The 57671-nt window shown below is 70.0% G+C and carries 48 protein-coding genes and 3 pseudogenes (1 of these 51 only partly in view); 27 read left to right on the top strand and 24 right to left on the bottom strand.

The features are described from left to right. Positions 1 to 94: 94 nt before the first annotated feature. Positions 95 to 259 carry a Sec-independent protein translocase subunit TatA gene (tatA, locus tag OG322_RS39025; RefSeq protein ID WP_123466497.1) on the bottom strand — a complete coding sequence of 55 codons (165 nt, stop codon included), beginning with the start codon at positions 257 to 259 and terminating at the stop codon, positions 95 to 97. A 167-nt stretch (positions 260 to 426) separates the two neighbouring features. Between tatA and OG322_RS39030 the strand changes: the two genes are divergently transcribed. Continuing rightward, positions 427 to 1941: an LCP family protein gene (locus tag OG322_RS39030; protein ID WP_443066581.1), complete on the top strand. Its 1515-nt coding sequence runs from the start codon at positions 427 to 429 to the stop codon at positions 1939 to 1941. A 406-nt stretch (positions 1942 to 2347) separates the two neighbouring features. Here OG322_RS39030 and mgtA read toward each other — a convergent pair whose 3' ends face one another. Both mgtA and OG322_RS39040 read right to left on the bottom strand, forming a co-directional pair. Further along, entirely contained in the window at positions 2348 to 5077 is a 2730-nt protein-coding gene (gene mgtA, locus OG322_RS39035; protein WP_329307633.1) for a magnesium-translocating P-type ATPase, read from the bottom strand. Then, positions 5061 to 5426: an ArsR/SmtB family transcription factor gene (locus tag OG322_RS39040; protein ID WP_123465672.1), complete on the bottom strand. Its 366-nt coding sequence runs from the start codon at positions 5424 to 5426 to the stop codon at positions 5061 to 5063. Before OG322_RS39040 ends, mgtA begins: the two co-directional genes overlap by 17 nt. Before the next feature lie 324 nt (positions 5427 to 5750). Between OG322_RS39040 and OG322_RS39045 the strand changes: the two genes are divergently transcribed. The 5 genes from OG322_RS39045 to OG322_RS39065 all read left to right on the top strand — a co-directional run bounded on the left by OG322_RS39045 (position 5751) and on the right by OG322_RS39065 (position 9639). Continuing rightward, positions 5751 to 6377 carry a GTP-binding protein gene (locus OG322_RS39045; RefSeq protein ID WP_405698635.1) on the top strand — a complete coding sequence of 209 codons (627 nt, stop codon included), beginning with the start codon at positions 5751 to 5753 and terminating at the stop codon, positions 6375 to 6377. Between the two features lie 120 nt (positions 6378 to 6497). After that, complete coding sequence (locus tag OG322_RS39050; RefSeq protein ID WP_123465676.1) at positions 6498 to 6911, top strand: roadblock/LC7 domain-containing protein; 414 nt, start codon at positions 6498 to 6500, stop codon at positions 6909 to 6911. Positions 6912 to 7031: 120 nt separating this feature from the next. Continuing rightward, positions 7032 to 8171 (top strand): DUF6397 family protein, encoded by a 1140-nt coding sequence (locus OG322_RS39055; RefSeq protein ID WP_329307634.1) that lies wholly within the window; start codon positions 7032 to 7034, stop codon positions 8169 to 8171. 40 nt (positions 8172 to 8211) lie between these two features. Continuing rightward, positions 8212 to 8700 carry a GNAT family N-acetyltransferase gene (locus OG322_RS39060; protein WP_123465678.1) on the top strand — a complete coding sequence of 163 codons (489 nt, stop codon included), beginning with the start codon at positions 8212 to 8214 and terminating at the stop codon, positions 8698 to 8700. A 300-nt stretch (positions 8701 to 9000) separates the two neighbouring features. Then, complete coding sequence (locus OG322_RS39065) at positions 9001 to 9639, top strand: LAETG motif-containing sortase-dependent surface protein (RefSeq protein ID WP_123465680.1); 639 nt, start codon at positions 9001 to 9003, stop codon at positions 9637 to 9639. 127 nt (positions 9640 to 9766) lie between these two features. Here the strand turns inward: OG322_RS39065 and OG322_RS39070 are convergent, their stop codons facing one another. After that, complete coding sequence (locus OG322_RS39070) at positions 9767 to 11911, bottom strand: SpoIIE family protein phosphatase (protein ID WP_123465682.1); 2145 nt, start codon at positions 11909 to 11911, stop codon at positions 9767 to 9769. 227 nt (positions 11912 to 12138) lie between these two features. Here OG322_RS39070 and OG322_RS39075 point away from each other — a divergent pair, with 227 nt between their 5' ends. Further along, positions 12139 to 13212 (top strand): enoyl-CoA hydratase/isomerase family protein, encoded by a 1074-nt coding sequence (locus OG322_RS39075; protein WP_123465684.1) that lies wholly within the window; start codon positions 12139 to 12141, stop codon positions 13210 to 13212. Positions 13213 to 13223: 11 nt separating this feature from the next. On the opposite strand, the gene OG322_RS39080 is transcribed toward OG322_RS39075, so the two are convergent. The 8 genes from OG322_RS39080 to OG322_RS39115 form a co-directional block, all read right to left on the bottom strand. Continuing rightward, complete coding sequence (locus OG322_RS39080; RefSeq protein ID WP_329307635.1) at positions 13224 to 14687, bottom strand: L-fucose/L-arabinose isomerase family protein; 1464 nt, start codon at positions 14685 to 14687, stop codon at positions 13224 to 13226. A 108-nt stretch (positions 14688 to 14795) separates the two neighbouring features. After that, a complete protein-coding gene (locus tag OG322_RS39085; protein WP_329307636.1) occupies positions 14796 to 16304 on the bottom strand; it encodes a rhamnulokinase in 1509 nt (502 codons plus the stop codon). A gap of 16 nt (positions 16305 to 16320) precedes the next feature. After that, entirely contained in the window at positions 16321 to 18366 is a 2046-nt protein-coding gene (locus OG322_RS39090; RefSeq protein WP_124285990.1) for a bifunctional aldolase/short-chain dehydrogenase, read from the bottom strand. A gap of 56 nt (positions 18367 to 18422) precedes the next feature. After that, positions 18423 to 19589, bottom strand: coding sequence for an L-rhamnose isomerase (gene rhaI / locus OG322_RS39095; protein ID WP_329307637.1), 1167 nt, complete (start codon positions 19587 to 19589; stop codon positions 18423 to 18425). A 111-nt stretch (positions 19590 to 19700) separates the two neighbouring features. After that, positions 19701 to 20477 carry a carbon-nitrogen hydrolase family protein gene (locus OG322_RS39100; RefSeq protein ID WP_260147100.1) on the bottom strand — a complete coding sequence of 259 codons (777 nt, stop codon included), beginning with the start codon at positions 20475 to 20477 and terminating at the stop codon, positions 19701 to 19703. Positions 20478 to 21099: 622 nt separating this feature from the next. Beyond that, a complete protein-coding gene (locus OG322_RS39105; protein WP_073733868.1) occupies positions 21100 to 21327 on the bottom strand; it encodes a hypothetical protein in 228 nt (75 codons plus the stop codon). A gap of 72 nt (positions 21328 to 21399) precedes the next feature. Continuing rightward, positions 21400 to 21891, bottom strand: coding sequence for a hypothetical protein (locus OG322_RS39110; protein ID WP_123465692.1), 492 nt, complete (start codon positions 21889 to 21891; stop codon positions 21400 to 21402). Positions 21892 to 21974: 83 nt separating this feature from the next. Continuing rightward, positions 21975 to 23348, bottom strand: coding sequence for an FAD-binding oxidoreductase (locus OG322_RS39115; protein ID WP_123466503.1), 1374 nt, complete (start codon positions 23346 to 23348; stop codon positions 21975 to 21977). A 217-nt stretch (positions 23349 to 23565) separates the two neighbouring features. On the opposite strand from OG322_RS39115, the gene OG322_RS39120 reads away from it, so the two are divergent. After that, complete coding sequence (locus tag OG322_RS39120) at positions 23566 to 24420, top strand: pentapeptide repeat-containing protein (RefSeq protein WP_329307638.1); 855 nt, start codon at positions 23566 to 23568, stop codon at positions 24418 to 24420. Positions 24421 to 24433: 13 nt separating this feature from the next. Here OG322_RS39120 and OG322_RS39125 read toward each other — a convergent pair whose 3' ends face one another. Beyond that, complete coding sequence (locus OG322_RS39125) at positions 24434 to 24958, bottom strand: SRPBCC family protein (protein ID WP_124285993.1); 525 nt, start codon at positions 24956 to 24958, stop codon at positions 24434 to 24436. 306 nt (positions 24959 to 25264) lie between these two features. Here OG322_RS39125 and OG322_RS39130 point away from each other — a divergent pair, with 306 nt between their 5' ends. After that, a complete protein-coding gene (locus tag OG322_RS39130) occupies positions 25265 to 26632 on the top strand; it encodes a radical SAM protein (RefSeq protein ID WP_329307639.1) in 1368 nt (455 codons plus the stop codon). Between the two features lie 4 nt (positions 26633 to 26636). Here the strand turns inward: OG322_RS39130 and OG322_RS39135 are convergent, their stop codons facing one another. After that, positions 26637 to 27254, bottom strand: coding sequence for a LysR family substrate-binding domain-containing protein (locus OG322_RS39135; RefSeq protein ID WP_329307640.1), 618 nt, complete (start codon positions 27252 to 27254; stop codon positions 26637 to 26639). Between OG322_RS39135 and OG322_RS39140 the strand changes: the two are divergent. Beyond that, positions 27229 to 27402, top strand: a pseudogene (locus tag OG322_RS39140) (short-chain dehydrogenase/reductase); the annotation flags it as partial. The gene OG322_RS39135 and the pseudogene OG322_RS39140 overlap by 26 nt on opposite strands. A 155-nt stretch (positions 27403 to 27557) precedes the next feature. Here OG322_RS39140 and OG322_RS39145 read toward each other — a convergent pair. After that, positions 27558 to 28235: pseudogene (locus tag OG322_RS39145) on the bottom strand (NADPH-dependent F420 reductase); the annotation flags it as partial. Positions 28236 to 28406: 171 nt separating this feature from the next. On the opposite strand from OG322_RS39145, the gene OG322_RS39150 reads away from it, so the two are divergent. Both OG322_RS39150 and adhP read left to right on the top strand, forming a co-directional pair. Beyond that, positions 28407 to 28958: a glycoside hydrolase family 25 protein gene (locus OG322_RS39150; protein ID WP_123466505.1), complete on the top strand. Its 552-nt coding sequence runs from the start codon at positions 28407 to 28409 to the stop codon at positions 28956 to 28958. A 129-nt stretch (positions 28959 to 29087) separates the two neighbouring features. Further along, on the top strand, positions 29088 to 30113 hold the full coding sequence (gene adhP / locus OG322_RS39155) for an alcohol dehydrogenase AdhP (protein ID WP_329307641.1): 1026 nt from the start codon (positions 29088 to 29090) through the stop codon (positions 30111 to 30113). A gap of 19 nt (positions 30114 to 30132) precedes the next feature. Here the strand turns inward: adhP and OG322_RS39160 are convergent, their stop codons facing one another. Then, complete coding sequence (locus tag OG322_RS39160; RefSeq protein ID WP_329307642.1) at positions 30133 to 30540, bottom strand: VOC family protein; 408 nt, start codon at positions 30538 to 30540, stop codon at positions 30133 to 30135. Positions 30541 to 30603: 63 nt separating this feature from the next. Here OG322_RS39160 and OG322_RS39165 point away from each other — a divergent pair, with 63 nt between their 5' ends. Beyond that, positions 30604 to 31068, top strand: coding sequence for a MarR family winged helix-turn-helix transcriptional regulator (locus OG322_RS39165; protein ID WP_123466510.1), 465 nt, complete (start codon positions 30604 to 30606; stop codon positions 31066 to 31068). Between the two features lie 33 nt (positions 31069 to 31101). After that, positions 31102 to 31371, top strand: a complete 270-nt coding sequence (locus OG322_RS39170) for a hypothetical protein (RefSeq protein ID WP_123465703.1) — start codon at positions 31102 to 31104, stop codon at positions 31369 to 31371. A 51-nt stretch (positions 31372 to 31422) separates the two neighbouring features. On the opposite strand, the gene OG322_RS39175 is transcribed toward OG322_RS39170, so the two are convergent. Next, positions 31423 to 32070 (bottom strand): HD domain-containing protein, encoded by a 648-nt coding sequence (locus OG322_RS39175; RefSeq protein WP_123466512.1) that lies wholly within the window; start codon positions 32068 to 32070, stop codon positions 31423 to 31425. 485 nt (positions 32071 to 32555) lie between these two features. Between OG322_RS39175 and chvE the strand changes: the two genes are divergently transcribed. The 10 genes from chvE to OG322_RS39225 all read left to right on the top strand — a co-directional run bounded on the left by chvE (position 32556) and on the right by OG322_RS39225 (position 46082). Then, positions 32556 to 33689: a multiple monosaccharide ABC transporter substrate-binding protein gene (gene chvE / locus OG322_RS39180; protein WP_123465705.1), complete on the top strand. Its 1134-nt coding sequence runs from the start codon at positions 32556 to 32558 to the stop codon at positions 33687 to 33689. After that, on the top strand, positions 33686 to 35257 hold the full coding sequence (gene mmsA, locus OG322_RS39185; protein ID WP_329307643.1) for a multiple monosaccharide ABC transporter ATP-binding protein: 1572 nt from the start codon (positions 33686 to 33688) through the stop codon (positions 35255 to 35257). Before chvE ends, mmsA begins: the two co-directional genes overlap by 4 nt. A gap of 6 nt (positions 35258 to 35263) precedes the next feature. Then, positions 35264 to 36499: a multiple monosaccharide ABC transporter permease gene (mmsB, locus tag OG322_RS39190; protein ID WP_185095529.1), complete on the top strand. Its 1236-nt coding sequence runs from the start codon at positions 35264 to 35266 to the stop codon at positions 36497 to 36499. A 154-nt stretch (positions 36500 to 36653) separates the two neighbouring features. After that, positions 36654 to 38186 carry a carboxylesterase/lipase family protein gene (locus OG322_RS39195; protein ID WP_329307644.1) on the top strand — a complete coding sequence of 511 codons (1533 nt, stop codon included), beginning with the start codon at positions 36654 to 36656 and terminating at the stop codon, positions 38184 to 38186. A 411-nt stretch (positions 38187 to 38597) separates the two neighbouring features. After that, the gene (locus OG322_RS39200; RefSeq protein ID WP_329307645.1) at positions 38598 to 39764 is read left to right on the top strand and encodes a S1 family peptidase; all 1167 of its coding nucleotides are present in this window, start codon (positions 38598 to 38600) and stop codon (positions 39762 to 39764) included. Positions 39765 to 40287: 523 nt separating this feature from the next. Next, the gene (locus tag OG322_RS39205; protein ID WP_123465714.1) at positions 40288 to 41778 is read left to right on the top strand and encodes a UDP-N-acetylmuramoyl-L-alanyl-D-glutamate--2,6-diaminopimelate ligase; all 1491 of its coding nucleotides are present in this window, start codon (positions 40288 to 40290) and stop codon (positions 41776 to 41778) included. A gap of 214 nt (positions 41779 to 41992) precedes the next feature. After that, positions 41993 to 42964, top strand: a complete 972-nt coding sequence (locus OG322_RS39210) for an alpha/beta hydrolase (protein ID WP_124285997.1) — start codon at positions 41993 to 41995, stop codon at positions 42962 to 42964. After that, a complete protein-coding gene (locus tag OG322_RS39215; RefSeq protein WP_329307646.1) occupies positions 42957 to 44117 on the top strand; it encodes an acyltransferase family protein in 1161 nt (386 codons plus the stop codon). The genes OG322_RS39210 and OG322_RS39215 overlap by 8 nt, the downstream gene beginning before the upstream one ends. A gap of 10 nt (positions 44118 to 44127) precedes the next feature. After that, positions 44128 to 45417 (top strand): sensor histidine kinase, encoded by a 1290-nt coding sequence (locus OG322_RS39220; protein WP_329307647.1) that lies wholly within the window; start codon positions 44128 to 44130, stop codon positions 45415 to 45417. Then, positions 45414 to 46082 (top strand): response regulator, encoded by a 669-nt coding sequence (locus tag OG322_RS39225; protein WP_123465722.1) that lies wholly within the window; start codon positions 45414 to 45416, stop codon positions 46080 to 46082. The genes OG322_RS39220 and OG322_RS39225 overlap by 4 nt, the downstream gene beginning before the upstream one ends. A gap of 7 nt (positions 46083 to 46089) precedes the next feature. Here the strand turns inward: OG322_RS39225 and OG322_RS39230 are convergent, their stop codons facing one another. The 6 genes and pseudogenes from OG322_RS39230 to OG322_RS39255 all read right to left on the bottom strand — a co-directional run bounded on the left by OG322_RS39230 (position 46090) and on the right by OG322_RS39255 (position 53731). Continuing rightward, positions 46090 to 46851 (bottom strand): class I SAM-dependent methyltransferase, encoded by a 762-nt coding sequence (locus tag OG322_RS39230; RefSeq protein WP_329307648.1) that lies wholly within the window; start codon positions 46849 to 46851, stop codon positions 46090 to 46092. A gap of 241 nt (positions 46852 to 47092) precedes the next feature. Further along, the gene (locus tag OG322_RS39235; RefSeq protein ID WP_329307649.1) at positions 47093 to 47608 is read right to left on the bottom strand and encodes a DUF6630 family protein; all 516 of its coding nucleotides are present in this window, start codon (positions 47606 to 47608) and stop codon (positions 47093 to 47095) included. Between the two features lie 391 nt (positions 47609 to 47999). Beyond that, positions 48000 to 48635, bottom strand: coding sequence for a hypothetical protein (locus OG322_RS39240; RefSeq protein ID WP_148085554.1), 636 nt, complete (start codon positions 48633 to 48635; stop codon positions 48000 to 48002). Positions 48636 to 49063: 428 nt separating this feature from the next. Continuing rightward, positions 49064 to 49208: pseudogene (locus OG322_RS39245) on the bottom strand (IS5/IS1182 family transposase); the annotation flags it as partial. Positions 49209 to 49523: 315 nt separating this feature from the next. Then, on the bottom strand, positions 49524 to 50453 hold the full coding sequence (locus OG322_RS39250; protein ID WP_329307650.1) for an LLM class F420-dependent oxidoreductase: 930 nt from the start codon (positions 50451 to 50453) through the stop codon (positions 49524 to 49526). A gap of 68 nt (positions 50454 to 50521) precedes the next feature. Continuing rightward, entirely contained in the window at positions 50522 to 53731 is a 3210-nt protein-coding gene (locus OG322_RS39255) for an alpha-L-rhamnosidase (protein ID WP_329307651.1), read from the bottom strand. Between the two features lie 362 nt (positions 53732 to 54093). On the opposite strand from OG322_RS39255, the gene OG322_RS39260 reads away from it, so the two are divergent. Beyond that, positions 54094 to 54993, top strand: a complete 900-nt coding sequence (locus OG322_RS39260; protein ID WP_123465734.1) for a bifunctional helix-turn-helix transcriptional regulator/GNAT family N-acetyltransferase — start codon at positions 54094 to 54096, stop codon at positions 54991 to 54993. 66 nt (positions 54994 to 55059) lie between these two features. Here the strand turns inward: OG322_RS39260 and OG322_RS39265 are convergent, their stop codons facing one another. After that, the gene (locus OG322_RS39265; protein WP_241200367.1) at positions 55060 to 55794 is read right to left on the bottom strand and encodes a DUF1707 SHOCT-like domain-containing protein; all 735 of its coding nucleotides are present in this window, start codon (positions 55792 to 55794) and stop codon (positions 55060 to 55062) included. A gap of 145 nt (positions 55795 to 55939) precedes the next feature. On the opposite strand from OG322_RS39265, the gene OG322_RS39270 reads away from it, so the two are divergent. After that, complete coding sequence (locus OG322_RS39270; RefSeq protein ID WP_123465738.1) at positions 55940 to 56497, top strand: GNAT family N-acetyltransferase; 558 nt, start codon at positions 55940 to 55942, stop codon at positions 56495 to 56497. Between the two features lie 809 nt (positions 56498 to 57306). Continuing rightward, positions 57307 to 57671 carry the start of a CARDB domain-containing protein gene (locus tag OG322_RS39275; RefSeq protein WP_123465740.1) on the top strand. Its footprint extends 3034 nt past the window's final position, so only the first 365 of its 3399 coding nucleotides appear in the window; it begins with the start codon at positions 57307 to 57309; its stop codon lies off the right edge, out of view.

The following is a 57671-nucleotide window of genomic DNA, read 5'->3' on the forward strand; positions in this document are numbered from 1 at the left end:
CGTCACCGAGTTGAACGACGGCTCTTCCCCTGCGGTTCCCTGATTGCGCAAGCCATGAAGTGGCGAGCCGGCGCAGAACCCGCGGCCGCGCCGCTCACTGAGGCGTCTCCTCCTTCATGGCCTTCGCCTCACTCTTCAGGATCCGCATGGATTTGCCCAGGGCGCGGGCGGTGTCCGGCAGTTTCTTCGAGCCGAACAGCACCAGCACGACGATCGCGACGATCAACAGGTGCCAGGGTTCGAGGCCGTTGCGCAGCATGCGCTTCACGCCCTTTCTTCGGGTGTCTTCCGGTCAATGTTTCCGGCAGGCGTTTGTGAACAGTGGATCGGACCGACGATGGACGGGTCCGGTGATCCATCCGGACAGAAACACTTGCTACATTGCGCAACTGTACAACCATGCGTGCGCGGTGCGAGTCCGACTCCATGGAAGCCGGACGAACGGGGTGGACAATGGCAGGCAGTCACAAAGGGGCAGCTGCAGGGGGGCGCAGGAGCCGTTTGCGGCGGACAGCCCTGTTCGGGCTCTCATTCCTCGTGCTGCTGGTCGCCGGAGTCGGCTGGGGGTACCTCAAACTGACCGGCAGCATCGACACATTCAGCGCCGACGGAGTCTCCGGAGACCGGCCGCCCGACACGTCCGAAGGGCAGAACGTCCTCGTCATCGGGTCGGACTCACGATCGGGTGCCAACAGCGGGCTCGGCGGTGGCACGGGCGACGTCGGGCGCTCCGACACCGCGTTCCTGCTCCATGTCTACGCCGACCACAAGCACGCCGTCGCCGTGTCCATACCCCGCGACACACTGGTCGACATCCCGGCCTGCAAGAAGCCCGACGGGAGCTGGACGGCCCCGCAGCACAACACCATCTTCAACGGGGCGTTCTCGGTGGGCGAGACGGCCGAAGGCAATCCCGCCTGCACCCAGAACACGGTCGAGCACCTCACCGGTCTGCGTGTCGACCACACCATCGTGGTGGACTTCGCCGGCTTCTCCGCGCTGACCTCGGCCGTCGGAGGGGTGCCCGTCTGTCTGCCGCAGGACATCTACCAGCGCGATCTGAATCCCAAGCGAGCCACCCGGGGGTCCCTGATCTTCAGCAAGGGCCCGCAGTCGGTCTCCGGACAGCGGGCACTGGACTACGTACGGATCCGGCACGGCATCGGCGACGGATCCGACATAGGGCGCATCAAGCGGCAGCAGGCCTTCGTCGGCTCCCTCGTGAAGCAGGTCAAGTCACGTGGCCTGAACCCGACCACCCTGCTGCCGCTCGCCAATGCGGCTACCGACGCGATGACCGTGGACCCGGGGCTCGGATCGGCCGACCGGCTGCTGTCGTTCGCCATGTCGATGAAGAACGTTGACCTGCACAACACGAAGTTCGTCACCATCCCCTGGCGCTACCAGGGCGCCCGCGTCGCGATCGTGGAACCGGACGCCGGCGCGCTGTGGGCGTCCCTCAAGGCCGACCGCACACTCGACGGCCAGAACGCCGCCGGCAAAAGGGGGAGCGGCGACTCGGGCGCGTCCGGCGGGGCGTCGGCCTCTCCCGCCACTCCCGTCTCCGGCGCGGGCATCGACGTAGCCGTGTACAACGGGACCACCGTGACCGGACTCGCGGCCGGGGCGGCGGAGCTCCTTCGCTCGCACGGCTTCACCGTCACCGGCACGGCCACCGCGAACTCCCAGGACCAGACCCGCACCCTCGTCACCTACGGGCCCGGCCTCCGGGACAAGGCCGAGACCACGGCCCGGCTCTTCGCGGGAGCGCGGACCACGGAGTCGGCAGACGCCGGAATCCAGGTGATCGTCGGCAGCGACTACGCAGCGAACCCCTCGGCCGCCCCTGCGGAACCGACGCCCGATGCCGTACCGTCCGCCGTCGCCGACGAGGCCCGTTCGGCCGACGACGACCCGTGCAGCGACCTCTCGTACGGCTGAGCCGGCCGCGGACGGCTCAGCCGACGGCCCGGCCGTCCGCAGCTGCAACGAGGGGCGCCGGGGCGGCGCGTACCCGAACGACTCGTACAGTCCGGCCCCGTCCCTCGCGGTAGAGAGATCGACCACCGTCACACGTGTCTCCTGCTCGAACCAGCCGAGCAGTGCGCCGAGGCACGCCCGGGCGCGGCCGGGCCGGCGCCGCCGCGGATCGGTGCTCACATGGGACACACGCCCGCTCTGCGCCGAGGCGGCGCGCCAGGGAGCGTTGTCGTCACAGGTGTCGATCCCCATGCGAACAGCATCAGCGCGCGCATCCGCACCGGCGCCGGAACGTCGTCGAGCGTGGCGTACCGTACCCGCACCGGCCGGCCGTGAGCGGTTCCCGCGCGGTCGGCGCTCGCCGTGGTCATGAAAGCCCGTGTTTCCGTTCGTAGCGGTTGCGCGCCGCTGCGAGGCCGTATGCGTACAGCGCGAGGACGCTGGCGAGCAACAGGTAGTAGAGCGGCGGCAGTGCGCTCATGCCCAGCGGCGGGCCGAGCGGGGTGAGCGGCAGCAGGACACCGACGACCGCCAGACCGGCCGCGGCCGCCCGCAGTGGTCCGCCTGTGCGGTCCTTGGCGGCACGCCGGCCGGTGCGCAGCAGCAGCATCACCAGGGCCTGGGTGAGGAGGTTCTCGGTGAACCATCCGGAGTGGAAGGCTGCCTGGCCGTCCGACCGGGAATCGTGCAGAGCAAGGGCCAGCACGGCGAAGGTCGCCAGGTCGGCGGCGGCGTTCAGCAGCCCGAATCCGGTGATGAACCGGAGGAAGTCCCGCGGGCGCAGCTCCGTCGGCCGCCGCAGTACCGAGGACGCGGGACGGTCGAACGCGAAAGCGAGCTGCGCCGCGTCGAAACAGAGGTTCTGGACCAGGACCTGCGCCGGAAGCATCGGCAGGAAGGGCAGCAGCAGACCGGCCGCCAGCATCGCGATCACGTTTCCGAGATTCGAGGAGAGCGTGATGCGCAGATACGTGGCGATGTTGCCGGTGCTGCGCCGGCCCGCGGTGATCGCGTGGTCCATGGCACCGAGGTCCTTCTCGGCCAGGACGACATCGGCGGTCTCCCGCACCACGTCGACCGCATTGCGCGGGCAGATGCCCACATCGGCGGCGTGCAGGGCGGGCAGGTCGTTGACACCGTCACCGAGGAATCCCGTGGTGTGCCCCGAGGTACGCAGCGCGGCGACGATCCGGGCCTTGTGGCCAGGGGTGCAGCGGGCAAAGACGGTGGCCCGGTCGGCCGCGCGGGCGAGCTCCGGCTCGGACAGTGCGTCGACCTCCTCGGCGGAGACGACCTGCCCCGGATCCAGTCCGAGGTCCCGGCAGGCACGGGCCGCCGTGCCCGGATGGTCCCCGGTGAGCACCTTCACGGCGACACCCCGGCGTGTCAGCACCTCCAGCGCGTCCGCAGCGCTCGGCGTGAGCGCGTCCCGCAGGGCCACGAAGCCGAGAAACGCCAGTCCGTGTTCGTCCGCCGGCGTGTACGTACCGAGTCGTGCGGGCCGCTCGGTACGGGCGACGGCGAGCAGCCGCAGCCCTTCGGCGGCCTCGCGCGCCGCCACGACGGCCAGTCGCTCCCGCTCCTCGGGGTCCAGGTCGCACCGTTCCAGGACGGCCTCCACCGACCCCTTGGTCACCAGCACATGAGTGCCGAACCCGCCGGGGAGCCGGACGACCGCGGTGGAAAGACGCCGCACCGGATCGAAGGGCAGTGCGGCCACCGCGTCGTACGACCCGACAGCGGTACGAGGGGTCCCGCCGCCCAGACCGGACAGCGGGCCCTCCTGCTGCTCGGAGGCGTCCAGCACCGCCTCGTCGAGGGCATCCGGCGCCGGCAGGTCGGCGAGCTGGAGCGTCCACAGCGCATTCACCGCCGCCCAGTGCAGCGCCTCAGGATCGGGGTTCCCCGTCCGGTCCAGTGAGCGGTCGACGACGGGCCGGTCCTGGGTGAGGGTGCCGGTCTTGTCCAGGCAGAGCACGTCGATCGCGCCCAGGTCGTGCAGCGCGGGCAGCCGCTTGACGATCACCCCGCTGTTCCGTGCGAGCTGCGAAGCACCCCGGGCCAGCGCCGTGGTCACGATGACCGGCAGCATTTCGGGCGTCAGCCCCACCGCCACCGCGACGGCGAACGGCAGGGTCTCCAGCCCCCGCCCGCGCAGCGCGGCATTGGCCATCAGGACCAGCGGCGGGGTGAGCAGCATGAACCGGATCAAGGTCCAGGAGATCCCCTGCACCGACCGGTCGAACGCACTGGCGCCGCGGCGGTGTGCCGACCGGTCGTAGGCGGCGGCGAACCGGGTGTCCCCGCCGGTCGCGACCACGACCGCCGTTCCGCTGCCGGACGCCACACTGCTGCCCTGGAAGCACAGCTGACGCTGGGCGAACACGCCCGCCCCTGCGTCGGGAACGCTGTGCAGCGCGGCGGCGGCCCCTTCCCGCTGTCCGGCGTCCGCGGGATGTTTCCCGACGGGCGCCGACTCCCCGGTGAGGGCGGACTGGTGCACGGTGAGGCCGCTCGCGCGCAGCAACTGCACATCGGCCGGTACGAGGTCTCCGGGACCGAGCCTGATCACGTCACCCGGCACGAGTTCACCGACCGGTATGTCGCGGGCCTGTGGCGCCGCGTCGGGGCCGCTGCGCCGCAGCGCCGTCGCGGTCGTCGCGACCAGCTCGCGCAGCGCGGCCGTTGCCCGGTCGGCCCGGTGCTCCTCCGCGGACCGCAGCACACAGCTGACCACCACGAGCACCAGCGTCACGGACGCCGTACCCCACGCGTTCACCGCGGCCGACACCAGCCCGAGGCAGAACAGTACGGAAGTGAAGGGGTCCCGCAGGGTGCGCAGGAAGCGCAGCGGCCAGGGGACCGGCCGCCAGGCGGGCAGGATGTTCTCGCCGAACCGGGTCAGCCGCTCGTCCGCCTCCGCCTCCAGCAGCCCCCGCGGCCCGCTGTCCAGCGAACGCAGGACCTGGAGCGAGGTCGGTGCGGCGGGCGGCCGCGCGGCCGCTGGGGGGCCGGCGGTGGCGCCGGGCATCGGTACGACGACGGCCGAGCGGTCGCCCGTCCCCGCCGCGGCAGCGTTCTCAGGCACCGAGCTCATGGAGACGTACCGGTTGCCCGGCCGGGTACCCGGCCCGCTCCGCGAGCTGGCCGACCATGAGCCTCACGACCGTCACCACACCGGGATCGTCGACCAGGTACACCTGCCGGCGGCCCTCGCGCCGGGAGCGGACGAGACCGGCCAGCTTCAGCTTCGTCAGATGCTGGCTCACCGATGGCAGCGTGCCGCCCACCCGCTCCGCGAGGCCCGTCACATCGCTCTCGCCCTGCGCCAGCGCCCACACGATGTGCAGCCGGGCAGGCGTCGCCAGCAGACCGAAGGCGGCAGCCGCCTGGGCCAGCACCTCCGCGGGCGGATCCTGGAAACCGCCGCCGGCACCTGTCGACACTCTCGTACTCCCGTCCGCGTGGGCCGACTCCTCGCACCCGAGGGGACCAGTGTAGGCGCCGGACGCAGAGCTTCCGGGGCGAGCCGTCATCGGCCAGGAACAATCGCGGAGCTGACAATCGCACCGGAATGTGGACTGTTCCGGGCAGCGGACGGCCTGAAACAGTCACATGCCCAAGAAAGTGATCGCACTCCACGGGCCCGGTTCCTGTTTGCCATGCTGTCGCCGTACGCCTGCTGATGACTCACCGAATCCGAGACACCGCAAGATGGCCGTGAGCTGTGCATTCGACATCTTGGGACTCACTGGCGAGAGAAGTGATCGATGCCATCCGAGCATGCTGACAGCACCTGTGAGCAGACCGCCGGTCCGGCCCCGCAGACTGATGCCATGGCCCTGAAGATCTTGGTCGCCGGAGGGTTCGGGGTCGGCAAGACCACCCTGGTCGGCGCGGTGAGCGAGATCCGGCCGCTGCGGACGGAAGAGCTCCTCAGTGAAGCCGGCCAGTCGGTCGACGACACCGACGGCGTCGCCCGGAAGACCACGACGACCGTCGCGATGGACTTCGGACGCATCACCATCCGGTCCGGCCTCTCGCTGTACCTGTTCGGCACGCCGGGACAGGACCGGTTCTGGTTCCTCTGGGACGAGCTGTCCCAGGGCGCCCTCGGCGCGGTCGTCCTGGCTGACACGCGACGGCTGGAGGACTGCTTTCCGGCCGTCGACTACTTCGAGCACCGCAGGATCCCCTTCGTCGTCGCGGTCAACTGCTTCGCGGGGGCGCGCTCGTACGGCGAACCAGACGTCTCGCGCGCCCTCGATCTCGACCCCGGAACGCCCGTGGTGCTGTGCGACGCCCGCGACCGGGACTCCGGCAAGGAGGTCCTGATCCGCATGGTCGAGTACGCGGGCCGGATGCACGCGGCCCGGCTCCTCGACTCGGTGAGCTGAGCAGTCATGGCTTGATCCCGCCCTGTCCGATCCGCGAAGGGGAGCTTGCCCGTACGTGACCGGTGCGCAAGGCTTACACGTAAGTGGGACACGGGGAACGTACGAACGGGGAGGAACGAAATGGCACTGGACAGGGGACTCGACTGGCTCCTTGACGATCTCACCAGCCGGGTGGAGCACATACGGCACGCCCTGGTGCTGTCGAACGACGGTCTGGTGACCGGAGCCAGTACGGGGCTGGCACGTGAGGACGCGGAACATCTGGCGGCGGTCTCGTCCGGGCTGCACAGCCTCGCCCGCGGATCGGGACGGCACTTCCGCGCCGGAAAGGCCCGGCAGACCATGGTGGAGTTCGATGAGGCACTGCTCTTCGTGACGGCCGCCGGGGACGGCAGTTGTCTGTGCGTGCTGAGCGAGGCCGAGGCCGACGTGGGGCAGGTGGCGTACGAGATGACGCTGCTGGTCAACAAGGTCGGGGAACACCTCGGTGTGGCGGCGCGGCGGGACGGAAGCACCGGAATCAACCGGATCTGACAGGTCCACCAGTCAGCACTGCCGCCCGGCCCGGGAGTTATCCACAGGCCGGGCTGCAGTCGTTCTCCCCGAGCTACCGTGGTCACAGAGAGTATTCGAATCTCACGGGGGAGAATCGTCATGCCGGTGACGGATGCAGTACGTACGAGCAGCGTCCACACGGTCGCCGTAAGCCGGGCGGCTGCGGAACTTGTCTTGAAACGAGGGGAGTTCGAGCTGGCGGTGCACCTGGGAATCGTCCGCGTGGAGGCGCGGCGGGGCGGAGGACGGCCCAGGGTCCGCCAGGAGGAGATCGACCGGCTTCGGACGGAGGACGGCTTCCCGGGGGCTCTGCGGGAGCGGGTGCGTACGGTGGGGACGGCGGAGGGCGCGCGGCTGCTCGGAATCAGCCCGGTCCGCTTCACCCGGCTGGCCCGCGCGGGATGTGTCACGCCGGTCGCCTTCTATCTCAATCGCTACCGGGCGGTGGTGTGGCTCTATCTCGCCCAGGAACTGGGCGGGCTTGCCGCCCGCTCGCCCGAACTGCTGGTGGGCAGGAGTCCGGCCTGGATGCGTGACCGTCTGGACTCCGGTACGGACTGCCGCCCGCGCAACTGGCGCTCGCGGAGGATCGAACGGCTGCTGACCCTCACCGACGATCCCTGGGCACGTGCGGCGGTCGCGGCCCAGGCGCTGGACCCGGCCCAGTTGGCCGAGGTGGTCGACGACCCGTACGAGCGCGCCTACTTCGCCAGGGTCCGGCCCGAGCCGGTCTTCGGACCACGGGGGTCGTCAGCCACGCGGGACGCGATGGCGCGCCTGATGCTCGCTGAGGAGCCGGACGAGATCCTCTGGCGGCGGGTCAACCTGATCATGGAGCTGGACAGTGCCCGTGAGCTCCGCCAGGCTCCGCGCCCCGGAGACGAACGGCGGCCGGACCTGGAGGCACTTGGCCGACCGCCTGTACCGGCCGAGCCGTTCGAGCCGGCTGAACCATCCCGGCCGGTTGCACCGACCGAACCGGCGAAACCGGGCGAACGGGTCGAACAGGCTGAACCGGCAGGCGATCTGGCCAGGCCCGCCGAACCGGCTGTACAGGGAAGCCCCGTCGGCCTGCTGGCCCGGCTCCGGCTGCGTCGGGTGCGCGGGTACCGGCATCCTCGGGAGCGTGCCGGCCGCACTGCTGCCCGCCTCGGCGGTCACCATCCGTCCGGCAGGCGCCGTCCGGTCGCCGGTCCGCGGGGAGGCCCGGGGCGGGAGGGCGCCGTGGAAGGCGGATAACGGTTCGCGAACGGCGGCCGGAGCGGGCAGTCTTTGCGCCATGTTGATCAGGGAAGCAACCACCGGGGACTGGCCGGCCATGTGGCCGTTCTTTCACGAAATCGTCTCCGCGGGCGAGACCTTCACCTACCCCCTCGACCTCGGGGAGGGTGACGCCCGGGACTGGTGGCTCATCAAGTCGCCGAACCGTACGGTCGTCGCGGTCGCCGACGACGGGACGATTCTGGGTACGGCGAAGATGAACAGAAACCACATGGGTAACGGCTCGCACATCGCGAGCGCCAGCTACATGGTCGACCCCCGGCACGCCGGACGCGGTGTGGGACGGGCCTTGTGCGAGTACACGATCGACTGGGCCCGCACGGCCGGGTACCGCGCCATGCAGTTCAACGCCGTGGTGGAGACGAACACCGCCGCGGTCGGGCTCTACCGCTCGCTCGGTTTCGAAGTCCTGGGCACGCTGCCCGAGGGTTTCCACCACCCCAAGCAGGGGTTCGTGGGACTGCATGTCATGCACCGACGGCTCTGACGGCGCCGGCACCGGGTGTTCCGGTCCGGTTTCCGCCACCCGTCGGCCGGTGGACCGGCCGGCCCACCGGCGCGCTTGATGAGGCCGGGGGATACGGTTCGGTGCGGTGCGCTCACTTCGCGCCATCGCCGGGTCGCACGACACCCGGTCGACGGTGTCCGTCATGTCCCAACCGGTGACGATGTGCTGTCAGTTGTGACGTCGAATGGTGTGTGGGGCGGGTGCACATACGGGGGACAGGGGCAGTACTGTGCGCCCCACCGCCATTCGGGCGATGAAACATCTGCGGAGGAACAATCCATGACCATACCCAGGAGATCGCTGCGTGCCGCGGGAACCCTCGCTGCCGCTGCGGTTGTCGGCCTGACCGGCGCGGTTCTCACCGCCGGCCCGGCCGCAGCTCACACCCCCACCTGGGACGTGACCTGTACCGAAGTGAGCCTTCACCTGACCGCGTACAACGACAAGGTCACCAACCAGGTGACCATCACCGTTGACGGTAAGGAACTGCTGCCCACGGAGAGCTTCGGCAAGGGGCTCGACAAGACGATCGACCTGCCCGAGCACGACAAGGCTCTGACGGTGCATCTGTCCGTCAAGGCCGGTGACGGCGACCAGTTCTCGAAGGAAGACACCAAGCAGGCACCGGTGTGCGAGGGCAACACGCCCACGCCGACGCCTTCCGAGACGAAGCCGTCCAAGCCGTCCGAGCCGTCCCAGAAGCCCACCACGGCGGCGCCCACCCCGACCGACACTCCCAGCGAGACCGCTTCGTCGTCTGCGCCCGCCGCAGCCACGCCGAGCCCCAGCTCGCCGGATCTGGCCGAGACCGGTTCGTCGTCCGCCACCCCCATCATCGGTGGCGCGGCTGTCGCCGTGCTGCTGGCCGGTGGCGGCATCATGTGGTCCGTGCGCAAGCGTCGCACCGCTCAGCACTGACGTAGTCCGGCGGTCCGGGCGCGTGGAGCGCCGGGGATCCCGGCCGAGGGGCGTGCCGCATCGCGTTCGGCGAGGCGGCACGCCCCTCGATGCTGTCCACCCGCCCCGTCCGCCCTGGCCGGGGGATTCACCGGTTCTGCTGTGTCCCCGTGTCCCTGTGCACCGGAGGGGACGTGGGCGGCGCAGCCGGGCCGATCTCGCACCAGACCGCCTTCCCCTCGCCGCGGGGCTCGATGCCCCACCGCGTCGCCACGGCGTCCAGGAGGAGCAGACCCCGGCCTGAAGTGGCTGTCTCACCTGGTGTCCGGCGCCTGGGCCATGCGCTGGAGCGGTCCTGTACCGACAGCCGCACCCGCCGTACCGGTTCCGGCAGTACTTCCAGCGTGAGCACTGCTCCGCCCTCCGTGTGCAGCAGCACATTCACCAGCAGTTCCCCGGTTACCAGCTCGGCATCGTCCGCGAGTTCGGCCATGTCCCAGTCGGTCAGGGCCTGGCGCACGATCGTCCGTGCGTCGGAGAGCCCCTCCGGGTCGGCCTGGTGGATGTACTGATGCAGCCGGGGCGCCCGGGGCGAGCCCGGGTCCGGACTGCGGCGCAACACCAGCAACGCGACGTCGTCGCCCGAGCCCCAACGCTCCCACAGCCGGTCCGACAGATGATCGGCAAGCGCCTCCGCCCCCGCCGGACCGGCGCTCACCTCGTGGACGAGCGTGCGTACCCCCGCGTCGATCTCGACGCCGGGCTCCTCCACCAGACCATCGGTGTACAGGACCAGCGTCTCGCCGGGGACCAGGTCGAGCCTGGTCTCGTGGAACTCCTCGTCCCCGAAATCGGTCGAGATGCCCAGGGGCAGGCCCCCGCGTACCTGCGGGCTGCCGACCCGGCCGTCCGTGTGCCGGATCAGCGGACCGAAGTGACCGGCCCGCACCACCCGTACCGTTCCGGTGCCGAGATCGACCTGGGCGTACGTACAGGTGGCGAACCGGTCCGTGTCCAGTTCGGCGAGGAACCGGGACGCCCGGGCCAGCACCGCCGACGGCGGATGCCCCTCCCCTGCGTAAGCGCGCAGCGCGATCCGCAGCTGGCCCATGATCGCGGCCGCATGCGTGTCATGGCCCTGCACGTCGCCCACCACGATTCCGAAACGGTCCTTCGGCAGTGCGATCACGTCGTACCAGTCGCCGCCGACCTGACGGCCGGTCCATGCCGCGTGATAGCGGACGGCGATCTCTCCGCCCTCGATGTCAGGGATCCGCCGGGGCAGCATCGTGGACTGGAGACCGGTGGCGAATTCCCGTTCCTCGTCGAAGAGCGTGGCCCGCTGGAGGGACTGGGCGACGATGGCGGCCAGCCCCAGACACAGGTTGCGCTCGTCGGCGTTGAAGGCCGTGCGCTCGCGGTAGAAGAGCGCCAGTCCGCCGAGTGAACGCGCCTGTGCGACGAGCGGCAGGTAGGCCGCGGCCTGGAACTTCAGCTGCCCCACATACGGTTCCAGTACCGGATAGCGCCGGGTGAGCGCGCCGAGCGAGCTCACGAAGCGTGGCCGGCCGCTGAGTACGGTGTCGGCCAGCGGGAAATTCCGGTCGAGACGGCCCTGCCCCAGCTCGTCGATCACCTTCAGGGAGTCGCCGCTCAGAGCGATGACATTCAGCGTGGCGTTGTCCTGCAGACCGAGCGCGAGGCCGTCGGCGCCCAGCCGTGCCAGACCGCCCGGTCCCGTCAGCGCGGCCGTCACATCGTCCACGGTCACCGCCCGCGACAACGCGCTCGTTGTGCGTTCAACTATGTCGGTCTGGCGCTGACGGCGCTTTTCCAGTTCCAGCACGAAGGCCGAATGGGTGACTTCCGCCGTCGCGTCCCGCACCACCCCGACCACCCGGTGCGCCCGTCCGTCCGAGCTGCGCAGGATGCGCGCCTGGATATGGGTCCACTGGTCGCCGCCCTTGTCGATCGGGACCCGGAAGTGGACGTTGTACGAGCTGTGCCCGCGCTTGACCGCCTCGTCGATCGCCGCATCGAGCCGAATCCGTTCCGAGGGCTCCAGCCGCTCCAGCAGGGACTCGGGCTGTGAGTCGAAAGCGGCCGGGTCCAGGCCGAACACCAGCAGACCGGCCTCGTCGATGTCCAGCGTCCGGGCATCGAGATCCCACTCGAAACTGCCGGTGCGGTTCATGGCAAGCCGCTCCGCCGTCCCGGTGTCGCCGTTGTGCGTCTTCTCGGCCAACGGGCTGGGTCTGACGGGGACGATCGGTGGCCGGTCGTGATCGGTCATTCCTGCTCCGAAGATCGTCCGGCGGGGCTGCCGTACTGCGTGACCCAATTGTCTGGCCGGTTGAGCAGGGCTGCCACAGCGGAAGCCCGCCCGGACGGTGTTCAGGCACCCGCCACGTGGCCGGGACACCCCTCCGTACCTGGCTTGGGGACCGCCCCGCACAATGGCAGGGAAGGCCGTCCGTGACCGGCGGACCGGCACGTACTGGGGCTGACCGGAGCGCATGTATGAACCACGAGGATCCCGTCCTGCTGCACACCGAGGGGCGCATCCGTCACATCACACTCAACCGGCCCCGAGCCCTGAACGCGCTGAACCACACCATGGTGCAGCGCATGGCGGAAGCGCTCGACGCGGCGGAACAGGCCGACTCGGTCGCCGCCGTGCTGCTCACGGGGGCGGGGGAGCGGGGGCTCTGCGCCGGCGGTGACATCCGCGCCATCCGCGATGACGCCCTGGCCGGCGGCGGGACCGCACGGGACTTCTGGCGTGACGAGTACCGGCTCAACGCCCGTATCGCCCGGTTCCCCAAGCCGTACGTCGCGATCATGGACGGCATCGTGATGGGCGGCGGTGTCGGTGTCTCGGCCCACGGCTCGATCCGGATCGTCACGGAGCGTTCGCGCATCGCGATGCCCGAGACCGGTATCGGGTTCGTCCCGGACGTGGGCGGCACATACCTGCTGAGCAGGGCGCCCGGCGAGCTCGGCACTCACCTGGCGCTCACCGGGGAAGCAGTCGGCGCGGCGGACGCGCTGCTGTGCGGGCTCGCCGACCACTTCGTGCCGTCGCGGGAGCTTTCCGGCCTGATCGCCGCCCTGGACGTCTGCACCACGCCCGCCGACGTCGTCGCGACGGCGGAGCGGTACGCCGGGGCAGCCCCGGCTGGTGAGCTGGCCGCACAGCGCGACTGGATCGACTCCTGCTACAGCGCCGGCACCGTCGAGGAGATCGTCGAGCGCCTCGCCGACCACGGGATGCCCGCCGCGAAGGAGGCCTCGGTGACGATCCTGGCGAAGTCGCCGACCTCGCTCAAGGTGACGCTGGAGGCCGTTCGCAGGGCCCGGCGCCTCGATGGTCTGGAAGCTGTTCTCGACCAGGAGTTCCGGGTCTCGTCCACCGCCTTCACCCGGCCCGACATGGTGGAGGGCGTACGCGCCCAGATCGTCGACAAGGACCGTGATCCGCAGTGGAACCCCGCCGAACTCGCCGAGGTCACCGAGGCGGACGTGGCGCGGTTCTTCGCACCGCTGGGGGACGGCGAACTCGGTCTCGGCCCCGGAGCCCCGGCGGCCCGCTGAGGTGCCGCTCGTCAGAGGGCGTTGGGGCCGGTCACGGTACGGAACGCGATGCCCAGGAGGTCCGCGGCGGCCCGGAAGTCCTTGGCGCGGTGGCCGGTGCACAGCGTCCAGTGGTGACCGATACCGGTGGCGGACCAGGCATCGGTCCACTCGCCGGGGTCGAAGCCGAAGTCGACCCGGGAGGTCGTGTTGCCGATCTCCAGCAGGGGACCGGGCACGACTTCCCCCTCGGACGCGATCAGAACGAACGAGCCGTCGGCCTCCTGACCGATACCGAAGGTGGTGACCGGCCCGTGGATGACGTCGAATTCGACGCTGACGCCCCAGCCGCGCTTGCCGTGGTAGACACCCAGACCGCGCAGCAGCGGGTCCTTCGCGCTGATGGCCAGGTGGGCGGGGCCGTCGTGCCCCATCTCCACGACCCGGTCGCGGAAGTTGAGCGCCTGCAGCTCGGTGAACGAACCTCCCGCCCCCATGGTGTCGGCGATCAGCATGGCGAGGCTGGTGCGCAGCTCGTACTCACCGGCCATCGGCACCCCGCGGGCGGTCAGCAGCGAGGCGCCCAGGATCATGCCGGCGCCCAGCCGCTCGTGTATCTCGCCCTCCAGCCCCCGGTGGTAGTAGGCGAGGCTGTCGAGCGCGAAATCCGCCACCAGCCGGTCCAGACCGACCGAGACACGGGCCGCCCAGGAGAGGTCGTCCTCGTCGACGGAACCGTCCAGGGTGAAGACCTCACGGGCCAGCGTTATCCGTTCGGCGGTCTCCCCGTCCGTGACGGCCGCGACCCTGACCCGCAGGTCGTCGAACTCCAGCACCTCGACATGACCGCCGAACTGCGCGGAGACCAGTGTCATGTCGGTGGAGACGTCGAGCATGCCCGGGTACAGGTGCCCCATCAGCCCGTGGCGGCCGTGGCGCAGGGCACCGCGCACTCCGGCGGCCGCGATCCACCGCCGGATCCGGCCCCACGCGTTCTCGTCACGCAGATGGCCGGAGACGGAGCGGAACGGGATACCGCAGCGCCGGAACACATGGGCGACCTCCGGCAGCGGGCACTGACCGCAGTACGCCAGCCACTCGCCCGTGCCGGTGTTCGGGTGGTCCATGGCCTCGGTCGGCTGGAGGTCGATCACCAGCACCGGTGTATGGGTGCGCTGGGCGACCGGCAGCACCATCGACGCGGTCAGGTACGTCGTCAGGAACGTCACCACCAGATCGCAGTCCGCCCGGCGCAACCGCTCCGCGGCCTGGGCCGACTCCTGCGGATCTGAGACGAAACCCGCGTCGACCACCTCGCAGCCCATCTCCTCCAGCCGCGCGGTCACGAACCGGGCCGACTCCCGCAGCCGATCGAGAAGGCCGGGGAACTGCGGCCAGTACGCACCGAGCCCGCCCGAGACCAGACCCACCCGGGTTCGGCGGCGCGACGTCCGTACAAGGAGACTGCCGGGTTCGGCGGCGCGGTCGTCAGACATCAGGGATTTCCCTTCCTCGTAAGCGATTTCCCGGTCCGGCCGACAGGGGCCCGGACCGGTCGGGAACCGGACCCGTCCTGCCGTCCACACGGCCCGTCCCGGTCCCGGTCAGGCGTCCGCCGGGACCGGCCCCGGGCTGAGCCGGGCCTCCGCGCGGTCCCAGGTCCGCCCGTTTCCCCGTGGTTCGTAGTGCCGCAACTGCTGTGTACGGGCGACCAGCCGACGCAGTCCGGAGAGGCCACCCACCAGGCCGTGGGCGCGGGCCTGCAGCAGGATGTTGCCGAGCGCCGTGGCCTCGGCGGGCCCCGCTGTCACCGGCAGCCCGCTCGCGTCCGCCGTCCACTGGCACAGCAGCTCGTTGCGCGAGCCGCCGCCGACCAGATGGATCCGCGTCGGCTCGCGGCCCGTCAGCTCCGCGGCCCGCCGCAACGTCCTGCGATGGGCCAGCGCCAGGCTTTCCAGCACACACCGCACGTAACCTCCGGGAGCTCCCGGAGGCGTCTGCCCGGTCCGCAGCAGATACGCATCGATCCGGGACGGCATGTCACCCGGCGCGAGGAACGTCTCGTCATCGGGGTCGATCACCGCGGCGAACGGCTCCGCCGCGGCCGCGTCGGTCAGCAGCCGGGCCAGACCAAGAGCAGGGGCCTCGCGGTCCCACGCCCGGCGGCACTCCTCCAGCAGCCACATGCCCATAATGTTGCGGAGGTACCGGACGGTGCCGTCGACCCCGCGCTCGTTGGTGAAGTTCGCCGCCCGGGACTCCTCGGACAGCACCGGGGCGTCCAGTTCCAGACCGGCCAGCGACCAAGTGCCGCACGAGACGTACGCGAAATCCGGCTCCCTCGCCGGCACCGCCACGACCGCCGATGCCGTGTCGTGCGAGGCGACGGTGGTCACCGGGGTCCCGGCCGGCAGCCCCGTGGCCTCGGCGACGTGCGCCAGCAGTGTCCCCGCCGGATCGCCCGGCTCACGCAGCGGCGGAAAGAGCGAACGCGCCAGCCCCAGCCGCCCGATCAGTTCGTCCGACCAGCCGCCGCCACGCGCATCGAACAGACCGGTGGTCGACGCGTTCGTGATCTCCGCACCCACCGAACCCGTCAGCCAGTGCACCAACAGATCGGGCATCAGCAACAGCGTCCGCGCCGCCTCCCACTGGGCCGTGGCACGGTGTGCCAGCAGCTGGAAAACCGTGTTGAACGGCAGATGCTGCAAGCCGCTGACGGCATACAGTTCCGCCGCGACGCAGCCGTCCGGCAGCCGCTCCGACATGCCTTTGCTGCGCTCGTCCCGGTAGTGGAACGGCATCCCGAGCAGCGCTCCGTCGGCATCCAGCAGACCGTAGTCCACCGCCCAGGTGTCGATGCCGATCGAGGCGACCGGACCACTGCGCCCGGCCGCCCGCAACCCGTCCAGCATCCCCTGGTACAGGGCCAGTACGTCCCAGTGCAGCCCGTCCGGCAGCCGCACCGGTGTGTTGGCGAACCGGTGCGCCTCGGTGAGCACCAGCGTGCCGGGACCGACCCTGCCCGTCATCACCCGGCCGCTGGTGGCACCGAGGTCCACGGCGGCGAAGACGGCGTCGCCGGCCGGGTGGTCGAATGAGTTCACAGCCATGGGGATCGTGTCCGGGTCATCGCAGGAAGGCCGCTGCGACACCGGCGTCGACAGGGATGTGCAGACCGGTGGTGTGCGTGAGGTCGCCGCCGGTCAGCGCGAACACGGCATTGGCGACATGCTCGGGCAGCACCTCGCGCTTGAGCAGCGTCCGCTGGGCGTAGAACTCGCCGAGCTTCTCCTCCTCGATGCCGTACGTCGCCGCCCGCTGGGCGCCCCAGCCGGCGGCGAAGATCCCCGAACCGCGCACCACACCGTCCGGGTTGATGCCGTTCACCCGGATCCCGTGCTCGCCGAGCTCCGCCGCCAGCAGCCTCACCTGATGGGCCTGATCGGCCTTGGTCGCCGAGTACGCGATGTTGTTCGGACCCGCGAACACGGCGTTCTTGGAAGTGATGTAGACGATGTCGCCGCCGAGGCCCTGAGCCCGCATCACCCGGGCGGCCTCCCGTGACACCAGGAACGAACCGCGCGCCATGATGTCGTGCTGCAGATCCCAGTCGCGCGCCGTCGTCTCCAGCAGCGGTTTGGAGATGGAGATCCCCGCGTTGTTGACGACGAGGTCCACACCGCCGAAGGCGAGCACGGCGGCCCTGAACGCCTCGGCGATCTGCTCCTCACTGGTGACGTCGACCGTCACCGCGACCGCCCGGTCGGCCCCGCCGAGGTCCTCGGCGACCGCGGCGGCGTTCTCCGCGTTCAGATCCGCGACGACCACACACGCGCCCTCGGAGGCCAGCCGGTGCGCGATGGCCTTCCCGATCCCCGAGCCCGCACCGGTCACCAGCGCCACCCGGGTGGCCAGCGGCTTCGGCTTCGGCATCCGGCGCAGCTTGGCCTCCTCCAGGTCCCAGTACTCGATCCGGAACTTCTCGGACTCCTCGATCGGCGCGTACGAGGAAACGGCCTCCGCGCCCCGCATGACGTTGATGGCGTTGAGGTAGAACTCCGCAGCGACACGGGCGGTCTGCTTGTCCTTCCCGAAGGAGAACAGGCCCACCCCGGGCACCAGCACAATCGCCGGGTCGGCACCGCGCATGGCGGGCGAGCCGGGGACGGCGTGCCGCTCGTAGTACGAGCGATACGCCTCGCGGTACTCCTCGTGCAGCTCCTTCAGCCGCGCCCCGGCCTCGGCCACCGGCGCGTCCGCGGGAAGGTCCAGGACCAGCGGGCTGACCTTCGTACGGAGGAAGTGGTCGGGGCACGAGGTGCCCAGTGCGGCGAGGCGCGGATGCTCGGCGCGGGACAGGAAGTCCAGCACCGGTTCGGCGTCGGTGAAGTGACCCACCTGGGGGCGGTCCGTGGACGCCAGACCGCGGATCAACGGGGCGAGTGCCGCAGCCCGTTCACGGCGCTGCCGCGCGCTCGGGGCCACCCGGTCCGGCAGTACGGGACCGAAGGGCTCGGCACTGCCGTGTTCCTGCAGGAATGCCTCGGCGGTACGGATCATCCACAGGGCGTTCCGTTCGCACTCCTCGGACGTCTCGCCCCAGGCGGTGATTCCGTGACCGCCCAGAATCACCCCGACCGCCCGCGGGTTGGCCTCCTTGACGGCCGCGATGTCGAGACCGAGCTGGAACCCCGGCCGGCGCCAGCCCACCCAGGCCACCTTGTCTCCGAAGCACTCGGCGGTCAGCTTCTCGCCGTCGGCCGCGCACGCCAGGGCGATCCCCGAATCCGGATGCAGGTGGTCGACGTGCGCCGCCTCGACCAGGGCGTGCATGGCGGTGTCGATGGACGGTGCGGCACCGCCCCTGCCGTGCAGGCAGAAGTCGAAGGCCGCCACCATCTCGTCCTCGCGCTCGACGCCCGGGTACACCTCCTTGAGGGCACGGACCCGGTCCAGGCGGAGTACGGCGAGACCCGGCTCCGTCAGGGTGCCGAGGTCACCCCCGGAACCCTTGACCCAGAGCAGCTCGGCCCCGCCACCGGTGACCGGATCGGCGCCGACGGCCTTCACCGACGTGTTGCCACCGGCGTAGTTGGTGTTGCGGGGATCGGAGCCGATCCGGTGCGCGCGCTCCAGGAGCGCTGCGACCTCGGGGTGTGTCGCGGACGTCATGAGGGTTCCTTCGGGGGTGAGGAGTACGGTGACGGCAAGAGGCTTGCGCAGACGGCTCAGGCGCCCCAGCCGGCCTGTGTGCCGCCCACCCGGGCGGCGGCGATGCGTTCCTGGTTGCCGGAGGCGAGGTAGGCGGCGAACGGGTCACGGGCCAGCCCCTGCTCCTCACGCACCTCGGCGAGCAGCGGCCGCACATCGGTGTTGTAGGCATCCATCAGGACGGCGTTCGAGGCGAGTACATCGCCCGATTTCTGTGCGGCGCCGAGCGCGTCCCCGTCCACCAGCAGCGCCTTGGCGGTCGCCTCCTGCACATTGGCGACCGACCGGATCACCGCCGGGATCTTCGCCTCGATGTTGTGGCACTGGTCGAGCATGAAGTTGACGTTGGTCCCGGACTTGAGACCTCCGTTCCTGACCACCTCGTGCATGATCCGGAAGAGCTGGAAGGGGTCGGCGGCGCCGGCCATCAGATCGTCGTCCGCGTAGAAGCGGGAGTTGAAGTCGAACGCGCCGAGCCTGCCCTCCCGCAGCAGGATCGCCACGATGAACTCGATGTTCGTGCCCGGTGCGTGGTGACCGGTGTCCACGACCACCTGGGCCTTCGGGCCGAGCTTCAGGCAGTGCGCGTAGGCAGTGCCCCAGTCCGGCACATCCGTGGTGTAGAACGCCGGCTCGAAGAGCTTGTACTCCAGCAGCATCCGCTGGTCGTCGCCCAGCCGCTCGTACACCTCCGTCAGCGCTTCGGACAGCCTGTCCTGGCGGGCGACGATGTCGTCCTGCCCAGGGTAGTTGGTGCCGTCGGAGAACCACAGCTTGAGATCGGGGGAACCGGTCTCGTCCATGACGTCGATGCACTCCAGCAGGTGATCGGTCGCCTTGCGCCGTACCCCCGCCTCGGGGTGGGTGACCGATCCCAGCTTGAAGTCGTCGTCCTGGAAGACATTGGAGTTGATCGCACCGATCCGCAGCCCGAGGCTCTCGGCGTGCCGGGTCAGGGCGGCATAATCCGTCACGTTGTCCCAGGGAATGTGCAACGACACCTTCGGCGCGACCCCGGTGAAGGCGTGCACCTGCGCCGCGTCCGCCATCTTCTCGAACGGATCGCGCGGCACCCCCGGCTGCGCGAACACCTTGAAACGGGTCCCGGAATTGCCATAACCCCACGAAGGAGTCTCGATCACCTGAGACTTCAGGGCTGCCTTGACGGCCGACACATCAGACATGAACACCTCGTAAGCAGAGTCATCCGGCGACCGTAGCCGTCAGGGACGATGTGAATCGTTTCATCTGGAACGTACGCTAGGTTTGACGCCAACGACTAGTCAAGCAGCTCGTCAGTCTTCCTTCGGGGTTTGAATCAATTCACCACGGATCGGGGCGACCTGGCCGAAGACGGGCCGGGCCTGCCCGAGGGACTTCTCGGGCAGGCCCGGCCGGGTCAGGCAGCCTTCGCCGCGTGGCCTTTTCTGGAAAGCGGTGCGGTCGTCGCTGCGGGCGTCCTCGACCAGGTAACCGTCGTAGAGCCCGGTACGCGCCTTGCGCCGCCAGGGCCTGGCCAGGGCACTCGCGGGGTCCTGCGGACCCAGGTCGGCGACGGCGACTGAAGGGGTTCCGTCACGTGGGCACCGGGCGGCCCACTCACCGTCCGGGCCGATGATTCCCGCCGGGGTGTCTCCCTTGAGCTGGGCGGGTACGGCGAAACCGCCCCAGTACCGGTTGATCGCCGCGTGTGCCCGCATCTCCGTGGCGAAGACCGTTCCGCCTTCCCTGGTACCTCCTGTGGTCGAGAACAACACGCAGTCGACGTCGAGGCGTTCGTACGCGCCGAAGAGCTCCGGGAAGTGGGCCTCCATGCCGAGCGCGCAGCCGAACCGGACGCCGTCCACCTCGAAGGTGAGCGGTGCCGAACCCGGTGCGTACATGTAGGAGATCTTCGTGTGCGACAGCATCCGTTCGTCATGGCGGGTCGCCACCTCGCCGCGGTCGGAGATCACGTACAGGCTGTTGTGCGGCCGGTTGGGTGCGGTGAGCCGGTGGGCGGAACCGAGCACGGTCCACAGCCGGAGCTCCCTCGCCAGCCGTGCGGTCAGGGCCAGTTCCTCCTGGAGCACGTCCCACCGGAACCGGCTCCAGTCCGAGGTCCTGCCCCGTCCGGGCCGTTGGCGGAGAGCAGCCGCTTGTCCGGGAAGCAGATCGCGCCCTCGGGGAACTGGGCGACCCTCGCACCGGCCGCCCGGGCCCGGTGCATCAGGCTTCGTACCTCGGCCCCGCCGTCCCTCAGTTGGGGGCTGCTGCGGGGGTTGACTCGGACCGTGGTCTGAGCCACGGCCAATCGCAGGTGGTTGTCTTCCGGCATGACGTCTCCTCGGGGAGCCGAACGGAAATGCCGGAGGGCAGTCGCATAGGACTGGCCGGTCTTGGCGGCACAGGCCCGCACCCGGCGCTTGAGATTCCTGTGGGCTGTCATCTGGCCTTCCACGCCACGAGTGCGAGCCCCCCCAGCGACCACACCCGAGACGATCGGACCACGACAGCGACCTGAGACAAGAAGTCCCTTTGCCTCCGTGGAAGACCGAGCTGGGGACGGCCGGAGGAGGTGAGGCGTAGGCCACGCACTGAGCATGATTCCCGTCGTGCGCGGATCCCGTCAAGACCGGGAGCCGGCCGGGCCACGGAGCGGCTCCGGACCCCAGGCGCCCGGAGCCGCTCCGCCGGCCGTCCGCCCGGCACGGCTCAGTGCCCGCTGCCCGACATGCTCGGCTGGAGCGACCGGACGAGGTCGAAGAACCGGGACTCGTTGCCCGAGAGCCCGGCCCGCCTCAGCGCGCCGTCGGCCTCCTCGATCGGTGCGGCGAGCAAGGGCATGTACAGAGGGGCGTCATCCGGGTCGCAGAGGGCAGCCCGGGTGGCCTCCAGTAAACGGACATACGCCTGCGCCGCGGCGAGTTCGTCATCGCGCATCTCAGCATCTCCAGGTCAGAGGTGTCGGACCCACAAGCATCCCCCATGGGTCTGACAACGCGAGCGTGGTCCCTATCGGCCGTCCGGCCGATGCGCACCGACCGGTGGTTCGACCTCCAGGAACCTTCGGCGACGCGGCCCGCGGTACAGCAGCGCGATCCAGCCCGACTCCCGCAGCACCGCGGCGCACCGGGTCAGCTCGCCGTCCTCCTCGTGCGCCGCCCCGCTGCCGGGAGGCCCGAGCCACTCGACCCGCACGGTGCCCGACGCCGTACCGGCCTCCACCCGGTACCCGGTCGCCGTACGCCGCCCCGACGCGTCAACGGCCGACGCTGACAGCCCCGATGCCTCCAGCGCGAGGGCGACGGCCCGTACCGGCCTGTGCAGTTCCCACGGGGCCGGTACGGCCTCCGGGACCGCGTGCCCGGTGTTGGTCAGCCGCCGTATCTGAACCATCCCGGCGAACGCGGTCCGCACCGCGGCGGCACGCCTCTCCGCCGGGCCCGGGGGTGACGGACCCTCCCCGGTGGCCGGTTCGAAACCGGTCTCCTCCTCGGCGCTCATTCGCCTCCCCCTTTCGCCCGTACGCACTGACTGCCAGTGTGCGCCGCCCCACTGACAACGAGGCCCGGACACGGAACGCGAGGTCAGGCGCCGCCCCTGAGCACCTTGCCCGGGTTGAGGATGCCGTGCGGATCGAGCGCCGCCTTCACCGCGTGGTGCATGCCGAGCACGGCGGGTCCCAGTTCCTTGTTCATCCCGCGCATCTTCAGCAGCCCGACCCCGTGCTCACCCGTGACCGTGCCGCCGAGCGCTATGGCGTCGTCCAGGATGTCCTCGAAGGCCGACTGGGCGCGGGCACGTGCCGCTTCGTCACCCGGCGGCGTGATGATCAGGGGGTGCAGATTGCCGTCGCCGGCGTGGGCGATGTTGGCGACCAGGATGTCGTGCCGGGCCGCTGTCCGTTCGATCCGGGCCAGCATCTCGGGAACCGCGGTCCGCGGTACGCAGACGTCCTCGGTCAGGACCGGGCCGAGCCGTTCCAGCGCCGGATAGGCCAGCCGCCGGGCCTGGAACAGGGCATCGGCCTCCTGCTGGTCGGTGGAGACCGCGGCCCAGGTCGCGCCGGCCCGTTCGAAGCAGTCCCGGATCAGTTCGGCCTCGGCGTCCCCCTCGGCCCCGGGGGTGTCGACCCGGCCGAGCAGCACCACGTCCGCGTCCGCGGACAGTCCCATCTTCTTCCAGGCGTCCACGGCGGCGAGGCAGTGGCGGTCGACCAGTTCGAGCGCGGACGGGATGACGCCGGACGCGGTCACGGCGCTCACCGCCTCACCGGCGGCGACCACCGACGAGAAGTAGCCGGCCACCGTCCGCTCCTGGAGCCGTGCCGGACGCAGCCGCACGGTGATCTCGGTGATCACCCCGAGCGTGCCCTCGGAGCCCACCATCAGCCCGGCCAGGTCGTATCCCGCCACGCCCTTGGCGGTACGGCGGCCCAGTGAGACGACCTCGCCGAGCCCGTTGACCACCTCCAGGCCGAGCACGTAGTCGCGCGTCACGCCGTACTTGACGCAGCACATGCCCCCGGCGTTGGTCGCGACGTTCCCGCCGATGGTGGACCACGGTGAACTGGCCGGATCAGGCGGGTACCAGAGCCCGTGCTCCGCACCGGCAGCCCGCAGATCGTCGTTGACCACACCGGGCTGGACCACTGCCAGCCGCTCGGCCACGTCGATGCCGACGATCCGGTTCATGTCCTCGAACGACAGGACGATCGCCCCGTCGACGGCGTTCGCGCCGCCGGACAGACCGGTGCCCGCGCCGCGCGGCACCAGCGCGATGCGGTGAGCGAGGCAGTGGCGCACCACATCCCGCACCTCCTCGGTGCTCTGCGGGCGGACCACGGCCAGCGGCATCCCGTACGGAGCCCACTCGGCCTCGTCGTGCTGGTACCGGGCCAGGCCCGCCGGATCGGTCAGTACCCGCCGGGCCGGAATGCTGTCGACCGGTGCGTTCGCCACGATGGTGGCCACCTCCCATAAAGATGTATTGCCCACCATTGTCGCGCGGAGCTGCCGGTCCATCGGGGAGGCCCCCTTCGCCGGCTCCGGAGCCGGCGGTCGCCGTGCCCGGCCCAGCAGGACGTCTCCAGAAAGGACACCACGTGGACCGGGCCCGCGGTGAAGCTCGGTAGGCTCGGCCGTTCATGGACCCCGCACACCGGAGGACGCAGGCACCGTGCCCGATAACGACCGAGCTCCCGGCACCGACCACGCGGACAGCACCGGCCGGGCCGGCCTGCGCGCCGACTGCGGGAACTGCTTCGGGCTGTGCTGTGTCGCGCTGACCCTGACCCGGTCCGCGGACTTCGCCATCAACAAGGACGCCGGTAAGCCCTGCCGCAACCTTCAAGACGACTTCCGCTGCGGCATTCACACCCGGCTGCGTACCGAGGGTTTTCCGGGCTGCACCGTGTACGACTGCTTCGGCGCCGGCCAGAAGGTCTCCGGGGAGACCTTCGGCGGACAGGACTGGCGCGGGGCCCCGGAGAGCGCCCAGCAGATGTTCCAGGTCTTTCCGGTCATGCGACAGTTGCACGAGCTGCTCTGGTATCTGACGGAGGCGGCCGAACTGGCACCGGCCCGCCCCCTCCACGGCGAGATCGGCCGCGCCCTCGACGCGACCGAGCGCCTCACCCACCTCGACGCCGACGCCTTCGCGGACCTGGACATCGCGGCACACCGGGACGAGGTGGCCGCCCTGCTCTCGCGCACCAGCGAACTCGTACGCGCCACCGCTCCCCGCAAGAAGAAGCGCAACCACCGCGGCGCCGATCTCATCGGCGCCCGCCTCAAGGGGGCGGATCTGCGCGGCGGCGACCTGCGCGGCGCCTACCTCATCGCGGCGGACCTCACCGGCGCCGATCTCAGGCTCGCCGACCTCATCGGCGCGGACTTCCGGGACGCGGAGCTGTCCGGTGCCGATCTGACCGGAGCGCTCTTTCTGACGCAGTCACAGCTGAACGCCGCCCGGGGGAACGCCGCCACCCGGCTCCCTCCGTCGCTCGGCCGCCCCACGCACTGGGAGCGCTGAGGGCGGCCGAGGGTCATGCCCGGGGCGCGTCCCCGTTCAGCGGGGCCTCCAGTGCCTCCTTCAGCCGCCGGAGCGTGGTGCGGATGTTGCCGCGCTGGAACTCGGCGAACGTGTGCCCCCGGGTGGCCGCCCGGTCGAACGCGTTGGCCACGAAGTCCGGCCAGCGGCGGCGGTCGTCGGTCCAGGTCTCGGTGACCCGCGTGCCGCCGTCCACGGCCTCGAACCGGTACTCCCACGTGGCGATCGCGCCGGGGAGCCGAGGCCGCCGGGCACCGATCGCGTGGACCCGGAAGGCGAACCGCTCGCCCGGCTCGGCCGCGGTCACCGTGCACCGTGTCGTCCAGCTCATCCGCCCGCGCTTGTTGCGGCCCTCGAAGACCATGCCGACGTACGCGTCCCGGCGCTCCCCGAGCACCTTCGCGCCCCGGTTCTCCGGGCTCCAGCGGCCCATCGCGGTCGGGTCGCTGAGCTGCTCGTACACGGCCGAAGGAGCGGCGAGAACGACGATGCCGTCCGACACGGACATGGTGCGGCGCATGAAGCACTCCCGATCCGCGGCCGACTCCGGCAACCACCGGGCGTCGGGCCGACCGCACGGCCGACGGGCTCCCGGGCCCCACACCCTACTCACCGGTCACATAGGCCCCGGCAGCGGGCGCCCGCGGACCGGACCCAGTGGCCCCCCATCCGGCGCCCGGTACCGGGACGCGCCCGGTTCCGGGAAGGCTTCCGCTATCGAGTTCCGAGAACGCTTCCGGTATCGAGAACGCTTCCGGTCCGTGGTTCGTTGCACAGGGTGGCGTATCCGGAACATCACCGGCAACCGGACCGAGGAGCCCCGCACATGCCCAGCCGCACAGACCCCAGCCGCACCGAGCCAGGCAGCACCGACGCAGGCCGCACCCGCCTGATCGAACGGCTCATGGAGCAGTTCCCGCACGTGCCGCGGGAGGCCGTGATCAAGGAGGACCTGCTGCGCGGCGGCCTGGCCTTCGACGAGTCCGCGCTCAGCGACAACGAGGGCGGTGACGTCAAGCCGAAGTCGTACTTCATCTTCTCCTTCGACCACGGCACCCTGCCCGAGCTGGGGGCCGCCGCCCTGCGGCGGCCGCCCGAGGAGATCGTCCTCACCGGCGGACCGTACGAGCTGCGGCGCACCGTGGTCTCCGTGCGGGTGAATCCGGCATCTCCCTACCGGGTCGCGGCCGATGACGACGGAGTGCTCGGGCTCTACCTCGACGGCAGGCGGATCTCCGACGTAGGGCTTCCCTCGATGCCGGACTACTACCGGCACACGCTGGAGAACGGGAAGTCCGTGATGGAGGTCGCGCCCACCATCCAGTGGGGCTACCTCGTCTATCTGACGGTCTTCCGCGTCTGCCAGTACTTCGGTGCGAAGGAGGAGTGCCAGTACTGCGACATCAACCACAACTGGCGCCAGCACAAGGCCGCGGGCCGCCCGTACACCGGAGTGAAGCCGGTCGAGGAGGTCCTTGAGGCACTGGCCATCATCGACCGGTACGACACGGCGAAGACGTCCACGGCCTACACGCTCACCGGCGGCGCCATCACCTCGCACATCGGCGGCCGGGACGAGGCCGACTTCTACGGCCAGTACGCCAAGGCCATCGAGGAGCGCTTCCCCGGCCGGTGGATCGGCAAGGTCGTCGCCCAGGCCCTTCCCAAGGCCGACGTGCAGCGGTTCCACGACTACGGCGTGCAGATCTACCACCCCAACTACGAGGTGTGGGACCCCCGGCTGTTCGAGCTGTACTGCCCCGGCAAGGAGCGCTACGTCGGCCGCGACGAATGGCACCGCCGCATCCTGGACTCCGCCGAGGTCTTCGGCGCCCGCAACGTCATTCCCAACTTCGTCGCAGGCGTGGAGATGGCCGAGCCGTTCGGCTTCACCACGGTGAAGGAGGCCATCGACTCCACCACAGAGGGCCTGCGGTTCTTCATGTCGCACGGCATCACGCCCCGCTTCACCACCTGGTGTCCGGAGCCTACGACCCCGCTGGGGAAGACGAACCCGGACGGCGCCCCGCTGGAGTACCACATCCGGCTGCTGGACGCCTACCGTTCGACGATGGAGGAGTACGGGCTCAGCTCGCCCCCCGGCTACGGTCCGCCCGGTCCCGGACGCGCGGTGTTCTCCGTCAGCTCCTTCATGGACAGCCTGCCGGCCCGTCCCGACGACGAAAGGCCCTGACCGGTCAGCCGGCCGACACATCCGCTGCGGCGGCGAGCTCCCGTACGACCCGGACGAATCCCCGCACCAGCGCGGTGTCCATGCCGTCCACCCAGGCGAGCACCACCCGCAGCGGTGCCACGTCGGTCAGCGGGACCCAGGAGAGGTCCGGCCGCGCGTAGTACCGGGCCATGCTCAGGGGAGCGAAGCAGATGGAAGAACCCTCCGCCACCTGCTCCACCATCTCCTCGACGTTGTCATTGGTCGGGCCCCACGTCGGACTCGAACCGTCCGGCCGGGGGTTGACCGCCCACCAGTCCACCCACTCCCGCGGCGCGCGCCGTGTCCACATCAGCGGCTCGTCGCCCACTTCGAGCACCGAGATGCCCGAACGGTCCGCCAGCGCGTGTCCGCAGGGCAGCCCCACGACACGCGGCTCGGTGTGCACCAGCTCGCTGCGCAGCCCGCTCAGGTCGTTGGGCAGCCAGACGAAGGCGACGTCGGCCAGGCCGTCGCGCAGCGCGTCGGCCTCCTGCCCCCAGTCGTAGCGCTTTGGCGCCACCCGCACCCCCGGGTGGCGCCGGGCGAACTCCGCGCGGGCGCGCGTGGTGAGTAGCGATCCGGACAAGGCGGCTGCGGCCATCCTGAGCGCCCTTGCCGCACGGCACACCCCGCTCCGGCTGCCGCTCGGGAACGACGCCGCGGATGCGGTCCTCGCCGGCCTCGACGCCTCCCGCACCGAACTCCTGGCCTGGGAGAAGCTCAGCCGCAGCACCGCGTTCGAGGACTGACGCGCCGGGGTCGCGGCCGGCGCGGGACGGGGGCGTGTACAAGGGGTGCACCCTGTCCCGCAGGACGAGCCCGGACCCCGGGCCCGCGACCCGGCACCGGACTCCAGGTCCCCGGCCCGGCACCGGACCTCAGGTCAGGGCTTCCCCACCCGGCGTCAGGCCCGCCATTCGGCGGTCCGCTCGGGGGACGCCGAGGCCAGGGCCTTCTCGATGGCCGCCGCAGCACCCTGGTTGCCGTACACCGGAGTCCCCGGCTGCTGGCGCCACGACGTGTCGAGCCCGCCGGCGTCCACGGTGTCGAAGCCCAGCTCGTCGATCAGCTCCCGGACCGTCTCCTTGGCGGCCGTGTCGTCACCGGCCACCGGCAGTGCCTGCCGGTCCGCAGTGCCAGCGGGCCGGCCGTGGGTGATGATGTCTTGCGCGTACGTCCCGTTGAAGGCCTTGATGACGGGGTGCCCGAGCTGCGTCTCCGTCCAGCGGCTCTCCGGCAGGCCTTCCTCGATGGCGGCAATGCGGCCGTCGCGCTGCGGGTAGTAGTTGCCGGTGTCGATGACCGCGACGCCCTCGGCGGCGGCGTCGAGGAGGCCGGCGGGCAGTGCCGAAACGGCCTTGAGCGGAATGGTGACGACCACGACCTGGGCGCCCCGGGCGGCCTCCGCCGCGGTGACGGCGGTGGCTCCGGTCTCCTTCGCCAGTGCGGCGAGCGTTTCAGGACCGCGTGAGTTGGCGACGGACACGTCATGGCCCAGTGCGGTGAGGCGCCTGGTGAGATTGCCGCCGATGTTCCCTGCCCCGATGATGCCGATCTTCATGGATCCGACCTTCCGACGGTGCCTGCGCTGCGTGACATGGGTTCTGCCGGTTCACCAACCCGGTCCTGCCCGGGGCTATTCCGGGTGACGGAGAAACGATTCCTCTGCCACTCCGACGGATGGGACGCACAAGTCGCGGGCACTTAACCGATGAGAAAGCGGAATCACGCGGACCACTTGAAGGCGGTGCCCATGCTCCATGGTGTCGATGTCAGTTCGCATCAGTCGTCCTTCGACATGGACGGTCTGGACTTTGTCTTCATCAAGGCCACTGAGGGTCGTTCCTATGTCAACCCGCATCTGGCCGAGCAGACGAAGCGCGCACGGGACGCGGAATGCGTGGTCGGCTTCTACCACTTCCTGTGGCCCGGGAACATCACGGCGCAGGCGGAGTACTTCCTGAGCAAGGCGCCTGAGAAGGCGGGGGAGCTGCTGGCCGTCGACTGGGAGGAGAACGGTGAGGGCACCAGGGCGAGCAACGCCGAGAAGGACCGGTTCATCCGCGAGGTCAAACGGCTGCGGCCGCACCACCGGGTCCTGCTGTACTGCAACCGCTACTTCTGGCTGAACCACGACACCACGTCGTACGCCGGGGACGGTTTGTGGATTGCCGACTACGTCACTGCGGGCAAGCCCCGCATCAAGGCGTCCTGGCGTATCCATCAGTACACCGACCACCCGCTGGACAAGGATGTCGCGAACTTCTCCTCGCGGGCCGCGATGCACACCTGGGCGCGGGGGTAGCGACCGGGCCGGAGGCGAGAAGAAGCGAGAACCGGCCATCCGAAATACTCTGTTCCGAGGCTTGTGTGCCTGGCTGGTGCGTTCTCGCGCAGTGGGCCGGGTACACCGCACCGAAGCGGAGGAGTACTCATGAGAGCCGCCGTCGTCCGCAGCTTCACCGAGCCGCTCGTCGTCGAGGACAGGCCGGTGCCCACCCCGGCCGGGCACCAGGTCCTGGTACGCATGGAGGCCTCGGGGCTGTGCCACACCGACATCCACGCGGCGCGGGGGGACTGGCCGGTCAAGCCGAGTCCGCCCTTCGTACCCGGCCACGAGGGCATCGGTATCGTCGAGGCGGCCGGCGGTCAGGTCACCCATCTGGCGGTGGGGGACCGGGTGGCCATCCCCTGGCTCGGCGAGGCGTGCGGACACTGCGACCACTGCGTCTCCGGCTGGGAGACGCTCTGCCTGGCGCAGGAGAACAGCGGCTACTCGGTCGACGGCAGCCATGCCGAGTACGCCCTCGCCCACGGCACTTACGTCGTGCCCGTGCCCGACGGCATCGACCCGCTGGACGCGGCGCCCCTGACCTGCGCGGGCGTCACCACGTACAAGGCGGTGAAGCTCTCCGGCGCGCGCCCGGGCACCCGCGCCCTCGTCTCCGGCATCGGCGGGCTGGGGCACCTCGCCCTGCAGTACGCGCGGATCTTCGGCGCCGAGACCATTGCCGTCGACGTCACCGACGAGAAGCTGGCCCTCGCCCGGGAGCTGGGCGCCGATCACGTCATCGACGCCCGCGTCCAGGATGTCGCCGAGGAGACCCACCGGCTCGGCGGCGCCGATGCGGCGATCTCGCTCGCGGTGAGCAACGAGTCGTTCGGCGCGGCCTACGGTGCGCTGCGCCGGGGCGGCACCCTCGTCCTCGTTGCCCTGCCCGCGGAGGGCAAACTGGAACTCCCGGTCTTCGACACGGTGCTGAACGGCACGAAGGTCGTCGGCTCGATCGTCGGAACCCGCGAGGATCTGGCCGAGGTCTTCCAGCTGCACCGGCTCGGCCGCACCCGTGTGGTCCGCGAGAGCCGGGACCTGGCGGACATCAACTCCGCGATCGACGAAGTCCTCAAGGGGAAGGTGTCGGGACGCCTCGTCTTCGACTTCGGCAGCACACCGGCCTGACCGCCGCACCCGGCCCAGGTCAGTAGGACTGCAACTCGATCAGGTGGCCCTCGGGGTCCCGCGCATGGGCGGTACGGAGCCCGGGGCCCCACTCGGGCCGGTCGCACGCCCCGGCGACCGGAACGGCGCCGTGAGCCAGGCAGTGCGCCAGTGCGGCGTCGACATCCGCGACCCGGCAGACGAACATCGACCGGTCCTGCGACGCCGGCGTCTCGGCGGGGAGGTGCCCGGTACCGGCGACCGCGGCCATGGCGCCGCGGTCGAACAGAACCAGTACGCCCTGCCCGTCGACGTCCCAGTGGGCGTACGGACCGGACTCGCTCCCACTCGCCCGTACGGCCCCGACCAGTGCGGGGAGCACGGCATCGTAGAAGCGGAAGCATTCGGTGAACCCGCTCACCAGCAGACGAGGGTGCAGTGCGTCCATGACCCGATCCATTAGTAGGTGTGTACCCATCATTGGTGAGGCCCTACTGTATACGTGATGAACATGAACGAGACCCCGCCCTCCCTCCTGGGACTCACGACCTATCTGATGTCCAGGACCGGCAAAGTGGCCCGCGGCCGGCTGGCGGATCGGCTGGCCGAGCGCGGACTGCGGCTCTGGCACATGTCCGTGCTGGCGGCCCTGGTCGATTTCGGCCCTCATGTGCAACGTGAGCTGGCGGCCCGGCTCGCGATCGACCGCAGCGACATCGTGAAGATCGTGGACGACCTGGCCGTCGCCGGACTCGTGGAGCGGGCACGCGACACCACCGACCGGCGCCGCGTCACGGTCACCGTCGGTCCGGCCGGCCGTACGCTGCTCGACCGCCTCCACGAGGAGGCGCTGGCCGTCCAGGACGACCTCCTCGCACCCCTGACCACCGTGGAACGCGGAAGGCTGGCCGCTCTGTTGAGGCGCGTGTACGACCATGTCCAGGACGACGCCGGGGCGCAGCGGCCAGGTCGCTGACCGATTCCCCACCCGGTACGGCAGACTTCTGCGGTGACCACAGCCGCGGCTCAGCCGCCTCGTGACCGTGCGCTCGGGCGCGGCATCTCCACTCTCATCCCGCAGGCCGCGACCGCGACGCCGGCCGAGCAGGCAGCGGCGGTCCTGACGGCGATGCAGAGCGTCCAGGTCCGCGTCGGCGTGCTCCAGGCGGCGGTGGTGCTGCTGGAGGAACGGGTGCGCGCGACCAGCGACGACGCGGAACGGGCGGCGGCCGCGACCACCGTGGCGATGCTCCGTACGGCGATCAGCCAGGCCCGCTGACCGGCCGGTCCGGCGCCGCGGCCGCTGCGTGGCGGCCCGGCCGCTGCCGGCTCATTCCGGCCACGGCGATTCAAGGATCGTACGGACGAAGTCGCCGCGCTCGAACCCCGGCACGTAGTGCTCCAGCACGTCCGCCTTGACGTTGCCGAACGTCGTCTCCGGCTTCTGGCGGATGCCGTCGGTGAACGCGCCGAGAATGCGCTGTTTGAAATCCGGACGCGGGTGCAGGGCGACGATCCGGGACCGGTCCTCCTCGGAGATGTCCCGGTAGCCGATGCCGAGTACGTCGTACTCGACGCCGGCCGTCACGAGCGCCACCTCGGGCTCCATGAACTGCGGGATACCCGGCGTGGTGTGCAGCGCGATGGCCGTCCAGACCCTGCGGACGCTGTCCTCGGGGACGTTGTGCCTCTGGAGGAACCGCCTGGCCTCGTCCGCGCTGTCCACCTCGAAGCGGCGCCCACTCGTGCGGAAACGCTCGCCGAGCCCGAGGTCGTGGAACATCGCGCCGATGTAGAGCAGTTCGGGGTCGTACCCCAGGTCGCGGTTGCGGCCCTGGAGCGCGCCGAACCAGTAGACGCGCCGCGAGTGGTGGAAGACGAGCTCGCTCGTGGCGTCCCGCACCAGTTGGGTCGCCTCGCGCGTCAGCGCCGTATCGGGCACCCGTACTCCGGCGACGGACGTGGGATCGGTGGCCACCGCGTTCACCTGCGCTCGTTGGGGTGTGTGCCGGGCGGCACGAAGCGTGCGTCCGGCGGACGGCGTGACGGAACCGCCTGCACCTCCACCATCGGTGCTCGTCCCGCGGGCCACAAGCCGGGGTCGTGCCGGGTGGCGCCCCACCGGCGCAGGAGCATGCGCCGACCCGGTGGTTCCCGACGGTCGGGCGACCCGGGGGAGGGCGGCCGAAAGTCGCCCCCAGGACGGGTGCGCGGTGACTGCACCTGCGCGAACCATTGACACCTGTCCCGGCCCCTCACTACCGTCACGCCAGAATTTCGAACGAACGACGAAATATCGAACACTCAATGGCAATCGCCGTGCCGGTCAAGGGGGATGGCCGAAGGCGGCCGGCTGGGTGCCCTCCAGTTGCCCAATGAGCCGAACCGCGTCCGAAATACCGAACATCTGATGAGGGGCCTCGCGGCCCGCCCAGCCGCTTCCCTCGCACCCGGAGGACCGACATGCGCACCCCACCCACCGCGACCGTCCCGCGCGCCGCCCGGACCGTCACGGTTCTCACCGCCCTCGCCCTCTCCGTCACCCTCGCCGCCTGCGGACAGAGCGGGGACGGCGGCAGCAAGGAGAAGAAGTCGGGCGGCAAGGGCTCCACCATCGGAATCGCCATGCCGACCAAATCGTCCGAACGCTGGATAGCCGACGGCAAGAACATGGCCGCCGAGTTCAAGAAGCTCGGCTACAAGACGAATCTGCAGTACGGCGAGGACGACGTCGACCAGCAGGTCTCCCAGATCGAGAACATGATCACCAAGGGCGTGGACGTCCTCGTCGTCGCCGCCATCGACGGCCGCGCACTCAGCGACGTACTGCACCAGGCGGGGGAGCAAGGCATCAAGGTCATCTCGTACGACCGGCTCATCCTCGGCACTCCGGACGTCGACTACTACGCCTCGTTCGACAACGAGAAGGTCGGCGAGCTCCAGGCCGGCTACATCCTCGACAAGCTCGGGCTGAAGTCCGGCACCGAGAAGGGCCCGTTCAACATCGAGCTGTTCGCCGGGTCCCCGGACGACAACAACACGCGCTACTTCTTCCAGAGCGCCTGGAAGGCCCTCAAGCCCTACATCGACAAGAAGCAGCTGGTCGTCCGCAGCAAGCAGACGAAGCTCGACCAGATCACCACCCTGCGCTGGGACGGCGGGACCGCCCAGAAGCGCATGGACGACCTGCTGACCAGCGCCTATTCCTCCGCCCAGGTCGATGCCGTGCTCTCCCCGTACGACGGCATCTCCATCGGCGTCATCTCGTCCCTGAAGTCGGACGGGTACGGCACCGCCTCCAAGCCGTATCCCGTCGTCACCGGCCAGGACGCCGAGGTCGCATCCGTGAAGTCGATCATCGCGGGACAGCAGACACAGACCGTCTACAAGGACACCCGCGCCCTGGCCAAGCAGGCGGTCCAGATGGCCGACGCCGTTCTCAACGACAAGAAGCCCGAGGTCAACGACACCAAGACGTACAACAACGAGAAGAAGGTCGTGCCGGCCTTCCTGCTCGACCCGGTCAGCGTCGACAAGAGCAACTACCGCACCCAGCTGGTCGACTCCGGCTACATCAAGGCGAGCGACCTCCGATGACGGCCTTGACGGCGGGCCCGGCGGCCGGGCCCGCACCGGTCCTGGAAATGCGGTCCATCGTGAAGACGTTCCCCGGCGTCAAGGCACTCTCCGACGTCTCCCTGACCGTCGCCGAGGGCGAGGTGCACGCCATCTGCGGAGAGAACGGTGCCGGGAAGTCGACCCTCATGAAGGTCCTCAGCGGAGTGCATCCGCACGGCAGCTACGAGGGTGAGATCCGGCTCCGGGGCGAGGACTGTGTGTTCAAGGACATTCGCGCGAGCGAGGCGCGCGGCATCGTGATCATCCACCAGGAACTCGCCCTGGTGCCGTACCTCTCCATCGCGGAGAACATCTTTCTCGGCAACGAACACGCCCCACGCGGCTTCATCAGCTGGAACGAGACCCTGCGCCACGCGGCGGCCCTCCTGGACCGGGTCGGTCTGCGCGAGAACCCGCAGACCAGGGTCGCGGACATCGGTGTCGGCAAGCAGCAGCTCGTCGAAATAGCCAAGGCCCTGGCCAAGAAGGTCGAGCTGCTGATCCTGGACGAGCCGACCGCGGCCCTGAACGACGAGGACAGCGCCCAGCTCATCACTCTCATCAAGGAGCTCAAGAGCCAGGGCATCTCGTCGATCATCATCTCGCACAAGCTCGGGGAGATCGCCGCGGTCGCCGACTCCGTCACCGTCCTGCGTGACGGCCGGACCGTCGAAACCCTCGACGTGCACGCCGAATCGGCCACCGAGGCCCGCATCATCCGGGGCATGGTCGGCCGCGAACTGGACAGCCGCTTTCCCGAACGAACGCCGTACGAGGGGGAACCGGGAGCCCATCCCGCTCTGGAGATCCGGGACTGGACCGTCCATCACCCGATCGACCAGCACCGCAAGGTCGTCGACCACGTCTCCGTACGGGCCCGGCGCGGTGAGATAGTCGGCCTCGCCGGACTGATGGGCGCCGGCCGCACCGAACTCGCCATGAGCGTCTTCGGCCGCAGCTACGGGACCGACATCAGCGGCACGGTCCTCAAGGACGGCCGGGAGATCCGGACCCGCACCGTCTCCGAAGCGATCCGTCACAAGATCGCTTACGTCACCGAGGACCGCAAGCAGTACGGCCTCAACCTCATCGACACCATCGGCCGCAACATCAGCCTCGCCGCCCTGGGCAAGGTGTCGCGGCGCGGAATCGTGGACGAGCACGAGGAGACCCGGGTCGCCGAGTCGTACCGCACCTCCATGAACATCAAGGCCCCCACCGTCTTCGAGCAGGCCGGCCGGCTCTCCGGCGGCAATCAGCAGAAGGTCGTCCTCAGCAAATGGATCTTCGCCGGTCCGGACGTCCTCATCCTCGACGAACCCACCCGCGGGATCGATGTCGGCGCGAAGTACGAGATCTACACCGTCATCGACCGGCTCGCCGCCCAGGGCAAGGCCGTCGTACTCATCTCCTCCGAACTCCCCGAACTCCTCGGCATGTGCGACCGCATCTACACCATGTCGGCCGGCCGGCTCACCGGCGAAGTCCCGCGCGCGCAGGCCACCCAGGAGGTCCTCATGCGCCATATGACCAGCGACAAGAGGTAGCAGGAAATGGCCCAGACCCCCACCGTCACCCCGCAGCGCACCGGCAAGGCGGCCCCCGCCCCACCCGTGACGGCCGGCACACTCCTCCTGGACGCGCTCCGCCGCAACATGCGCCAGTACGGGATGCTCATCGCCCTCGGGCTGATCGTCGTGCTCTTCGGGATATGGACCGACGGCGTCCTGCTCAAGCCGAACAACGTCACCAACCTCGTCCTCCAGAACAGCTACATCCTGGTCCTCGCCATCGGCATGATGATCGTCATCATCGCCGGGCACATCGACCTCTCGGTCGGCTCGCTGGCCGCCTTCGTCTCCGCCGCCTGCGCCGTCATGATGGTCGAACACGATGTGCCCTGGGTGCTCGCCCTCGTTCTCGGCCTCGTCCTCGGGGCGGTCGCTGGTGCCTGGCAGGGCTTCTGGATCGCGTACGTCGGTATCCCCTCGTTCATCGTGACGCTGGCCGGAATGCTGCTGTTCCGCGGCGGAACGCAGATCCTCCTGGGCAGCCGCTCGCTCGGTCCGATCCCCGACGGCTTCCAGAAGATCTCCACCGGATACCTCCCGGAGATCGGACCGCACACCAACTACCACAACCTCACCCTGCTCCTGGGGCTCGCGCTGCTGGCCTTCGCCCTGCTCCAGGAGGTCCGCGACCGACGCCGCCAGAAGCGCTACGAACTCGACGTCCTGCCCCGAAACCTCTTCCTCGCCAAGTGCGCGGCCGTGGCCGCGGCCGTGCTCGCGTTCACCATGACTCTGGCCAGCTACCGCGGTGTCCCGGTCGTGCTCCTCCTGCTCGCCGTGCTGCTGATCGGGTTCGGTTACGTGATGCGCAACGCGGTGATCGGCCGTCATGTGTACGCACTGGGCGGCAACCGTGCCGCGGCGAAGCTGTCCGGCGTCAAGGACCAGCGCGTGACGTTCTTCGTGTTCGTGAACATGGGAGTACTCGCCGCACTCGCCGGCGCCGTCTACGCGGCCCGCCTCGGTGCAGGCGTGCCCCAGGCCGGCACCAACTTCGAACTGGAGGCCATCGCCGCCGCGTTCATCGGCGGCGCCTCCATGAGCGGCGGCGTCGGTACGGTCTTCGGCGCCGTCATCGGCGGCCTGGTGCTCGGCGTACTGAACAACGGCATGTCGCTCGTGGGTATCGGTACCGACTACCAGCAGGTCATCAAGGGCTTCGTGCTGCTCGCCGCCGTCGGCTTCGATGTCTACAACAAGCGCAAGGTCGGCTCGTGACCGCTCGTTCCCGGACGACGGCCCGGCGTCCTCCGGTCGCGTCGGCGCACTCCTCGCGGTGACGAGTATTTCGTTCGCGCCGCGACCGCGGGCTCTGCCATCCTGATCACTGAGCCCGGCGGGTCGGGGAGCGTAGGACGGCAGAGCAGCGTTGATGAATGTCTTCGATACGGCATGCGGGCAGGTACGGGGAAACGGCCCGGACCGGGGTGTCGTCGCCGTCCTCGGCATCCCGTACGCCGAGCCGCCGTTCGGAGCGGACCGGTTCCGGGCGCCGCGCCCCCGCGGTCCCTGGGCCGGCATCCGCGACTGCGCGGACTTTGGGCCCGTTCCGCCGCAGTCGGCGCAGCTGCCGGGCGCACCGAGCTGGTCGCCCGGCGACGAGGACGTCCTCAGCCTCAACGTCTGGACCCCGGCCGTCGGCGGCGCCGCCCCCGGTGGCCCGCTGCCGGTGCTCGTCTGGATCCACGGCGGCGCCTACACCTTCGGGTCCGGTGCGCAGCCGGACTTCGACGGTGCAGCGCTCGCCCGCGCCGGCCTGGTCGTGGTCACCCTCAACTACCGCCTCGGGTTCGAGGGCTTCGGTCACGTCCCGGCCGACGGAGAGGACCCCTGCCCGCCCAACCGCGGACTGCTCGACCAGATCGCCGCCCTGACATGGGTGCGCCGGAACATCGCCGCCTTCGGCGGGGCTCCGGAAAACGTCACCGTGGCCGGGCAGTCCTCCGGAGCGGCATCGGTGGCCTGCCTGATGGCCATGGACAGCGCACGGGGGCTGTTCAGGCGCGCGATAGCGCACAGCGCGGTCGGCCCCTGCTACTCACCGGAACTCGCCGGACACCTCATGGAGAAGGTGGCCGCCGAGGCAGCGGTCCCCGCGACGAGCGCCGGACTGGCAGCCGCCTCGCCGCAGACGCTGGTGAAGGCGTCCGACGCCGTCGTGGACGCATACCGGCAGAACCCGCACTCCGGACGCCACCACTGGGACCCTGTCCTCTACGGCCCGGTCGCCGACGGCGTGCACCTGCGCGCCGACCCGCTCGCCGTCCTCGCCGGCGGGGCGGCCTCCGGCATCGACCTGCTCGTCTGCCACACCACCCAGGAGTACTGGCTGCTGGATGCCGTCGGCAGCAGCGCGAAGGTCACCACAGAGGAACATCTGAACCGCTTCGCCGCGGACTTCGGGCTCCCGGACTCATTGACGCAGGGGTACCGCGGTCTCATGCCCGAAGCCCCCGTGGGCGACGTCCATCTCGCCCTGTACGGGGACCTGATGTTCGGCGAGTACAGCAGCCGGCTCGCCGACGTCCACGCACGGGCCGGCGGGCGCACCTTCCTGTCACGCTTCGCGCGGCAGCGGGGCGGATCTGAGCCGGTGGCGTACGCCTGGCACTGCGCGGACGTCCCGTTCGCCTTCGGGAACCTCGGCGAGGAGAGCATCCGGTTCCTGATCGGTGGGGCGCCGACGGCCGCGGACCATCACCTCTCGGACCGGATGACCGCCGCCTGGGCCGGATTCGCCGCCACCGGCGAACCGGGGTGGGAGCCGCTCGGCGCCTCCGGCGGTCCGGTCCGGACCTGGGAGGCTGCGGACACGACCAGGGCGCCGGCCCCCGGCCACTGGTCGGACAGCGGGACCGTCCGCACACTGTGGCGGAGCTTCGGCTACCGGCCCCTGCGGCCCTGACCCGATGCGCCCGGTCCAGCCTCCACACCCCCTATCGATCACTTCGAGCATCCCCGGGTAGTGCTCGTCGGCGAGCGTCTCGGCGAACCGGCGGTCCTCCTTCGTGCTCAGCACCCCGCAGTCGCCGAGCACGAGCGCGACCGAGCAGATCAGCGCACCGGTCAGCCCGGCTCCGATTCTGCGCGTTCCCGGGTTCATCTGACGTGACCGTAGGGCGAGTTCGGGCCCACGGATGAGTACGCCTGATCAACAGGCAGCCCCGTCCGGCCACTCATGCATTGGCATGGACCTGCAAACGACTCTGGGCTACAGTCCGGAACGGCACACTCTGAGAGCGCTCTCAGACGAGACGCCTCCTGGACGCCTGCTGTTCCTCCCCCACATCGCCGGAACAACAGAAGGGCCAATGCCTTGAGACGCATCACAGCTCTGCGAACAGCTCTGTCCGCCGTGCTCCTCGTCGGAGCCTGGGCGGGCGCGGGCTTCCCCTCCGCCTCCGCCGCAGACACCCCCGCCACCGCTTCCCGCGCCGTCTCCGACGCACCCCCGGCGTCCGCCGGACTGCTGACCGCCATGCAGACGGACTTCGGACTGACGGAAAGTCAGGCCAGGGCGAGGCTGTCCGCGGAGAAGACGGCGACCGCGATACAGGGAAAGGCGAAGCACGCCGCCGGAGCCACGTACGGAGGCTCCTGGTTCGACCCGTCGACGGGCGGCCTCACGGTGGCCGTCACCAGCGGCAAACAGAAGGCAGCCGTACGGGCGACCGGTGCAGCCGTACGCCTGGTCGCCCACACCGCGCGCCGGCTCGACGCCGTCAAGGCGCGGATCGACACGTTCGACGCGCCCGCCGGGGTCAGCAGCTGGCACGTCGACCCCCAGGCCAACAAGGTCGTTGTCAACGTGGTCGCTTCTGCGCAGGATGACAACGATGTCCGCGCGTTCGTCGAGCGGGCCCGCGCGGCCGGACCGGTCGTCGTCGAACAGACCGCCCAGGCACCGCAGACCTTCGCCGCCGGGACCGTGGGCGGCGACCCGTACTACACGGGCAACGTACGGTGCTCCATCGGCTTCTCCGTGTACGGCGGCTTCGTCACCGCCGGACACTGCGGACAGGCGGGTGCGGGCGTCAGCGGATGGGACGGCTCCGCCATCGGCAACTTCCAGGGGTCGTCCTTCCCCGGCGACGACTACGCCTGGGTGAGCGTGGGCAACGGCTGGTGGACCGTTCCCGTGGTCCTCGGCTGGGGCACCGTCTCGGACCAGCTCGTACGCGGCTCCGCCGAGGCCCCCATCGGTGCCTCGATATGCCGCTCCGGATCCACCTCCCACTGGCACTGCGGCAACGTACTGGCCACCAACGAGACGGTGAACTACAGCCAGGGCGCGGTCTACCAGATGACCAAGACCAGCGTGTGCGCGGAGCCGGGCGACTCGGGCGGTTCCTTCATCAGCGGTGACCAGGCACAGGGAGTCACCTCCGGCGGCTGGGGCAACTGCAGCTCGGGCGGGGAGACCTGGCACCAGCCGATCAACGAGATCCTGAACCGGTACGGGCTGACGCTTCACACTGCCTGACCACCCCGACCGGTCCCGAGGGCCTGTCGCGCGGAGCACACCGCTTCCGCGCGACAGGCCCTTCGGGTGCCACCGGCCGCCCCGGCGGGCCATGCCGCCGCGCACGATCCCGCACGAACCGGTCCGCGCCCCACTCGCGCCCCCACCGGGCACCCCCTGCTCCCGGCCGGCCCGACGGCGGGGATCCGGCGCGGTCCCCGGGACGTACACTCCACTCATGGGTCACACGGACGCGGTGAGGGAGTGCCTGGGACAGGCGCCTCACCTGCTGTGCCCCGCCGCCCCCCAGGCGCGTTGCCGCGCCCTGCACGGTCACGGCTGACCAGGACCCACCGCAGCCGGCCGCGCCGCGCCGTCATTCCGCTTCCGGCCGTGATCGCCCGCTCCGCCACCGGAGTTCTTTCACCGCCTTCGCTGCACACACAGCAGCACCCCACACCATGCGCAGCTCCCGCGGCGCGCCGTCGGCAACCCCACGGCGGCGGCCGACGGGTGCCGAGCCGCATTTTCGAGAGGACCCTGCATGAAACTGAGGGAGTTGCTGGCCGGGCACGATCACGAGGTCCTCCTCGGTGATCCGGAGACCCCGATCACCGCCGGAGCATGCTTCGACGCCCACCGCGTGACACCGGGTTCGCTGTACATCGCCGTGCCCGGCCATCGCGAAGGCGGTCCCGAGGCCGTCGGCCCGGCACTGGCGCGGGGCGCCGTGGCCGTGCTGGTGGACAGCGAGGCACCGGACGTCCTGGCGGCGGTGCAGGCATCGCCCGACGGCGCATGTGTGGTGCGGGTGGCGGACACCCGTACAACAGCGGCGGTCGTCACCTCCCGCTACCACGGAGAGCCCGGCCGGGCCATGGACATGGTGGCCGTCACCGGCACCAACGGGAAGACCTCGGTCTCGTACATGGTCGAATCCGTGCTCAGGATCGCCGAGGGCGCGCGAGTCGGAGTGATCGGCACCGCCGGCAGCCGGATCGGTGACGAACTCATCCCGATGCCACGCTCCGTCCTGACCACCCCGGAGTCACCGGACTTCCAGTACCTCCTGGGGCACATGCGCGACCAGGGGGTCGGCACGGTCGTCCTGGAGGCCACCTCGATGGGCCTGCTGCACCACCGGGTGGACCGCGCCTTCCTGGACGTGGGCATCTTCACCAACCTCACCCAGGACCACCTGGACGACCACGGCACCATGGAGAACTACCGCGACGCCAAGCTCCGCCTCTTCCAGGGACTGTGCCGGAGCGCCGTGGTCAACGCCGACGACCCGGTGGGCGCGGCCATCGCCCCGACGATGCCGGGCATGGTCACCACGTACGGCATCGACACCGAGGCCGACTACCGGGCCACGGACCTGAGCATGAACGCCTTCGGCACCCGCTTCACCCTCCACCACGAGGGCAGCAAGTACCCCGCGGCGATCCCGGTTCCCGGACGGTTCTCCGTGTCCAACGCGCTGGCCTCCGTGGCTGCCTGCCACCTCCTGGGCCATGACCTCGCCGGACTGGTGGCCGCACTGGACCGGATGCCTCCCGTCCCCGGCCGGCTGGAACGCTTCGAGACGCCGCGCGGCACCGCGGTGATCGTGGACTACGCGCACTCCCCGGACTCCCTGGACAAAGTCCTCAGCGCCGTCCGGGACTTCTCGCAGGGCCGGGTCATCACCGTCTTCGGCTGCGGGGGAGACCGGGACATCACCAAGCGGGCCCGGATGGGCGAGATCGCCGGGACCCGCTCCGACCTGTGCGTCCTGACGTCGGACAACCCCAGGAACGAGGACCCCGAAGCGATCATGGACCAGATCGCCCCGGGTCTGGAGGGCTCCGGAACCAGGTTCGAACGCCACGCGGACCGGCGCTTGGCGATCGCCTTCGCCCTGGAGGCCGCCGGACCCGACGACATCGTCCTGGTGGCGGGCAAGGGCAGCGAACCGTACCAGATCGTCGGCGAACAGCTCATTCCGTTCAGCGACATGGCGACGGTGCGCGAACTCGCCGCCCTCCAGGGCTGACAGCGGGCGCTCTGCGCCCACCGCAGAGCGCCACGTCCCGCGACGACGCAGACCCTGACCGCGGCCCTGCCGAGGGCTCGAACCACCGGCCTACCCGTAGTACTTGGGAGCTACACGTCAGATGTGATCCCTGGGGGGACGCCGACTACAGGGCGCATTTCATAACTTCCTACCGGAAGCACGAAGCACATCCGGTACGGAAGGACTCACCCCCATGCCCGCCCATCCGCGCAACAGCCGCCTGCGCCGCACCCTGTTGGCCGCGCTCGTCGCCACTTCGGTTGCCGCGCCCGTGTCCGGAGCTGCCCGCCCCGCAGCCGTCCCGGCACCCGTTCCGGCCGAGCTCGCCCCGCTGCGGAACGCCGCCCCGGGCACCCTCGACGCACGCTACGCCGCCACGCGCGTCGAAATCCGTGCCGCCGAGCGCATGGCCGCGGGCCACGGCGACCGGAGGCGGGCCGCGGCGCTGCGCGACATGGCGGACCCCCACCGCCGCTTCCTCCTCTTCGACGGCCGCGACGGCGGCCGCACCGCCGAGGTCTTCGGAGACCTGGCACAGGCCGAGCGGATCGCCGTACTCGTGCCCGGCGCCGATACCAACCTCGACAGGTACTGGCGTCTGAGGAACGATTCCGTTGCCCTGCGAAGGAAGTTGGGCCCGAAGGCGGCCGTCGTCGCGTGGCTCGGCTACGAAACGCCGGCCACGGTGAGCCCCGCGGCCCTCACCACCCGACGAGCAGACGCTGCGGCACCCGGCCTCGCACGGTTCGCGGACGGCCTGCACACCGCCAGACCGGCCGCCAGGATCTCCCTGCTCTGCCACTCCTACGGCTCGGTCGTCTGCGCCCGAGCGGCGCCCGGTCTGCGGGGAGTGGCCGCCCTCGTCCTCTACGCCAGTCCCGGCACCGGCGCCGGTAACGTCCGTGCGCTGCACACCCGTGCCGCCGTCTGGGCCGGCCGGGGAGCGGACGACTGGGTCGCCCGCATTCCGCACACCCGGCTGAGTCTCCCCTTCGTCTCCATCGGCTTCGGAAGGGACCCGATGTCGAAGGAGTTCGGCGCCCGCACCTTCGACGCGGGAACCGGCGGGCACAGCGACTACCTCAAGCCCGGCTCCCTGTCCCTGCGGAACCTCGCCCGCATCGTCTCGGGCACCGCACCCTCCGGAAGGAGCCGGCATGCGTGAGGTCATCCAGCGGATCGACGCCGCCACCCCGCACCACCGCGACCGGGCCCTCGACGCGCTGCGCGCCCTCGCCATACTCGGAGTCGTGCTCGGTCACTGGCTGGTGACCGCTCTGGTCGTCGACAGCGGCACCATCCACGCTGCCAGCCCGCTCCAGCGCACACCCGAACTCGCTCCCGTCTCCTGGGCGTTCCAGACACTCGCGGTGTTCTTCCTGGTGGGCGGGCAGGTAGCGGCCAAGAGCTATGCGTCGGCCCGCGCCCGGGGCACCACCTACGGTCGCTGGCTCGGCACCAGGACCCTCCGGCTGTTCCGGCCGGTCGCGGCGCTGCTGGTGGTCTGGGCCATGACGGCGGGCACGATGCTCGCCTCCGGAGTCGGCTACGACAACCTGCACGCCCTGCTCAAACTCGTCCTCTCACCCCTCTGGTTCCTGCTGGTCTTCGCCGCGCTCACCGCACTGACCCCGCTCGTCAGCCGGCTCCACCCGCTGTGGCCCCTCGTCGTGGTCATCCACGTCGACATCATCAGGCTCGGGCTCGACGGCCCCGCCCGGCTCGGCTGGATCAACGTGGCCGCGGGCTGGCTCGTCCCGTACTGCCTCGGCACGGCCTGGTCCCGCGGGGACCTGCGGTCCCGGACGACCGGCTGGACCCTGCTCATCGGCGGCGCGACGGCCACCGCCCTGCTGGTCCTCCTCGCCGGATACCCCGCGGCCATGGTCGGCGTGCCGGGCGCCGGGATCTCCAATCTCGACCCGCCCACCCTCGCCGCGGTCACCTTCGGACTCGCTCAGTGCGGTGCGGCACTGCTCCTGCTCGGGCCGCTGCGGCGGGTACTCGTGAGGCCTGCCGCATGGGCGGCGGTGGCCCTGGTCAACCTCAGCGCCATGACCATCTTCCTCTGGCACCAGACGGCGATGATGGCGGTCACGGCGACCGGTCTGCTCACCGGCCGCACCCTGCCGGGCCTGCACACCCGCCCGGACGGGATGCAGTGGATCATCGCCCGGCTGCTCTGGCTCCCGGTCTTCGCCGTAGCACTGACCGTGTGCTGGGCGGCGTTCAGAACGTACGAACAGCGTCGGCAGGGACGCACCACGGTGGTGCGGGAAGGGCGACCCAGCCGGACCGGGGAGGCACACCGTGCTTAGGGTGGCAGTCATGCGTAGGCAATGGGCGGGGGCCGGGGTACTGCTGAGCGGACGTCTGAAGGCACTCCCGCGCACCCTCGCCCACGACCTGTGGACCACGGCCGTCGAACCACCGCCCCGTCCCCGAAGGCCCGGACTGCACGACTGGCTCCCCGCCCTCCTGGTGCCGCTCGTGGTGTGCACGGTGCCGATCGCCGCGTTCAGCATCAACACCCTTGTGTGGCAGTACGGGCTGGACAACTGGGACGCCGTCCTTCTCGGCGGGATCCAGTCCGCGGCACTGATCGCCGCCCTGTACCGGCCGGTGCCCGCCTGGTGGGTGGTGACCACCGTCATGATCATTGTCGCGCTGACCGCGAAATTCCGGGCCGTCGACGGCACGCTTCCCTGGACCGCGCCCGGAATCGTCGTCCAGGCAGGGGTGCTGCTGATGATGGCCCTGCGGCTGCGCCCCCGGATCGCCGTCGAGGCACTCACCCTCAGCGTAGTGGCGGGCCTGGCCTGCGTCCCGTACGGCTTCACCGATCCCACCGCCGACACACGTGTCGCCGTTGCCGTCCTCACCACCGCCGTCGTGGTCGGCGCCGCACTGCGCGGCCGCCAGGTCGCCCGCACCGAACTCGTGGCCCAGGAGGAACGCACCGCCGAGGAACGCAACCGCCGCACCCTCCTCGAAGAGCGCAACCGCATCGCCCGCGAACTCCACGACGTCGTCGCCCACCACATGTCGGTCATCTCCATCCAGGCCCAGGTCGCCCCGCATCTGGTCGAGAACCCGTCCAACGAACTCAAGGAGAACCTCGCGGGTATCCGCGAGAACGCCGTCGACGCGCTCACCGAACTGCGCCGCGTCCTCGGTGTGCTCCGCTCCGAGGACGCACTGTCCGCCGAGGCGCGGCACACCCCCCAGCCCACCCTCGACCGGCTGCCCGAACTGCTCGACAACGTGCGAGGGGCGGGCCTCAGGGTCACCACCGACATCAGCGGCACACCGCGGCCCATCCCGCCCGGCGTCGGTCTCTCCGCGTTCCGTATCGTCCAGGAATCCCTCAGCAACACCATGCGGCACGCGCCCGGAACAGCGGTACGCGTCGGGATCGGATACCTGCCGAACTGCGTCACCGTCCGCGTCACCAACACGGCGCCGGACACACCGGCCCCGCCTCCGCGCGACATCGGCCACGGTCTCCTCGGCATGCGTGAACGCACCGCCATGCTGGCCGGGGAATTCACCAACGGGCCGACACCCGAAGGCGGTTACGAGGTAGTGGCGATACTTCCCCTGGAGGAATCCGTATGACCATCCGTGTTGTCATCGCCGACGACCAGATGATGGTCCGCCAGGGGTTCACGGTCCTTCTCGACGCCGAGCCCGGGATCGAGGTCGTCGGCCAGGCGGTCGACGGCCTGGACGCGGTGGCCAAGGTCGCCGAACTCACGCCCGACGTCGTGCTGATGGACATCCGTATGCCCGGGCTCGGCGGCATCGAGGCAACGCGCCGCATCACCGAGCCCGCCGGATCCACCGTCAGGGTCCTCGTCCTGACCACATTCGACCTCGACGAGTACGTGTACGAAGCGCTGCGCGCGGGCGCCTCCGGATTCCTCCTCAAGGACGCCTCGGTGGCCGAACTCGCCCAGGCCGTCAGGGTAGTGGCAGCGGGGGATGCCCTCCTGGCACCGAACATCACCAAGCGCGTCATCGCCGAGTTCTCCCGCGTCACCCAGACACCCCGCATCCCGGAGAGGGGCCGCGCGGGAGTCCTGACGGAACGCGAGACCGAGGTCCTGTCCCTCATCGCGCAGGGACTCTCGAACGCCGAGATAGCCGCGAACCTGGTGGTCGCGGAACAGACGGTCAAGACCCATGTCGGCCGGATCCTGGTCAAGCTGGGACTCCGGGACAGGACCCAGGCCGCCGTGTTCGCCTACGAGACCGGCCTGATACGTCCGGCCGGCTACTGAACCCGGGTCACGGCGTGACGGAAGCCGTAGAACGATGTGTGGTCTCCCGCCGGAAGAGCGCGGTCCACAGGAAGGACTCGCCGAAGAGCGGCGACTCGGACGGCTCGTCCCGCATGCGGCGCAGCTCGATCTCCGTGAGGTCGGAGAAGATCCAGCTCAACGCCTCCGGCGTGTAGGCGAGCCCGGCGTGGAGACGTGACTGGCCGTACAAGTCCCGGTCGCTCAGCTCCGAGCCCATCGCACCGGCCGCGAAGCAGGTGAGGCCGAGGTGACCGCCCGGTGCCAGGGCCCGGTCGAGCAGCGCGCGGTAGCTGATGCGCCGGTGCGGCGGCAGATGATGGAAGCAGCCGGAATCGTAGATCAGGTCGTACGGTCGGCCGGGCTCGGCAGCGAGCAGGTCGAAGGCGTCACCGCAACGGAATCGGACCTCGGCACCCGCCTCCGCGGCCCGGCTCTCGGCCCAGGCGACCGCGGCCGGTGACAGGTCGATGGCGTCCACTTCGAATCCCATGGACGCCAGGTAGAGGGCGTTGCGGCCTGGACCGCAGCCCAGATCGAGTGCCCTGCCCGGCTTGATCAGACCCCGCTCGACCAAGGAAGCCAGGTTCTCATCAGGCTTCGACACGAAGAACGGCACGGGCTTCGAACGGTCGGCGTAGAAGTCGTCCCACCAGGAGGCCCCGGCCGTCGTCCAGCGGTCCGCCTCCGGCACGAACAGGCCGTCGAGCAGCTTCATTACGTCGTCCACGGTCCGTATGCTCCGGTCCATCCGGATCTCCTTTCCCGATACCGAAACGATAGGTTCGAACAGGACGAAAGGCCAGGTCAGGTGGATTCTCGCGGACCTGCTCGCGGGTTCCTGGGAGGCCCGTGCGCGGCCCGGTGGGCAGCTTCGCGCGCCCGGGGTGAACGGCCCCCCGAGGGCCCGCCGCGTGGCGCCACGGACCCGTTCCCGCTGTCGCCGTGCCCGGGATTCAGACCTGATTCCGAGCCATCGGCCTGACCGGGAATCAGGCGCCGAATCCCCGTGCGGTGAAGCCCGCGCGGGCCGCGAGCGCGGTCAGCTCCTTCATCCGCGTGGCTCGCAGGCACACCACCGGGTAGCAGTCCGAGTCGATGTCGAGGACGGCAAGCGCCGCACCGACGTCGCGGTAGTGCCGACCGCAGGCCTCCAGGAACTCGTGGGTCGGCAGCAGCATGTCGTCCGCCCCGACCAGCACCCAGGGATCCACCGACGGCTGGGACGCGAGCCCCCGAAGCTGGGACCGGATCTCATCGGAGTCCTCCTTCCAGTCCAGCTCCGCCAGCAGCCGGTGCTTGGCGAGCGCGTCGACGAGCGCTATCCAGGCGAGGTCGGGCAGGGGCTCATCGATACCCCGGTCCTCCAACGCGGCGGCATGGTCGCGCACGTATCCCGCGGGGTCGTCGTGAGCGTGCAGTGCCCGCGCGGCGACAGCCTCATGGGCCGGAGCGAGCAGTGCCGCGACAGCGGCCAGGGACCTACGGGCTTCGTCGGAACCGGACATGAGTTGCGCTCCTTCGGCAGCCGCGCGGCTGCGTCCGACAGGTGATGCGGACACCCGGTCCGGCGCCCCTGTAAAAACCCTGCCACAGGGGTACGACAACGAGGCCTGCGGACGGGCGGGGCACGGGCCGCAGGCGCGGCCTCGGGCGCCGTATCAGCCGTCGAGGAGTACCCGAGCGACTTATCGGATGAGCAGTGGTCCTGGCCGGGCCGAAGATCCCGTCCGGGGTGTTGTTCACGCCGGCCGGGCAGCGGCCGCGGATCTTCTCCGGATCGACCACCGGCGGGAGCTGCCCGGGCCGCTTGCCGTCGTAGCCGGCGGCCTTGACCGTACGGACGAAGTGGTCGGCCTGAGCGGAACCGGAGCCGTTGAAGTGGCACGGCGCGACCGTTCAGGGCCGACTCCAGTCGCCCAAGACGGTCGGGTGCGCCCAGTGCAACATCGTCACGGCGTGCATCAGGCGCGTGTCCGGCCAATTACTCACGACTTGGTATCTGCCCTCGTCGAAGTGCATCACCTCGTGGCCGTCAAGCCGCCACCGAGTCGTCAACGGCATCCGTGGGAACTCGCCCCCGAGCGGAATCAACACCAGCATCACTGCCCATACCGGCGAGAACAGCCACCACAGGAACCAGCCGGCCAAGTGCCCCTTGAGACCACGCAGCACCGGCCCGTGGCTCACCTCGACCCGCCACGACGTGCGGGCGAGGCGGAAGATACTTCCCCGCCGACGTGTCACCCGCGCCAACAACTCGCCTTGAGAACCGAGCACGCGATACACAGCCGTGCCGGAACCGGTCGACTCGGTCTCGATCACCATCACCCATGTCTGACGTTGCGCGTCCCCCCACAGCGTCAGATGCCGCCAGTCCTTGTCCTGTGTCTTCTTGTCCCGCTTGACGTCGTCGACGAACAACTCGTACTCGGGCACCTGCGCAGACGCATCCCCACCAGGCCTCGACGACAGCAACGGCCCCGCCCACGTCCCGGCCGGCTGTTCTTTCAACGTCCGCTCGTCGAAATGCATCCGGACATTGAGCCTGGTCCCCGCCGCTATACCCGTCACGCATGTCATCCGGCCTCGTCCGATCGGCCGACCTGGCCAACAAGGCGAATCGTACGACCCGCCCGGCGTCCCCGGAGTCAGGCCGCCCCGAGCAACTCGACCTGGCCCACCTGGCCCTGCCCGACCTGATCCCACCCACCCCACCACCGGCCGACTGGGCCCTTCCCGAGGCCCTCAGAGGGCGGTTCGCGACTTGACGTCCATTTTTCTTCCGGCAGATCGCGAGGTGTTCGAGGTGGGTCTCGGCCTCCCGCAGCCGGGCGTGCAGTTCGCCGATCTGGGTGCGGAGGCCGTCGGCCATGGCGCGCACAGCGTCCTCCGAGATGCCCAGCACGTTGAGCAGGGGCTGGACGTTCACGCGGTCACCGTCTGCGGGTCAGGACAGCTGGGGCTGTGAGGATCTCCCGCATCGCGTAGGCGCCCTGGTGGCCGCTGACCGAGCGGTGCCGGTCCTTCCACGCCGTGATCACCGGCTCGACCAAACGACCACTGCTCATCCGATAAGTCGCCCGGGTACGGCTTGCGTTCACTCACCCGCCACCCCAACCGAACACGGACCAACAGATTCCGCGCACACCCACACCCGCAGGCGACGACAGAATCACTCAAAGAGCAACGAACCGTCCTCTCGGATGTGCCCTGTCCTCCTCGAACCGGCGGGCCAGCGATGTGCGGTCGTCCATCGGTCGCGTTCCCCCCGTCGTCAGGTGTCCTGAGGCTGCCCCCCCGAATTCCTGCCGGTGTGACAGCGGACGAACCCGGCCCCGTGTACCGCGCGGGTCCTCGCCCCGCACACCTGTCGCACCGGCTGCCCGCCCGGGACGGCCGACCCGTCCCGGGCGGTCAGGCTCAGACCCCGGCTGCTCGCGCTGCCTCGTACACCTCGGTCGACACGTCGATGAGCTCCATGGCGTCACGGGTGGTGCCCTGGAGGTCCAGCATGATCTCCGGAACGCCCGTCGCGGCGTGGGCCACCAGATCCTCCACGATCTGCGCGACATTTCCGTGGAACGGCTGCCGGCCCTGGCCCTCCACCGGCTTGGCGCTGTACCGCGCGTTGGCACGGGCACAGACACCGACCGGCCGGTCACGCCCCCGCTCGGCGGCGACGTCCCGCACCCGCTGCCACTGCTCGGCCAGCTGCGACGCGCCCATGGCCACGGGCATCCAGCCGTCGGCCCGGTCGACCAGACGGCGAATGGCCCGGGGGCCGCTCGCCGGGAGGAAGACGGGGATGGGACGAGCCGGTTTGGGCCCCACCTCGGACGGGGCGATCGTGGTCAGATCCCCCTTGTAGGAGACGGGGTCCGGCCCCCAGACGGCCGCGCACACGTCGAGCAGCTCGTCCAGGACCGCGCCGCGCTTCTCGAAGGGGGCGACGGCCGCGGCCGCGTACTCGTCCAGGGACCAGCCCGTTCCCAGCCCCGCGATCACCCGGCCACCGCTGGCGACGTCCAGCGAGGCGAGCGACCGGGCCAGCTGGAAGGGGACATGGAGCGGCGCGACGAGAACGCTGGTCCCGAGCCGGGCGCGGTCGGTGGCCGCGGCGGCCAGGGTCAGGGTGACCAACGGGTCGGCGACGCTGCGGTAGTGCTCCGGCCAGGCCAGCCCCGGAACTCCGTACAGACCCTGGGTGGCGGGCTCGGGAAACAGAACCCGCTCGAACACCCACAGACTCTCGTACCCGACTGCTTCCGCGGCCCGTGCCACGTCGGCCACATCGCGGCCGAGGTCGTACTGCTTCATCTGCGGAAGGCCAAGACCGAGCGGGATCGGCATAGGTGTGTCTCCCTCTATGAGCTGTATGGGACAACTACTTTACGACCAGGCAGTGGTGACGAGACGTCCTACCCGGTGAAGCGGTGGTTTCCGGAGCCGACCCGGTACACCGCGCAGCCCTCCTCCTCGCGCAGGAACGTCGCGCGGGTGTGGGTGACCGAGGCCGGGGTGTCCGCGGGGACCCACACCTCGGCGGTCGTGTTGGGGGGCACGGTGCACCTCAGGTCGATGCCAGCGGAGCGCAGTTTCCACTGGGTGGAGACGGGGCCGTAGACCGAGGCGAACGTGGCGCGGGCCGAGGTGACGTCGCCGCCCGGGCGAGGACGGATGACGATCTCACGGAAGCCGGGGCGGCCCGCCGAGATTCCGGCGATGTTGGTGTACATCCACTCGCCGACCGATCCGTAGGCGTAGTGGTTGAAGGAGTTCATGTCCGGGGTCTGGAAGCTGCCGTCGGGCTGGATGGAGTCCCAGCGTTCCCACATGGTGGTGGAGCCCTTGTCGATCTGATAGCCCCAGCTGGGGAAGGAGCGCTGCTGGAGCAGGCGGTAGGCGATATCGGTGTGCCCGGTGTCGGTGAGGACCGGCAGCAGCCGGGGCGTTCCGAGGAAGCCGGTCGACAGATGCCAGTCCTTGGCCTCGATCAGCGCGACGAGCCGGTCGGCCGCCGCCTTCCTCAGTGCCTCCGGCAGCAGGTCCATCGACAGGGACAGGACATACGCCGTCTGCGTGTCGCCCTTCACCCTTCCCTCTGCGGTGACGTAGGCGGCCTGGAACGCCTTGCGTATGCGTGCGAAGAGATCGAGGTGGGGGGCGGGGTCCTTACCGAGTTCCGTGGCCGTCCGGGCCGCGAGATCGGCACTGTGCGCGAAGTACGCGGTGGCGATGACGTCCTTCGGTGTCTCGTCGGAGACGTTCAGCCAGTCGCCGTACCCGCCGGCCGGCCGCAGCAGGCCGTCGCTGTTCTTCTCCAGGAACGTCAGCCAGGCCCGGATGGAGGGCCAGGCGTCCTTCAGGACCTGCCGGTCCCCGTACGCCTGGTACAGCGACCAGGGGACCGTGACGCCCGCGTCACCCCAGCCGGCCGCGCCGTTGCCGACATTGCCGACGATGGGCGCCACGTCCGTGAAGGCGCCCTCGGCGGTCTGGGCGTCCCGCAGGTCCACGAGCCACTTGGTGAGGAAGCGGGCCGACTCCATCGCGTAGGCGGCGGTCGGCGCGAAGACGTTGATGTCGCCCGTCCACCCCAGACGCTCGTCGCGTGCGGGCGTGTCCGTCGGAATGGAGAGGAAGTTGCCCCGCTGACCCCACGTGATGTTGCTGTGCAGTCTGTTGAGCATCGGGACGTCGGTCTCGAACTCGAAGGTGAACGGGGCGGACGTGTGCATGACGCGGCCGGTCAGCGCACTGGCCGGGGGAGTGCCGGGGAGGCCGGTCACCTCGACGTAGCGAAATCCGTGAAACGTGAAGCGCGGTTCGTACGTCTCGGCGCCGCCGCCCTTGAGGACGTAGGTGTCGGTTGCCGCGGCGCTGCGAAGATTCGCGGTGTAGATGGTGCCGTCGGGGTTGAGGACCTCGGCGTGCCTCAGACGCACCGTCGTACCCGCGTCGCCCGAGAGGCGCAGCCGCACCGAGCCGACCATGTTCTGGCCCAGGTCGAAGACGAAGACGCCCGGCGCGGGCTCGGTCACCTTCCTGGCGGGAAGCTCCTTGGCCACCCGGACCGGGCCGTCCACCTGCGCGACGATCAGGCCGGGTGCGGCCTCGCCCGCGCCGCGCACCTCGGACCAGGTCCGGTCGTCGAAGCCGGGCGAGGTCCAGCCGGGGGTCTCCTTGCGCGCGTCGTACGTCTCTCCGCCGAGGAGATCAGCGGAGAGGATCGGCCCGGAGGCCGCCCGCCAGTCCGTGCCCGACGTGATGCGCCGACTCGTCCCGTCCGTGTACTCGATCTCCAACTGGGCCAGAAACGCCGGGCGTTCGCCGTACTGGTGCGGACCGAACATGCCGACATTGCCCGCATACCACCCCGGCGCCAGATACACACCGATGGCATTCGCGCCGGACCGCAGGAGCGTGGTGACATCGTACGTCTGGTACTGGACGCGCTCGCGGTAGTCGGTCCAGCCGGGAGCGAGCTGATCGCGTCCCACGCGGCGGCCGTTGAGGCGGGCCTCGTACAGGCCGAGAGCCGTGGCGTACAGGCGCGCCCGTGCGACCTTCTTGCGCGGCAGCTCGAAGGCGTGCCGCAGCTGGTTGGCCGCGAACACCGCCGGAATGACCTTGCCCCATGGTCCGGCTCCCCACGCGGCGGCCTCCTTCGCGGCTGGCCAGCCGCTGTCGTCGAAGCCGGGTCCGCGCCAGTCACCGGCGGGCTCCTTGTCCGTCGACTTCCAGGAGGCGTCGGTGACGACGGTCTGTTCCCCGGATGCCGTGCGCAGGGTGAGTGCGGCGATCAGTCCGGCGGCTCCTTCGCTCGCGTTGGCCGCCGAAACCGCGAGGACGTTCCTTCCGGGACGCAGCTGCGCGAGGACGTCAACCACCGCAGGATGGCGCCAGCCCTCGTTGTCGGTCGCCAGGTCGGTATGCGCGGCCTCGGTGCCGTTCACGGAGACCGCGTACACGTTGTCCGCGCTGATGGCGAGGGTTGCCGCGGTGATCCCGTCCGCGACATCGATGGTGCGGCGGAACCAACGGGTGCCCTCCGGGGCGCTGTTGGCCGGTTCGCCCTCGGGGAACCAGATCCAGTGGCTGTTCTCCAGCGACGGTGCGTCCGTGAGGGCCGGGGGAGCGGACACCCAGGTGGCGGACCACTGCGCGGGGTCCATGAGGCCGGTCTCCCACCACGAAGGCGCACTCCAGCCGGACTCGCCACCGGCCGTGTCCCACACCCGTACGGACCAGAAGTAGCGTGTCCGCGGCTTGAGCCGAGGTCCCGCGTAGGGGACGAGGACGGATTCGCCGGACATCACCTTCCCGCTGTCCCAGACGTCCGGGTTCGACAGGCCTGGCGTACTGGAGGCGACCCGGATCCGATAGGCGCTCTGGTGCACGTTCGGCTCGTCCGAGGTGATCGGCCAGCTCAGCCGGGGGTGTTGCGTGTCGAGGCCCAGGGGGTGCTGAACGTACTCGACGGTGGGCGTGGTGACGCGTGGTGCACCGTGCCGGGTATGCGCCTGGGCGGGTGCCGGTACCGGTGTGGCCGTGGCCGGTGCGACTCCGGCTGCTACGGCGCCCACCGTGGCAGCAGCGCTCGTCAGGATGTTCCTCCTGCTGATCAATGCGGCCCCTCACATAGAAGTGATGAATCGATTCATAGAGCGAACGTAGCTGAACGTAGAGGTGTGCGAAGTGGGGGTCAATGAGTGTGCAGGGAGTTTCTTGATGAGGTGTTGCCCGGGTGTATTTCCTTCATGTTCGCTGCGGTGCAAGCGAGTTGCTTGTTTGAACGGTTTCAATCGATCGGGGAGTGACAACGCGAACTTCTTCCGCGGGGCGCATCCGGTCGGCGAAGCGACCGCCGCCGGGCGAAGTGGCCGGTGAACCCGGTCGTGGAACGCTCCGGCGAAAGGTGCGTCCGGCCGGCCCGGCGGCCGCTTCGCGCCTCTGGCCCCGCACGGGTTTCTCTGACTAAAGTCAGAGAATGGATACGGCACAGATCGACCAGGTGCGGCGGTTCAACCGCACCGTCACCGAGCGCGTGGGCGTGCTCCAGGAGAACTACCTTGCCTGTGACCGGCCCATCGGCGAGGCCCGGCTGCTGTGGGAGATCGGCGAACAGGGCCAGGACGTACGCCGGCTGCGCGAGCGGCTCGGGCTCGACTCCGGTTACGTCAGCCGGCTGCTGCGCGCACTGGAGGCCGATGGCCTGGTCACAGTGGAGCCGCACCCCCGGGACAGACGGGTGCGCCAGGTCCGGCTCACCGAAGCGGGCTGCGCGGAGCGTGCCGTGCTCGACGGCCGCAGCGACGAACTGGCCGGCTCCCTGCTGGCCCCGCTCGACACCGCCCAGCGTGCGCGGCTGGTCGCCGCGATGGCCGAGGTCGACCGTCTGCTGACCGCCTCGACGGTGACACTCGACACCGTCGACCCGGAGCACCCCGATGCCCAGCACTGCCTTCGGTCTTACTCCCGCGAGCTGGCGGAACGCTTCGAGACCGGCTTCGACCCCGTGCGGAGCCTGCTGCCCGACGCGGGTGAACTCCGTATGCCGCACGGTCTGTTCCTGGTCGCCCGACTGCACGGCGAGCCCATCGGCTGCGCCGGTCTGAAGCTGCCGCAGGACGGTTCGGCAGAGATCAAGCGCATGTGGGTCGCGCCCCATGCCCGGGGCCTCGGCCTCGGTCGCCGGTTCCTGGCCGAGCTGGAGGCGCGGGCCCGGCTGCAGGGCCGCGACGTGTTGCGCCTGGACACCAACAGGACGCTCACTGCCGCGATCCGCCTGTACCACGCCACCGGCTTCGAGGAGGTCCCTGCCTTCAACGAGGAGCTGTACGCCGACCACTGGTTCGAGAAGAGGATCTCCGCAGCGTCATCGCGGTGACGCCGCTCATGCCCTCCAGCAGCAGTCATGGGGGGCCGGGCAGACCCGGCCGCGCCGGGGCGCTGCTCAGCGGCCGAGTTGCCTCGGTGTGCGACGCATCCGCTCCGAGAGCTTGCGTCGCGGCGGCCGCGCGGTGATGTCGCCGCCGCGGGACTGTCCGGCCATGAGCACACGCAGGGCAGTGGGAATGTCGGCATCGGAGGAGGCCGGCCGAATCCTGATGTCGCCGCTACTGCGTTCCAGTCCATCGGTGTCGACGACGATCCCCGGCCTGGTCAGCAGGATCAGATTCCCCCCGATGCGCAGGTCGACATCGATGTGAAGGGTGTTGTGGGTAATCAACGCGTCGCTGAAGTCGAGCTTCGCCTCGCAGAACATCAGGCGGATTTCCATGCGGCGCGGAACCAGCCAGCGACCGGTGCGTGAGACATCGCCGAAACGCTGGTCGATCCGGACCAGATCCTTGGCCTGCGGCGGCATTCCTTCGGAGGGCAGGTCGGCGGTCAGCCGAGCCAGGTCGCCTGCTGTGCGGGCGGACAACGCCGCGTCCAGGCGCTCGTCCAGTTCGGCAGCGGTGAGCCGACCGTCGCCTGCGGCAACCTGCAGGATTTCCACGACCTGGTCCCGGTCCCGGTCGGACGCCCGCATATCGGGCCTTGCGCTCGGCCCGGAAGAGCCGTCGGCTGGCCTGAGTTCACCCGTCATACCGGCATTCTGGTGCACCGCCCGGGGCGCCGCAACGTCGGCGATCACACTTCTGGGAGGGAAGAAGCCACCGTCCTCGCCGGTCTCCCAGCCCACGGGCCACTCGGCTCCCGTTCGACGGCCGGCGCCGAACGCGGCTTGTCCCCGTCAGGGTCGGCAACAGTGAAACGCCAGGTCGGAGACGGTTCGAGAGGTTGGCGAGAGTCTGTACCCCGTACGTGCGGCGTGATCACATAGGGGGATGACGTCATATTGGACCGGTGAACGGGTTCGCCTCCGCGCTGTCGAGCCCGACGACTGGGCGGCGTTGATGCGTTTCGCGCAGGACGAGGAGCGGTTGGGGGATCTGCTCCACCCACCCCGCTCCGCCGAGAGTTTCCGTGTCCGGGCGAAGGAAGAGGCCGCCGCCACGTCCGATATCGATTGCTTCGGGCTGGCGATCGAAGCCGTCGACACGGGGGAAATAGTGGGCGGAGTCGGCTCGCACGAGGCTGATCCCCACGCGGGCTGGTTCGAGTACGGCGTCACGGTCGGCGCCGAACATCGCCGGAAGGGCTACGCGGCGGAGGCTGTGGTGATGCTGCTGCGTTTCATGTTCGCAGAACGGCGTTTCCACAAGTGCGGAGCGCGGGTTCTCGCACACAACGAGGCATCGCTGGCTCTTCAGCGTCGGCTCGGTTTCGTCGAGGAGGGGCGCCTCCGCGATCACGTGTTCTTCGCCGGCCGGCACCACGATCTCGTCCTCCTGGGCATGCTCGGAGACGAGTTCACCCAACTGCACCCGACGGAGGAGGCGTGAGCCTTCCGGGGCCCTGGCCGAACGCGACCTGAACCTGATCGGCACCGTGCCGGTTCGGCAGAGCACCAGGACCGGCCGGCGGCCGTGGGGGACGCCTCAGCCGTCGGTGCGGTCACAGTTCCTGTCAGCGCGACGGTGGCGGCTACGGCCATGACGGCTGTCTTCCACCCGCGGGACCGTTGCGTTCTCTTCATGATGACGCCGACAACTCTGTCACTCGACTTGAGCATGGCAAAAACAGGAGCTGTCGGTGCAATGCGCGAACCGCGGCGTGTCAAGAGATGCTCGAAAGCCCAATGCATCAATCATTTTCAACGAAAAGCTGGGCCCGCCTGTGCCTCAACCGGGTAGCTGGGGCAGCCATATGGGCGATTCGCTCATGTTCTACCGAAGCGCACCCCAGCTGTCGCGCGCCCTGCTGTCCCGTCGCGCCGGGCGGCTGCGCGCAGATTTGTCCCCGTTGAGATCCGATGTATGGATGTGCCGGTGATTCGACGGTGGGTGCATCCGACCGTGTGCGGCGACGGGTGCCGGTGTGAGGACCGTTGACAAAAGTGTGACCTGCTAGAAACCTGTCACCTCAACGCCGCAAAAAATTGACCAGATCACTAAAAATACCAAGCAATGAGCGTGTGTTTTCCGGCAGGTTGCTCGCTCTCCCTCCTGCCGGCGTACCTGATCGCCCTCATCGGTGCACCGGCGGCCCACACCCCGGCCCTGGCCGACCGCGTGACGCAGTACGCGCCGTGCGGCCGGTGACGCGTCGCCGTGCCCTCCCGGTCCCGCAGCCCCACGGAACAGAGGACAGCATGAGATGGAAGCAATTCGGACGGCGGTTCCTCATCGGTGCGGTGACAGCCGCACTGATGACGGTCGGGCTCCTTCCGGTCACCGCCTCGGCGGCCGTACAAGGTCCCGACCTCGCCCTCGGTAAGCAGGCGACGGCGAGTGGGGCGAACGGCGCCTACCCGGCGTCCAACGTCACCGACGGCAGCCAGCAGACGTACTGGGAGAGCCCCGGCACGTTGCCGCAGTGGGTCCAGATCGACCTCGGCGCCCGGTTCGACGTCGACCGGGTGGTGCTGAAGCTGCCGAACAGCTGGGAGGCGCGGACCCAGACACTCGGCCTCCAGGGCAGCGCGGACGGAAACAGCTTCAGCACCCTTTCCCCCTC

It is taken from the genome of Streptomyces sp. NBC_01260 (genome assembly GCF_036226405.1).
Taxonomy (GTDB): Bacteria; Actinomycetota; Actinomycetes; order Streptomycetales; family Streptomycetaceae; genus Streptomyces; species Streptomyces laculatispora.

What these genes read in the sequence shown, in the direction of transcription:
- tatA (WP_123466497.1), bottom strand. Translation starts at nt 259, where the DNA reads ATGCTGCGCAACGGCCTCGAACCCTGGCACCTGTTGATCGTCGCGATC.
- OG322_RS39030 (WP_443066581.1), top strand. Translation starts at nt 427, where the DNA reads ATGGAAGCCGGACGAACGGGGTGGACAATGGCAGGCAGTCACAAAGGG.
- mgtA (WP_329307633.1), bottom strand. Translation starts at nt 5,077, where the DNA reads ATGAGCTCGGTGCCTGAGAACGCTGCCGCGGCGGGGACGGGCGACCGC.
- OG322_RS39045 (WP_405698635.1), top strand. Translation starts at nt 5,751, where the DNA reads ATGCCATCCGAGCATGCTGACAGCACCTGTGAGCAGACCGCCGGTCCG.
- OG322_RS39050 (WP_123465676.1), top strand. Translation starts at nt 6,498, where the DNA reads ATGGCACTGGACAGGGGACTCGACTGGCTCCTTGACGATCTCACCAGC.
- OG322_RS39055 (WP_329307634.1), top strand. Translation starts at nt 7,032, where the DNA reads ATGCCGGTGACGGATGCAGTACGTACGAGCAGCGTCCACACGGTCGCC.
- OG322_RS39060 (WP_123465678.1), top strand. Translation starts at nt 8,212, where the DNA reads ATGTTGATCAGGGAAGCAACCACCGGGGACTGGCCGGCCATGTGGCCG.
- OG322_RS39065 (WP_123465680.1), top strand. Translation starts at nt 9,001, where the DNA reads ATGACCATACCCAGGAGATCGCTGCGTGCCGCGGGAACCCTCGCTGCC.
- OG322_RS39070 (WP_123465682.1), bottom strand. Translation starts at nt 11,911, where the DNA reads ATGACCGATCACGACCGGCCACCGATCGTCCCCGTCAGACCCAGCCCG.
- OG322_RS39075 (WP_123465684.1), top strand. Translation starts at nt 12,139, where the DNA reads ATGAACCACGAGGATCCCGTCCTGCTGCACACCGAGGGGCGCATCCGT.
- OG322_RS39080 (WP_329307635.1), bottom strand. Translation starts at nt 14,687, where the DNA reads ATGTCTGACGACCGCGCCGCCGAACCCGGCAGTCTCCTTGTACGGACG.
- OG322_RS39085 (WP_329307636.1), bottom strand. Translation starts at nt 16,304, where the DNA reads ATGGCTGTGAACTCATTCGACCACCCGGCCGGCGACGCCGTCTTCGCC.
- OG322_RS39090 (WP_124285990.1), bottom strand. Translation starts at nt 18,366, where the DNA reads ATGACGTCCGCGACACACCCCGAGGTCGCAGCGCTCCTGGAGCGCGCG.
- rhaI (WP_329307637.1), bottom strand. Translation starts at nt 19,589, where the DNA reads ATGTCTGATGTGTCGGCCGTCAAGGCAGCCCTGAAGTCTCAGGTGATC.
- OG322_RS39105 (WP_073733868.1), bottom strand. Translation starts at nt 21,327, where the DNA reads ATGCGCGATGACGAACTCGCCGCGGCGCAGGCGTATGTCCGTTTACTG.
- OG322_RS39110 (WP_123465692.1), bottom strand. Translation starts at nt 21,891, where the DNA reads ATGAGCGCCGAGGAGGAGACCGGTTTCGAACCGGCCACCGGGGAGGGT.
- OG322_RS39125 (WP_124285993.1), bottom strand. Translation starts at nt 24,958, where the DNA reads ATGCGCCGCACCATGTCCGTGTCGGACGGCATCGTCGTTCTCGCCGCT.
- OG322_RS39130 (WP_329307639.1), top strand. Translation starts at nt 25,265, where the DNA reads ATGCCCAGCCGCACAGACCCCAGCCGCACCGAGCCAGGCAGCACCGAC.
- OG322_RS39135 (WP_329307640.1), bottom strand. Translation starts at nt 27,254, where the DNA reads ATGGCCGCAGCCGCCTTGTCCGGATCGCTACTCACCACGCGCGCCCGC.
- OG322_RS39150 (WP_123466505.1), top strand. Translation starts at nt 28,407, where the DNA reads ATGCTCCATGGTGTCGATGTCAGTTCGCATCAGTCGTCCTTCGACATG.
- adhP (WP_329307641.1), top strand. Translation starts at nt 29,088, where the DNA reads ATGAGAGCCGCCGTCGTCCGCAGCTTCACCGAGCCGCTCGTCGTCGAG.
- OG322_RS39160 (WP_329307642.1), bottom strand. Translation starts at nt 30,540, where the DNA reads ATGGACGCACTGCACCCTCGTCTGCTGGTGAGCGGGTTCACCGAATGC.
- OG322_RS39165 (WP_123466510.1), top strand. Translation starts at nt 30,604, where the DNA reads ATGAACGAGACCCCGCCCTCCCTCCTGGGACTCACGACCTATCTGATG.
- chvE (WP_123465705.1), top strand. Translation starts at nt 32,556, where the DNA reads ATGCGCACCCCACCCACCGCGACCGTCCCGCGCGCCGCCCGGACCGTC.
- mmsA (WP_329307643.1), top strand. Translation starts at nt 33,686, where the DNA reads ATGACGGCCTTGACGGCGGGCCCGGCGGCCGGGCCCGCACCGGTCCTG.
- mmsB (WP_185095529.1), top strand. Translation starts at nt 35,264, where the DNA reads ATGGCCCAGACCCCCACCGTCACCCCGCAGCGCACCGGCAAGGCGGCC.
- OG322_RS39195 (WP_329307644.1), top strand. Translation starts at nt 36,654, where the DNA reads ATGAATGTCTTCGATACGGCATGCGGGCAGGTACGGGGAAACGGCCCG.
- OG322_RS39205 (WP_123465714.1), top strand. Translation starts at nt 40,288, where the DNA reads ATGAAACTGAGGGAGTTGCTGGCCGGGCACGATCACGAGGTCCTCCTC.
- OG322_RS39210 (WP_124285997.1), top strand. Translation starts at nt 41,993, where the DNA reads ATGCCCGCCCATCCGCGCAACAGCCGCCTGCGCCGCACCCTGTTGGCC.
- OG322_RS39215 (WP_329307646.1), top strand. Translation starts at nt 42,957, where the DNA reads ATGCGTGAGGTCATCCAGCGGATCGACGCCGCCACCCCGCACCACCGC.
- OG322_RS39220 (WP_329307647.1), top strand. Translation starts at nt 44,128, where the DNA reads ATGCGTAGGCAATGGGCGGGGGCCGGGGTACTGCTGAGCGGACGTCTG.
- OG322_RS39225 (WP_123465722.1), top strand. Translation starts at nt 45,414, where the DNA reads ATGACCATCCGTGTTGTCATCGCCGACGACCAGATGATGGTCCGCCAG.
- OG322_RS39230 (WP_329307648.1), bottom strand. Translation starts at nt 46,851, where the DNA reads ATGGACCGGAGCATACGGACCGTGGACGACGTAATGAAGCTGCTCGAC.
- OG322_RS39235 (WP_329307649.1), bottom strand. Translation starts at nt 47,608, where the DNA reads ATGTCCGGTTCCGACGAAGCCCGTAGGTCCCTGGCCGCTGTCGCGGCA.
- OG322_RS39240 (WP_148085554.1), bottom strand. Translation starts at nt 48,635, where the DNA reads ATGCATTTCGACGAGCGGACGTTGAAAGAACAGCCGGCCGGGACGTGG.
- OG322_RS39250 (WP_329307650.1), bottom strand. Translation starts at nt 50,453, where the DNA reads ATGCCGATCCCGCTCGGTCTTGGCCTTCCGCAGATGAAGCAGTACGAC.
- OG322_RS39260 (WP_123465734.1), top strand. Translation starts at nt 54,094, where the DNA reads ATGGATACGGCACAGATCGACCAGGTGCGGCGGTTCAACCGCACCGTC.
- OG322_RS39270 (WP_123465738.1), top strand. Translation starts at nt 55,940, where the DNA reads ATGACGTCATATTGGACCGGTGAACGGGTTCGCCTCCGCGCTGTCGAG.